Origin of the sequence: Azospirillum brasilense (assembly GCF_003349955.1) — a bacterium.
Taxonomy (GTDB): domain Bacteria; phylum Pseudomonadota; class Alphaproteobacteria; order Azospirillales; family Azospirillaceae; genus Azospirillum; species Azospirillum brasilense_B.
Window position 1 is genome coordinate 1 of sequence record NZ_QLKQ01000070.1, and the last position, 42,515, is coordinate 42,515.

Sequence of the window (42,515 nt, forward strand, 5' to 3'; positions counted from 1 at the left end):
CACCGGTGGCGGCACCGGCATCACCTCCGGCTCGCTCTCCGGTTCGGGCTCCGGTTCGGGCTCCGCGGCCGGCGGCGGGCCGCTGTCCGCCTCGGACGCCACCAGCATCACCTCGATCACCGGAGTGACGGTGTCGTTGAGGCTGACGGCGCCGGTCTCCTCCGCGACCGTGCCAGGGGCCGCTCCGGCGGCGGCCAGGAGGACGGCCAGGACGCCGGCGTGCAGCGTCCCGGACAGGGCGAGCGCCCCCAGCGGCCGGCGGGCCGGCGGGGGACGCCCGTGCAGGCGGATCGCGCGCAAGGCGCGGGCCTCGTCAGCCGGCCTCCATCAGAAGGCCATGGTCAGGCCGAGGTTGAAGGACCGCCCCATGCCGGCCAGGGCGCCGATCGGCTGGCGGTTGCCGCTGGCGCGGAAGTCGCCGTAATCGACGCCGCCCAGCGGCAGGTAATAGTGGGCGTCGAGCAGGTTCTCGATCCCGACGTCGGCGCGCAGGTTGCCCCAGACGTAGCTGGTGCGCAGGTTGACCAGGGCGTAGCTGGGGGTTTCCGGCTCGTTCCGCCCGGAATCGACCAGGAATTTCCGACCGACCATCTGGAATTCCAGAACGCTGCTCCAGCCGCCCAGCCGGTGGCCGAGGTCGATCGTCCCGTTCAGCGGCATGATGTGGTAGAGGTCGCGCCCGGTGTCGAGGTTGCGGCCGCGGACGTAGCGGACCACGGCGCCCACCGTGAACTCGCCCAGCCGCTCGTCCTGGTGGACGATGCTGCGGCCCTCGGCGTTGATGCCGTACAGCTCCGCGGTGTGGTTGGCGAAGCGCAGCTGGACGAAGCCGTTCGACAGGGTGCCGACGCGGTCGGCGTCGATGAAGTTCTCGACGTGCGAGTAATAGGGCGTGACCTTGACCGACCAGCGCTTGGCCCCGGCGTCCTGCCACGCGGCGGTGGCGCCGACCGTGTAGGCGGTTTCCGGCTTCAGGTCCGGGTTCCCGACATAGCCGTTGGCGTCGCCGTACCAGCCGATCATCGTGGAGGACATGCCCCCGGAGCCCCAGGCGAACCGCTCGTACAGGTTGGGCGAGCGGGTCTTGCGGGCGAAGCCCAGCTCGTAGCGTTCCGACGCGGAGGGCGCGAAGCGGAGCAGCGCCGTGGCGTCCATGTTCACGTCGGTCTTGGAGCGGTCGCCCCGGTTGAAGGCCCGCGCCGCCGCGGCGTCCGGGTTCGCCATGCCCATCATGCCCATGCCGATCGTGTTGGCCCAGGAGTAGGGCTGGACCGGCCCGTTCTCCATCCACACCACGTCGTTGCGCACGCCGAGCAGCGAGGTCCAGGCCGGAGTCCAGCGCTTCTCCCATTCGGCGAAGGTGCCCAGCCGGTCGCGCCGGGCGTCGTTGAGGTTCACGAAGGTCAGCGGCGACATCATCGCCGCCCCGGCGACCGGCGGCCACCAGTCGTCGATGCGGTAGCGGACCAGCTCGTTGCCGACGCGCAGCGTGTCCTGCGCCGACAGCGGCACCTCCGCCGAGACGGCGTAGCCCATCTCGTGCGAATCCGTGTTCATCGGCATGCCGCCGCGGTCGGCGCCGCCCTTGTCGTGCAGGAAGTTCATGGCGTGGACGGTGCGCTGCCAGAAGGCCCGGCCGTCCAGCGTGCCCCAGTCGAACTCGCCCTTGTAACGGCCGTTCAGGGTGGTGCCGCGGTTCAGCGTCATGTCCATGCGCTGGTTCGCGAAGCCGGAATAGGGCGAATACTGGTAACCGCCGGACAGGGTGATCTCGTGTCCGTCCTTGCGCGCGCTGGCCGACAGCGCGTGGTTCTGCACATTGTAGAGGGTGGAGCGGACCTTGTCCCCGGTGCCGTCCTTGTAGTCGTCCGCCCGGCTCCAGGCGCCGCTGTAGCGCAGGCTGAACCGCTCGGTCGCCGCGGTGGCGGTGCCGGACAGGGTGGTGCCGTTGCCGTTCGAGCGGTAGACGGTGGACAGGCTGCCCTCGCCGTGGATCGGCTCGCCGGGCTGGGCGTAGACGGCGGGCTTGCTGGTCACCGAGACGGTGCCGGCGATGCTGTCGCCGCCCTTGCTGACCGGGGTAACCCCGGCAATGGCCTCGATCGCGCCGATGATGGAGGGGTCGGCGTAGGACAGCGGCGCGTTCATGTGGTTGGCGCAGGCGGCGGTCATTGGCATGCCGTCGACTTGGACGCGCACGCGGTCGTCGGCCAGACCGTTCAGCGCCGGCAGGCTGGAGAAGCCGCCCGCGCTGTAGAGCGACACGCCGGGCAGGCTGCGCAGGAGCGCCGCGGCGTCCGGGCTGGCGAGGCGGCGGCTGGCGATTTCGGCGGCGTCGAGCGTGCCGGTGCCGAGCGGCCGGGACAGCCCCTTGTCCGGCGCCGCGACGGCGGGCGCGGTGTCCGTCTCGACCGGGACGGCGGGCAGTGCCTGCGGGGTCTGGGCTGCGGCCGGCGCGCCGAGAGCGGCGAGGATGGCCGTCAGAAGGGCGGTGGAGGCGAGGAGGCGGTTGGACAAGCGGAGGGCATTCGCCGCGGAGGCGGCGGTGGACAGGCGAATCATCGGGCGCTCGTTCTCGAATCGGACGAGGGAAGATCGGCGCAGCCGTGCCGTCCCGCCCGGTCGTCGATCCGCGCGACAATCGGCGCAAGGGATCGCGACCGGCGGGTTGCGGTGCGGAGGCTGGCGTGGGGGATGAGGTTGGGCACGGGCGGGGGCCGCGCCGCCGGGCTCAACAGCCGGGCGCGGCGATCACGGGGCGCGTGCCGAGAATGGTCAGACGAGGGCCGGGGGCGCTCGGGCCTTCAACCGCGACAGGAACCAGCCGGCGGCGATGTGCTGGCCGGGCAGCCCGATGGAGCTGTGGGCGACGACGGAGACCGGCAGCACCACCGTCAGAAGCGGCGGCGGCGCGGTGAGGCCGGCGACCAGCCCGCAGACCGGGCAGTCCTCGCCCATGGACAGCGTGGGCTTGCTGTCCGGGGGCGGGGCCGGAAGCAGGGACTCAGGAGGTGGGCCGTCGGGGAGGGTGATGGAGGCCATGCCCTGCGGCGTGCAGATCATGACCGTTTCGCCGGTCGCGGCGTTGGCCACCGGAATCAGGAAGGCCCAGCCGAGAAGCTGCAGAAGCAAAGCGATCCCGCCCGCCATCACGGCGGCGCGGCCCAGCCTGCGTCCGATGCTTCCAAACAAAGCCGGCATGTTCCGGGCGAACCCCTTTATCCGAGCAAGGGGTTAGGCTAATCGGGCTAAGCCGAAGGAGCAAGGGACCATTGGTCGCACCCTCGCGCCGGCACGCAACCCCAGGATGGCAAGATCAGGAGGGCAACACCTCGCCCAGCGCCCCGGCCAGATCGGCGGGCAGCACCGGCTTGTGCAGCAGGCGGCAGCCGAGCGACATCGCCTCGCGCAACCGCTCCGGTGCGGTGTCCCCAGTGATGATGATTCCCGGCACCGGCCAGCGCTGGCGCACCAGCTCGACCACCGAGCGTCCGGAGTCGCCGCCCGGCAGACGGTAGTCGGTCAGCACCACATGGGGGCGCCGCAGGCTGGGCAGCGTCGCGGCCAGTTCCCCCGCCGAGGACACGGCGACCACGCGCAGACCCCAGCGTTTCAGCATCATGGTCATGCTGCGGCGGACCTGCTCGTCGTCCTCGACCAGCAGCACCGTTCGTCCCTTCAGCCGCGGCTCCCGGCGGACGGCCGGCACCGCCGCGGCGCCGGTGTCCGGCTTGCGGGCGTAGGGCACCGTCACCGAGAAGACCGAACCCGACCCGACCCACGAGCGCAGCTTCACCTCCGCCCCCAGCAGGTGGGCGATGCGCGACACGATGGACAGCCCCAACCCGAAGCCCTGGGTGGCGTTGCGCTCCGGGTTGTTGAGCTGGCGGAACTCCTCGAAGATGGCCTCGCGGGCGTCCTCGGGAATGCCCGGCCCGTTGTCCCACACCTGGAACTCGACCCCGTCCGCCCGGTGGCGGCAGCCGACCAGCACGCGCCCCTTGGCGTCCGTTCCCTTCGGCCGACCATGGGCGATGGCGTTGGACAGCAGGTTGCGCAGCAGCCGTTCCAGAAGATGCGGATCGGTGCACACCGCCAGACGGCTGGGCCGGCAGCGCAGCTCGATGGACGAGGCCTCGGCCACGCCGCGGAACTCCTCGGCCAGACGGGTCATCAGGGCCGCGGGCGAGAAGTCTGTGACCGACACCTCGATGACGCCGGCCTCCAGCCGGGACAGGTCGAGAAGCCCGCTCAGCATGCCGTTCAGGCTGTCGATGGACGCCTTCAGCCGGTTGAGCGATTCCTGGGCGATCGGGTCGGCGCCGACCGAACCGAGCAGGACGTGGGCGTAGAGGGCCGCCGCCTGGATCGGCTGGCGCAGATCGTGGCTGGCCGCGGCGAGGAACTTGGTCTTGGCCCGGTTCGCCGTCTCGGCGGCTTCCTTGGCGCGCTTCAGCTGCTCCTGCGTCCGCTTGCGCTCGGTCACGTCGCGGAAGATCACGGCGATGCGGCGCTGCTCGGGGGCGCCGACCTTGAAGACGTAGAAGCTGAGCCATTTCTCCAGCGGACCGGCGTACAGCTCCGTCCGCGTCGATTCGCCGTCGCGGGCGGCCCGGCCGAACACCTCGTACCAGTGATCCTCGAAGGCCGGACTGATCTCGCGCAGCCGCCGCCCGACGTAATCCTCCCCCGCCATGCGCTGCGCCGCGGGATTCATCTCCAGATGGAGGATATCCGCCGGCCGGTCGCCGTCGAACAGGACGTCGGCGAGAAGGAACCCCTCGTCCATCGCCTCGAACAGGGTGCGGAATCGCCGCTCGCTCTCGGCGAGCTGGGCCGTGCGCTCCTCGACCCGCAGTTCCAGGTCGGCGTTGGCCTGCTCCAACTCCTCGGTGAGGACCTGAAGCTCCTCGTAGGAGGTCTGGAGTTCCTCCGACAAATGGCTTTCGTCCCGGCGGAGCGTGTTCAAGCGCTGGTCGGAGTCCGCCAGGGCGTCGAGCAGCTCCGCGCGGCGGGTTTCCGATAGGGTGAGGCGTTCGCGCAACGCGGCGATCTCCTGCCGCTGCGCGGTCATCTCCTCTTCCATCTGAATCCGGTCGGCGGCGAGAAGGCGGGCTTCCTCCTGCGCGTCCTCCGCCGTCACCAGGGCCTGTTCCAGGCTCCGGTCCAGCTCTGCGATGCGCCGGAGCAACGCTTCGCGCTCGGGATCGCGCGTATCGCCTTCTGTGCGGATGGATGCCGACTTCCCCACGCTTCCCCCCTCCCGTCGGGAACGAATGATTGCACAGGCCACTCAACAGTGCGCGCGTGGAAAAGTAATAAGACGAAAGCCGGAATTTCCCGGCCACCGGGATGTTGTCGTCATGCATGCAAAAACTGTTGTTTCCAAATCATGGATAAGAGGAACGTTCTGGCCATCGGAGCTTCCGCCGGTGGGATCACCGCCCTGCGGAGGCTGTTCGCGGCCATGCCGCGCGACGTGACGGCCACGGTCTTCGTCGTGCAGCACATCGGTGCCACCCACAGCGTGCTGCCGGTTCTGCTGTCGCGCGCCGGCTGGCTTCCCGCCTTCCATCCCGAGGATGGGGAGCCGGTGCGGGAGGGCTGGATCCACGTCGCCCCGCCGGATCATCATCTCCTCGTCAAGGACGGCTGCGCCCTGGTGCGCCGCGGCGCGCGGGAGAACCGCTGCCGGCCTTCCATCGACCCGCTGTTCCGGTCGGTGGCGGTCGCCTATGGGGTTCGGGCGGTGGGGCTGATCCTGACCGGCACGCTGGACGATGGAACCGCCGGGCTGCGCGCCGTGAAGCGCTGCGGCGGGCTGACGCTGGTCCAGGATCCGGACGACGCCGAATGGCCGGACATGCCGCGCAACGCCATGCGGTACGTCTCCGTGGACGCCTGCGCCCCGCTGTCCGACCTGCCGGCGCTGCTGGGCCGCCTGCTGAATGAGCCGTCCGGCCCCCCGGTGCCGGTGCCCGACGACATCGCGATGGAGGCGCGCGTCCCGGAGAACGAGTTCGACGCGGTGCCGGAACTCACCGCCGCCGTCGGCAAGCCGAGCACGCTGAGCTGCCCCGATTGCGGCGGCAATCTGGTGGAGATCGAGGATGGGACGCTGCTGCGCTTCCGCTGCAAGGTCGGCCACGCCTACGGTCCGGCGACGCTGGCGGAGTCGCATCGGGAGTCGATCGAGCAGGCCATCTGGGTGGCCCTGCGCACCCACCAGGACCGCGCCATCATGTTCCGGCGCCTGGCCGAGCGGGCCCGCGAACATGGACACCCCACCGTCGAGGCCAACTGGACCCGGTCGGCGCAGGAGGCCGAGCGGACCGTGGCGATGCTGAAGGAGGTGCTGTCGAAGCAGGGGCAGGAATTGGCGGGCAGCCTGGCCGGGGAAGGAGAGGATTGATGGGACGAACTCCAGCCGATGCGAAACGGGCAAAGGCTGGGGCATCATGACGGACAATGCCCTGATCGTGGTCGGCGCGTCGGCGGGTGGGCTGGAGGCGCTGGAGGCCCTGGTCGGCGGCTTGCCGGGCGGGCTGCGCGCGGCGGTGTGTGTCGTCCTGCACATCGGGGACCGGCCCAGCGCCGCGCCGTCCGTCCTCGACCGGGCCGGGCCGCTTCCGGCCAGCCATGTCACAGACCGGGAGGCGCTCCGATGCGGCCGCATTTATGTGGCGCCGCCGGGGTATCATCTTGTGGTGGAGCCGTCCGGACGCCTGTGCCTGTCGCGCGGGCCGCGCGAGAACGGCACCCGCCCCGCCGTCGACCCGCTGTTCCGGTCCGCCGCGCGGGCTTGCGGACCGGCGGTCATCGGCGTGGTCCTGTCGGGGTCGTTGAACGACGGCACGGCGGGCCTTGCGGAGATCAAGCGGCGGGGCGGCGTCGCCGTGGTGCAGGACCCCGTGGACGCGCGGTATCCCGGCATGCCGCGCAGCGCGCTCGACCACGTTGCGGTCGATCACTGCGTGGCGGCGGCGGCCATGGGGGCGCTGCTCGTCCGGCTGGTTGCGGAACGCGATGCGGACGCCACACCGCCCGCGGCATCCAAGGAGACGCCCATGGAAGGCATATACGACTTGAACAGGCCGGCCGCCCTGACCTGCCCGGATTGCGGAGGGGCGCTCCGGGAGACCAGGGTGGACACGCTGCCCTACTTCACCTGTCACATCGGCCACCGCTACGGCGCCGACAGCATGGAGGAGGCGCAGCTCCACAGGATGGAACAGGCGTTCGAGGTGGCGCTGCGGGCCTTGAACGAACGAGCCGCCTTGTGCCGGCGCCTCGCCGAGACGGCGCAGGGCATGGGACAGGCGCTGTCCGCCAAGCGGTGGGACGAGGCCGGGCGCGAGGCGCACGAGCGCGCGGAGGTACTGATCCGCTTCCTCGGCGAGGAGTGGATTCGCCCTTCCTTTCACCCCGGAATCGGCGGCGCGCCCGACCGGCCCTGACTCGCCCCCTTATACTCGGCTCCTTACTCCGCCTCCGCCGTCTCGCCACCGTCCGCGCCGAGACGTTGGCGTTCGGTGGTGTCGTGCACGATGGCGACGAGGATCGGCGGCTGCTCTCCGCCGAAATGCTGAAGACAAACCTCGACCGGATGGGGGCCGCGCTGGCTGCCCTGCATCACCGTCTCGAAAACCACCTCCTCCTTGTCTCCCGAGAGAAGGGGCGCCACCAGCGCCCGGAAGCGCTCCGCCGGCACCTCGGGCATCAGGTCGTGGACGGCCAGCTGCTTCAGATGCTCCAGCTTGTAGCCCAGCTTGGTCTCGGCGCCGCGGTTCACCAGCAGGAAGCGGAAGCTGGACGGGTCCAGGAAATAGACCTCGTTCAGGGATTCGCCGATGACCCGGCCAAGATAGCCGGCGAAAGCCTCGCTGCGCGTCTGCTCGGTCACGTCCTCGATGATCAGGACGACGCCGCGGGCCTCCCGCGCCTCGTACAGCAACGGGGAGAGCCGGACCCGGCAGGTCACCGCGCGGCCGCGCCGGTCCACGGCGTTCAGCATGACGGGCGTCTGCGGCGCTTCGCTGTGCAGGACCCTCTCCAGGTCGAGGCGGAGCCGGTGCACCGGCAGGCCGATGTCGAGGTCGAGGAACTCCTCGTCCTGCACCTCCTCGGCGCGCAGGCCCCACATGTTCTCGCCCCAGCGGTTCCAGGAGCGCACGCGCAAATCCTGGTCCAGGACGATGATGCCCACGTCCATGCTGCGCAGGATCGATTCCGAGTAGCGGCGGAACTCCCCGGACTCCTCGCCCTGGCGGCGCAACTCCTCGTTGGCGACCTCCAGCTCCTCGTTCGCGGAGCGCAGCTCCTCGTTCATGGTCTCCAGTTCCTCGTTGGTGGACTGGAGTTCCTCGTTGGTGGTTTCCAACTCCTCGTTGGTGGACTGGAGCTCCTCGTTGGTCGTCTCCAGCTCCTCGTTGGAGCTTTGCAGTTCCTCGATCGTCGTCTCCAGACTTTCCTGGGCGGCCTCCAACTCCTGCTGCACCTGGAAATGCCGGCTGGTGTCGGTGAAGCCGAGCAGGGTGGCGAAGGGCTTGCCGTCGCGCCCGTAGAGCAGGGAGATTTCGATGGTCAGGCGCATCGGCTCGCCCGGCGGGCGGGCGAACTCCTGGTGTTCGATGCGCACCACGCGCCCGGTCTTCTGCACCTCCTCGATGCGCGAGCGCAGCTCCGCCGGGCGGTAGGAGATCGACAGGTCCTGGAACGGGCGCCCGATGTCGATCTCGCCCACGTCGAGCAACCGCCGGGCCATGGCGTTGGCGAAGACGAGGATGCCGTCACCGTTGACCGACAGATAGGCGGTGGCGCTGCTGTCCACGATGCCTTCCATCAGCCGGCTCTGGAAGCTCTGCCGGTGGCTGTTCTGTTCCGGCGCGATGGTCAGGCTGCCGCCCAGGCTGCGCCGCCATTCCTGCGGCACCTTGCGGAAGATGCGGCTCTTCAGGTTCACCGGCTCGAACATCTTGGAGCGGGCGAGCTGGGTTTCCGCCTTGCCGAGGAACAGGACGCCGTCGTTGGTCAGCGCGTAGTGGAGGCGCGGCAGGACGATGTTCTGGGTGTCGCTTTCCAGATAGATCAGCAGGTTGCGGCAGACCAGCAGGTCAATGCGCGAGATCGGGGCGTCGGTCACCAGATTGTGCCGCCCGAAGATCACGCATTTGCGCAGCTCGCGCTGGAAGACATAGTGGTTGTTGGTGCGCTCGAAATACCGCTCCAGCAACGGGGGCGGCACGCTTTCCACGTCGCGCGGCGAGTAGATGGCGTGCCGTGCGGTGTTCAGCGCCGCGTCGTCCAGATCGGTGGCGTAGATCTTCACCCGGTTGATGAAGGCGTCCTTGCCCAGCGCTTCGGCGAGCAGCATGGCGAGGGAATAGGGCTCCTCTCCCGACGCGCAGCCGGCGCTCCAGATGCGGATGGGATCGCGGTCGGACCGCTGCGCCAGGATCTGTGGGACCACGTCCTTCCGCAGCACGTCCCACGACTCGGTGTCGCGGAAGAAGGAGGTCACGTTGATCAGCACGGTGTTCAGAAGATGGATGAATTCCTGCGGGTCGGCTTCCAGCAGGGCGTGATAGGCGGCGAAATCCTCGCAGCCGGCTTCCTCCATCCGGCGGCGGATGCGCCGTTGCAGGCTGGTGCGCTTGTAGCCGCGGAAATCGAGGCCGCGGCTTTCCTGGATGTAGCGGATCAGCGCCTCGAATTCGGGATCGGCGGGGTCCTTGGCGCTGGTTTCCTTGCCGGACATCTCAGTGCGCCTCGTCCCAATTGCCGCCGATGCCGGCCTCGGCCACCAGCGGCACGCCGAGCGTCGCGGCCCCCTCCATAACCTGCCGCACCAGGGCGGCGGCGCGTTCGGCCTGATCCTCCGGCGCCTCGAACAGCAGTTCGTCGTGCACCTGGAGCAGCATGCGGACCTCGTCGAAGCCGGCTTCTTTCAAGGCATCGGGCACGCGGGCCATGGCGCGCTTCATGATGTCGGCGGCGGTGCCCTGGATCGGCGCGTTGATCGCCTGCCGTTCCGCGAAGGCGCGGCGGGCGGCGTTCTTGTCGTGGATGCCGGGGATGTAACAGCGCCGCCCGAACAGGGTCACCACATGGCCGTTCTGGCGGGCGAAGGCCTTGGTCGCCTCCATCCACACCTTCAGCTCGTGGAAGCGCTCGAAATAGGCCTTGATGAAGGCGTTGGCCTCGCCCGGCGCGATGCCGAGCTGGCGGCCCAGCCCGAAGCCGGAAATGCCGTAGATGATGCCGAAGTTGATCGCCTTGGCCTTGCGCCGGATTTCCGAAGTCATCTGGTCCAGCGGCACGCCGAAGACCTGGCTGGCGGTGGCCGCGTGAATGTCGATGCCGTCCTGGAAGGCCTGTTTCAGCGCGGCGATGTCGGCCATCTCGGCGACCAGCCGCAGCTCGATCTGCGAATAGTCGATGGAGATCAGCTTGTGGCCGGGAGCGGCGACGAAGGCGCGGCGAATCTTGCGCCCTTCCTCGGTGCGGACCGGGATGTTCTGCAGGTTCGGGTCGGTCGAGGACAGGCGGCCGGTGTTGGTCGCCGCCATGGCGAAGGCGGTGTGCACCCGTTCCGACCCTTCGACGATCTGGGCCTGGAGCGCGTCGGTGTAGGTGTTCTTCAGCTTGGCGAGCTGCCGCCAGTCGAGCACGCGCTGGGCGATGACGTGGCCCTGCTCCGCCAGCTCCTCCAGCACGCTGGAATCGGTGGAGTAGGCGCCGGTCTTGCCCTTCTTGCCGGTGCCCAGCTTCATCTCGTCGAACAGGATCTCGCCGAGCTGCTTGGGCGAGCCGATGTTGAAGCTGCGCCCGGCGTGCCCATGCACCTCCTTCTCGATCTCCGCCATGCGGACGGCGAGGTCCTGCGAGAGCCGGGCCAGCGCCGCGCGGTCCACGCGGATGCCGCAGGACTCCATGTCGGCGATCACCGGGACCAGCGGGCGTTCCAGCGTCTCGTAGACGGTGACCATCCGCTCGTCGACCAGCCGCGGCTTCAGCACCCGCCACAGGCGCAGCGTGATGTCGGCGTCCTCCGCGGCGTAGGCCAGCGCCTTGTCCAGCGGCACGCGGTCGAAGGTGATCTGGTTCTTCCCGGTGCCGCAGACCTCCTTGTAGGGGATGGTCGTGTGGCCGAGATGCAGCTCCGCCAGCTCGTCCATGCCGTGGCCGTGGGCGCCGCCCTCCAGCACGTAGGAGATCAGCATGCTGTCGTCGACCGGCGACACGCGCACGCCGTGGCGGGCGAAGAGCTGGTGGTCGAACTTGAAATTGTGCCCGATCTTGAGGATCGCCGGGTCCTCCAGCACCTCCTTCAGGGCCTTTAGCGCGTCCTCCGCCGGGATTTGCTTCGGCGCTTCCGGCGTCTCGAAGGACAGCTCCCCGCTGGCCGCGGCGTTGGGGGCCTGATGCGCCAGGGGGATGTAGCAGGCCAGCCCCGGCTCGGTCGCCAGCGAGATGCCGACCAGCGTCGCCGTGGCGGGGGTCAGCGAGTTGGTCTCGGTGTCCACGGCCAGGACGCCGGTGGTGCGGGCGCGCTCCAGCCAGACGGCCAGGGCGTCGAGGTCCTGCACCAGCTCGTAGCGCTGCTCGACGTCGGTCGGCGGGGCCGGGCGGCTGCGCGGCGCGCCGGTTTCCGCCGCCGGGGCGGTGCCGGTGGAAGCGGCGGCCTTGGCCGGGCCGGCGGACGGCGTGGCGGCGGAGGGGACCGCGCCGTCGGCGATGGTGCCGTCCTTGCGCATCTCCGCCTCGACGCGGCTGACGATGGTGCGGAAGCCCTGGGCGCGCAGGAAGTCGATCAGCTTCTGGTGGTCGGGCTCGCGGACGCGCAGCTCCTCCAGCGGCTTCGGCGGCGGGGCGTGGTCGTCCAGCAGGACGAGGCGGCGGGAGATCCGCGCCTGCTCCGCGAAGTCGATCAGCTTCTGGCGGCGCGCCGGCTGCTTGATCTCGCCGGCGCGGGCCAGCAGCGATTCCAGGTCGCCGTATTCGGTGATGAGCTGGGCGGCGGTCTTCACCCCGATGCCCGGCACGCCCGGCACGTTGTCCACGCTGTCGCCGGCCAGCGCCTGCACGTCGACCACCTTGTCCGGGGCGACGCCGAACTTCTCGAACACCTCGTCGGGGCCGATGGGCTTGTTCTTCAGCGGGTCGAGCATCCGCACGCCTGGGCGGACGAGCTGCATCATGTCCTTGTCCGACGACACGATGGTGACCTCGCGCCCGGCCTCGTTGGCCAGCCGCGCGTAGGTGGCGATCAGGTCGTCGGCCTCGTAGCCCTCCAGCTCCAGGCAGGGCAGGCAGAAGGCCTCCGTCGCCTCGCGGATCAGGGCGAACTGGGGCTTCAGCTCCTCCGGCGGCTCGGGGCGTTGGGCCTTGTATTCGGGATAGAACTCGTTGCGGAAGTTCAGCCGCTTCGAATCGAAGACCACCGCCACCGCGGAGGCCTTGAGATCGGCCAGCAGCTTCAGCAGCATGTTGGAGAAGCCCAGCACCGCGTTCACCGGCGTGCCGTCCGGGCGGTTCAGCATCGGCAGGGCGTGGAAGGCCCGGAAGATGAAGCCCGACCCGTCCACCAGATACAGGCCGCTGCCGTCCCCGGCGGGTGCGGGGGCTTCGGTGGCGGTCTGGAGCGTGTCGGTGGTCTTTTCGTCGGACATGATGCGGCCTCTTCCCTTCGGGGCGTTACCATGGCCGAAGGCGGCCCGAGAGTCGAGCGCGCCCGACGCCGCCGAAAAGGCCGGTGCTGAAGGGCCGGGCGCTCAGTCGCCGGTTTCGCTGTTCGGGGCGGCGACCGGCTTGGATTCGGGGGAGCCACGCTCGCGCAGATAGATGCCGAGCACGACCAGAACCCCCATGGACAGGAACTCGCTCTGCCAGTTCTGGAAGCTCTCGTACCAGAATTCCGGATCGGCGAGGGTTTCGCCCATGGTTTTGGTGGGCTGGTGGTGCCACGCCGCCTCTTCGTTCGAGCGTCGCGTGCTGCCCGCCAGATGCAGGACGAAGGACATCACGAACAGCGTCACCAGCGCGATGCTGAGCGAGTGGGAGTAGAGCCGCAGCAGCAGGCCGCCCCGGTGCACCGGCCAGGGCGCGTCGGGATCGCCGCGCCGCCGCTCGGGCGCCTCGTCCTCCGGGTTGGCCTCTCCCGGCTTCTTGGATTCCGAGGAGCCCTTCTGGACCAGGATGGCGGTCAGCAGCACATAGACCGACATCTGGAGGAACTCGCTCTCCCAGTTCTCGAAGGTCGCCGACACGAAATGGCCGGTGGTCAGATAGTCGAGGAGGCCGACGGGTGGCTGGGCGTGGAGGCGAAGCTCCTCCGCCAGGGCGCGCCAGCCGGCCAGCACCTGCCCAACGATGGAGACGAGGAACAGCCCGAACAAGGCGACCGACAACCCGTTGTCCCGCAGGAAGCGACGCATGTGCTGCACCTTGCTTTTGATGCCACGGATTCCGATGCCACGCCCTGGTCCGTTCAACGCTTGGCCGGGCGAGAGGTTTCGCCGGCGCCCGCGAAGCCTCGCCAGGAACCTTGAAAGGTGGGGTCCTGTTGATTGGAGGCTCCCCACAACAACCTTTGGTCCATGTCCCATGAACCACTCTGTCGCCGGAGCCATCGCCGGGCTGGCCGGCACCGTCGTCATGACGGCGGCCATGCGCGCGATGTTCCGCGCCTTGCCGGAGAAGGACCGTTACCCCTTGCCGCCGCGCCTGATAACGGACCGGGTTGTCGGCCCGACCGGGCTGATGGACGCGCTGGACGAACCGGAGCGCCGCGACCTGACGCTCGCCCTGCATTACGGCTACGGCGCCGCCGCCGGGGCGCTGTATCCGGCGATCGCGCGCCGGATCGGCGGGCCGGCGGCGGTGACGGGGGTTGGCTACGGCCTTGCGGTCTGGGGCGCCAGCTATCTGGGATGGATTCCGGCGATGCGCATTCTGACCCCCGCGACCCGCCATCCGCCCGCCCGCAACAGCCTGATGCTGGCCGCCCATGTGGTGTGGGGAGGGGTGACGGGGGTCACGGCCGCGTATCTGATGGGAGTGGGAAAGGAGCGCCGATCCGCTGCGGAGCCGATGGAGGGCGCTCGCGACTGTGCCCCCACCGTCCGGGAGCCGGCTTGAGACCGGTCGCCGAAGGAACCCGCCCTCGCGGGTCCTGTAACGGCCGATTGACAACATTGCCGCTCGACAACCTGATGGTGCGGCTCAAATTGCCAAGCATGCGATGACTTGCTATAGGGGCGATACCTCATCCCCGCAGGGGTCGGTCGTCTGCGATGCACACCTTCAGCACCACCGTCACCCGGCGCGCCCTTCTGATGCTGATCGCCGCCGCGTTGGCGCTGCTGGGGATCGTCGCGACGTCGGGATGGCTGGCGGACAGCACGCGGCAGTTTTCGGGGTCCGTCAGCCGGATGACCTCGTTGCGGGTCGCCGCCGGGACGCTCCTCAGCCAGTTGCAGGACGCCGAGATCGGCCAGCGGGGCTATCTTCTCACCGAGGACCGTCAGTATCTCAAGCCCTACGAGACCGCGACCACCGCGGTCGACGCCACGATTGCCCGGCTGCATGACCTTGCCGGCGGAAACACCGACGCGTTGCGCATCGTGGACCGCCTCGCCGTCCTGGCCGCCGCCAAACGGGAGGAGTTGGCGCAGACCATCGCGCTGATGGAGGCCGGCCGCCGGGACGAGGCTCTGGCCGTCGTGCGCACCGGTCGCGGCATGATGCTGATGGACGATGCCCGGCGCTCCCTCGCCGATCTCATCACCCCCGCCGACGCCCAACTCGACACCCAGCTGTCCACCTTGATCGGGCAGGCCAGAGCGTCGGGTTGGGTCGCCAACCTCGGCGGCCTGTTCATCGTGCTGGTTGTTGGCGGCGCCGTTTGGATCGCGTTCCGCTACGCGCAGGACCTCATGCGGGCGCAGAGCGCGATCCAGGCGCTCAACGACACCCTGGAGCAGCGCGTGTCGGAGCGGACGAAGGAACTGCAACGGGCCAACGACGAAATCCAGCGCTTCGCCTACATCGTCAGCCACGACCTGCGTGCCCCGCTGGTGAACGTGATGGGCTTCACCGGCGAATTCGAGGCAGGACTGGCAAGCGTGCGTGCCCATCTCGACCGCCAGCCGGCGGACGGCGACGCCGCCGCGGCGTCGGAGGCGCGACGGGCGGTGGCCGAGGACATGCCCGAGGCCATCGGCTTCATCCGCGCATCGACGTCGAAGATGGACCGGCTGATCAACGCCATCCTCGCCCTGTCGCGCCAGGGGGGGCGGACGCTGAACCCGGAACCCGTCGCCATGCGGGCTCTGCTGGAAAGCGTGGTCGCCAGCTTCCGCCACCAAGCCAGCGAACAGCACTGCACCATCGACATCGAGGGGCACTTGCCGGTCCTGGTGTCGGATCGGCTCGCGCTGGAGCAGGTGTTCGGAAACCTGCTCGACAACGCGATCAAGTATCTCGATCCGGCGAGGACGGGACGGATCGCCATCCGCGGGCGGGTCGAGGAAGACGGCCTCGTCGTCTTTGACGTCGCGGACAATGGGCGCGGAATTCCGCCGCAGGATCACGAACGGATCTTCGAGCTGTTCCGCCGCTCCGGTGTGCAGGACCGCCCCGGAGAGGGGATCGGGCTGGCCTATGTCCGGACGCTCATCCGGCGCCTGCAAGGCGAGGTTGCCGTCGAATCGGTGCCTGGACAGGGCAGCGTCTTTCGCATAAGCCTTCCCGGAAGCCTGGCCCAGCTTTCGGAGACGCACCTCCATGACGCATGACACCCAGTCGGCGTGCATCGTCCTGATCGAGGACGACGAGGGGCATGCCCGACTGATCGAGAAGAACATCCGTCGCTCCGGCGCGACCAACGACATCATCCCCTTTACCGACGGCACCAGCGCGCTCGCCTATCTGTTCGGTCCGGATGGAAGCGGGCGGGCAAGCATGGGGCGGGCGCTTCTCATCCTCCTGGATTTGAACCTTCCGGACATGACGGGCATCGATATCCTGGCGAGGCTCAAGGCCAACCCCTGCACCAAGCGCTTCCCCGTCGTGGTGTTGACCACGACCGACGACCGGCAGGAAATCCAGCGCTGCTACGATCTCGGGGCCAACGTCTACATCACCAAGCCGGTGAACTACGAAAGCTTCGCCGCCGCGATCCGGAAACTGGAACTGCTTTTTTCGGTCATGCAAATTCCCGAGGCGGTGGCATGACCGACCCGGCCATCCGCTTCCTCTACATCGACGACGACGCCGCCATGGCGCGGCTGGTGCAACGGAAGCTCGAGCGGCGCGGTTACATCGTGGAATGCGCAAAGGACGGCCAGGAGGGGTTGAGCCGGCTGGACTTGGGCGGCATCGCGGTGGTTGGGCTGGATCACGAGATGCCCGGGGTGACCGGGCTGGACATCCTGCCCATCCTGCTGTCGCGCGACGATGCGCCGCCGGTCGTCTACGTCACGGGTGCGGGGGACACGCGGGTGGCCGTCGCGGCGCTGAAGGCGGGCGCGGACGATTACGTCCCCAAGGAAGCCGGGGAGGAATTCTTCGATCTGCTGGTGGCGGCCATCGAGCAGTCCCTGGAGAAGGCGCATCTGCGCCGGGAAAGAGAGCTTGCGGAGCGGGAGGTGCGTGCCGCGCGGGACCGCGCGGAATTGCTCCTGCGGGAAGTCAACCACCGTGTCGCCAACAGCCTGGCTCTGGTCGGAGCCTTCATACAAATGCAGAAATCCAGCCTGTCCGACCCCGAGGCCCGCGCCGCGCTGGGCGAGACGCAGGCGCGCATCATCGCGATCGCCGGCATCCACCGAAGCCTTTACACCTCCGACGACGTGCGTTCGGTTCGGATCGACCTGTATCTGGAAACGCTGCTCGCCGGAATGCACAGCGCGATGACGACCCGGCACCCCGATCGCTTCAGCGTCGTTGCCGATGCGGTGTCGGTGCCGACCGACAAGGCCGTGTCCCTGGCGGTGATCGTGACCGAGCTGGTCACGAACGCCTGCAAATACGCTTACCCGGATGGCCGGATCGGCAGCATCCGCGTCCGGGCGACCGCCGCCGACGGGCATCTGTCGGTGAGCGTGGAGGATGACGGTGTCGGCTTCTCCCATGACGACGCTCCGCAGGGAACCGGCCTGGGCACGCGGATTGTCCAGGCGATGGCGACCAGCCTGGGAGCGCGGCTGAACTACGACAGGCGGCATGCCGGCACCTGGGTGACGCTGACGATGCCGTTTCAGCCGATGTGAGGATGCCCGCCGAGGCTAATTCCGCGCCTGACATGCTGTAGAAACAACGAAAAAAGGCCTAGCACGCATTGCGGCTAAGCCTTTGAAATCGCTGGCGGACCCGAATGGATTCGAACCATCGGCCTCTGCCTTCGGAGGGCAGCGCTCTATCCAGCTGAGCTACGGGTCCATCATCAGCGGAGGCGCACCATAGCGAAAAGCCTGACCGAGTGCAAACACTCCTTTCGACATTTTTTCACCCCCCGCCGGGGCCGCCCGTCCGCGCCGACTTCGCGGCCAGGAGGCTGCGGTTGCGGTCGGCGCCGCTCGCCAAGGGCTGCTTGGGGTTCTCGATCCAGGCGGCGATGTCGTTGACCACCACCGGACCCTTCAGGTCGCGCAGCAGCATGTGCCAGCCGTCGGGATAGACCGCCACCACATGCCGCCCGCCGGACTCGAATTCCTCGACCGCGCGGTCGACCGGTGTCTTCGGCAGCACCTCCTCGTGGGCGCCGTAGAGCACCAGGGACGGCACCTTCAGATGGCCGCAGGCGGCCAGGGCGGTGCCCATCAGGTCGGTCAGCCCCTCCAGCGCGTCGACGCGGGAGCCTTTGATGACCAGCGGGTCGCGGCCCAGGGCGCGCAGCATCTCGATGTTGTCGGACGCCTGGATCTTCAGATCCTTCGGCGGGTGCACCACCATTCCGGGAACCGTGTTGTAGCTGAGCCAGAGCAGAGCGCGCGGGAAGAAGCCCATCGCGTCGCGGCCCCAGACGGCGGGGGCGACCAGGATCGTGCCGTTCACGTCGGGTGGATTCGGGGCGGTCATCGCCGCCAGCACCACGGCCCCACCCATGCTCTCGCCCATCAGATAGACCGGCAGGCCGGGGTGGCGGGCGTGGATCTGGGACACCGCCGTCTTCAGGTCGGCCACCAGCGTGTCGGTGCCCGGCCAGATGCCGGTGTTCCGCGTGGCGCCGAAGCCGCGCTGGTCGTAGGCGTAGACGGCGATCCCCCGCGCGGCGAGGCTGCGACCGGCCCCGTCGAAGGCGTTGGAATAGTCGTTGTAGCCGTGCAGGGCCAGCACCGCCGCGCGCGGCGCCTCGTCCTCGGGCAGCCAGCGGCGCAGCGGCAGTTCGAAGCCGTCGGCGGCGATCAGGGCGCTGTCGGTCAGGGCCGGCTGGGTCACCGGCAGCCCCATCGGCTGATAGGCCGCGGTGCAGCCGGACAGCAGAAGGCCGATCCCGACGATCAGTTTCGCCATGCGGCCGCCCGCCCTGCGCCGCCCCGCCCTACACCGCATCGTGGGCGATCTCCTTGCGGGCGTGGGCGCCGCCGGTCAATTGCAGGAAGATGTCCTCCAGGTCCGACTCCTCGGTGCTGAGATCGACGATTCCCAGCCCGGCCCCGGCCAGGGCCGCCAGGATGCCGTCCACCCGCTGGTGGCTCGGCTGGTAGCGGACGATCAGCCGCCGCGGCTCGGCCAGTTCGGCGGTGAAGGCGGACAGTTCCGCCGGCACGGCGTCCAGGTCGCGGTCGACCAGGACGGTCAGCGCCTTGGCGTCCACCCGGCGGAGCAGCGTGGCCGTCGGCTCGCAGGCCACCACCGTGCCGTGGTTGATGATGGCGATGGAGTCGCACAGCTCCTGCGCCTCCTCCAGATAGTGGGTGGTCAGCAGCACCGTCGAGCCCTCGCGGTTCAGCTTGCGCACATGCTCCCAGAGCTGGATGCGCAGTTCCACGTCCACCCCGGCGGTCGGCTCGTCCAGCACCAGGACGGGCGGGGTGTGGACCATCGCCTTCGCCACCATCAGCCGCCGCTTCATGCCACCCGACAGCGACCGGGCGTAGGCGTCGGCCTTGTCGCGCAAGCCCACGGCCTCCAGCAGCTCCTCGGTCCGGCGCTCGGCCTTGGGCACGCCGTAGAGGCCGGCCTGAAGCTCCAGCATTTCCCGCGGGGTGAAAAAGGGGTCCATGTTCAGTTCCTGGGGGACCACGCCGATCGACGCCCGCGCCTGACGCGGATGGGCGTCGATGTCGGTTCCCCAGATCGACACCGTGCCGCCGGTCTTGTTGACCAGCCCCGCCATGATGTTGATCAGCGTGGACTTGCCCGCTCCGTTCGGCCCCAGCAGCCCGAACACCGCCCCGCGGGGAATCGCCAGGTCGATGCCCTTAAGAGCTTGTTTCGGGCCGGCCTTTCCAGAGGCCTGATAGGTCTTGGTGAGGCCGCGCACCTCCACGGCGTAGGCGGGGACGGCGTAAGCGAGCAGGGCGGCGGCGTTTTGCGGGGCGTGCGCAACCATGGAGTCGAAAGGGCCTTTCCGGTCGTGCCCCCTGGTCCGAACCCCCGGGGGCGATCACTGTCCAATCACTTGATCCGTCCGGCGCGTCGGGTATGATCCGACCCCGCGCGCGTGCCTCATTCGGTGGGCATCTTAACGATGGCGTTAACGCGCGCGTGTGTCAAAGTGGAGGATGTCTGCCATGCAGCCAATTGAAACGATTGAAGTCGAGACCCTGACCGTCGGGTGCGACGGTGGCGGCGGCGCGCTCGGCCACCCGCTGGTCTATCTGACGCTGAGCGCCGAGGGCAAGGTCGAGTGCCCCTACTGCTCGCGTCACTTCGTCCTGAAGGAAGGCGCCAAGACGGGCACGCACGGGCACTGAGCCCGGCGGCGCTTCTTACAGGGCGGAAATCCCGCGCGCAGCGAGGGCCGGAGCAATCCGGCCCTTTTTGTTTGCCGGCGGTCCGAACCGGTGGTTCAGGGCGATTCTGTGGCCTTTCCGCCACCCGACGCTGTTACGATGCAACGTGTGGGCTGCGGCGGTCATATGCCTCTTTTGTTGCAATTGTGAAAAATATAGAACGAACCGCCTTGACGCGCGTCGCGATCCGCCTTCTACTTTTTTGCGGCGCAAAAGAGGCGCCCATCGCAATTGCCCGCTCAGGTCCTCCGCATGCTTTTTCCTGAGGCCAACGCTCTCGCGCCAGATGAGGCCCGATCCATGAGCCAAGAGACGGAAGAGCAATACAGAAGCATTTTCGAGAACGCGGTCGAGGGCATCTACCAGACCACGGTGGACGGGCGTTATCTGCGGGTCAATCCGGCGCTGGCGCGGATTTACGGCTACCGCTCGCCGGCCGACCTGATCGACAACCTGACGGACATCGCCGGCCAGCTCTACGTCGATCCCGGCAAGCGCGAGGCCTTCGCCCGCCTGATGGCGGAGCGCGACGTGGTGCAGAGCTTCGAGGCGCGGGTCTTCCGCAGCGATGGCTCGATCATCTGGATTTCGGAGAACGCGCGCTGCGTGCGCGATCCGCAGGGCCGCATCCGCTACTACGAAGGCACCGTCCAGGACATCACCGAGCGCAAGCAGCACGAGGAGAAGATCCGGCTGCTCGCCACCGTCTTCGACAGCGTGGCCGACGGCATCCTCATCGTCGACCCCGACCTGTCGGTGCAGGCGGTCAACCCGGCCTACGAGGTGATGACCGACTTCCAGCGCGAGGCGCTTCTCCACCGCCCGCTGGTGATCTTCGCCCCCGGCTCGCACGAGCGCGCCTTCATCGACGACATCTGGCGCACCGCCCGCACGGAAGGCCGCTGGCAGGGCGAGGTGACCAGCTTCCGCCATTCCGGCGACGCCTTCGCGGCCTCGCTGTCGGTCACGGCGGTGCGCGCGCCGGGCGGGGTGCTGGAGCATTACGTGCTGACGCTCGCCGACATCAGCCAGCGCAAGTACCAGGAACACCAGATCCGCTACCAGGCCAGCTTCGACCGGCTGACCGACCTGCCCAACCGCTGGCTGGTCTGCGAGCGGCTGGAGGAGGCCATCGCGCGTGCCCAGCGCATGCGCACCAAGGTCGCCGTGGCCTTCCTCGACCTCAACCGCTTCAAGCAGGTGAACGACACGCTGGGCCACCATGCCGGCGACGACCTGCTGAAGCTGGTGGCCAAGCGGCTGCGCAACTGCACCCGCGTGTCCGACACGGTGGGCCGGCTGGGCGGCGACGAGTTCCTGATCGTGGCGCCCGACGCCGTGGACCGCGCCTCCGGCGCCCGGCTGGTCGAGAAGGTGCTTTATTCGATGGGCGAGCCCTTCGCCGTCCACAACCAGGAGCTTTTCTGCGGCGCCTCGATCGGCGTCGCCTTCTTCCCCGACGACGGCGAGACGGCGGACCAGCTCCTGCGCAACGCCGACCTCGCCATGTACCACGCCAAGCGCAACCCGGAATGCAAGTTCGTCTTCTACGAGGCGGGCATGCGGGAGCGCACCGGCTTCACGCTGGGGCTGGAAAGCGACCTGCGCCGCGCCGCCGCGACCGGCGAGGAGTTCGCGCTGCATTTCCAGCCCAAGGTGGACATGCCGCAGCGCGGCTATCACCGGGTGATCGGGGCGGAGGCGCTGATCCGCTGGCACCACCCGGTGCGCGGCCTCGTCAGCCCGGCGGAGTTCATCCCGCTGGCCGAGGAAACCGGCCTGATCTGGGAAATCGGTGCCTGGACCCTGAGGGAGGCCTGCGGCCGGCTGGCCGGCTGGCTGGCCGCCGGGCTGGACATCGCCTCGGTGTCGGTCAATCTGTCGCCGCGCCAATTCCAGGATGCGCGTCTGGTGAACTTCGTCCGCGACGTGGTGGAGCGCAGCGGCGTGCCGCCGGAGCGGCTGGAGCTGGAGCTGACCGAGGGCGCCATGATCGGCGACATCGAGAAGGCGGTGACCATCCTGCACGGGCTGAAGGGGATCGGCATCCGCCTGTCCATCGACGATTTCGGGACCGGCTATTCCTCGCTGGCCTATCTGAAGCGCTTCCCGATCAACACGCTGAAGATCGACCGCAGCTTCGTCCGCGACATCGTGCAGTCGGCCACCGACCCGGCCATCGTCAACACCATCGTGAACCTCGCCGACAGCCTGGGCTTCGACACCATCGCCGAGGGGGTGGAGACGGAGGAGCAGGCGGACATGCTGCGCCGTCAGCGCTGCACGCGCATCCAGGGCTTTCTCATCAGCCGCCCGCTGGACGTGGACGCCTTCCAGCGCTTCCTGGTGGAGAACGCCCGGTAGAGCGGCTCCCCGACCGGCCGCCCTGCGATGGGAACGGGCCGGCGGGAAGCCGCGGCCCGTCAGTTGCCGAGCTTGTTGGTGTCGAGCACGATCATCGCCACGCCGATCTTCTCCTTGCTGGCCGGGTCGAGTACGGGAACGCTGACCTCGGTCAGCATGGCGTTCGTCTCGGCGTCCTTCTCCGGGTCGGTCATGTAGAGGTCGGAACCGCCGCTGTAGACCTTCTGCCACTTCGGCTCGTCACCCTGCCAATAGTCGGAGGTGCCGCCGGTCTGGGCGACGTTCAGGCCGCGGTTGTCCATCAGCAGGATTTCCACGATCCGGCCGTTGCTCTTGTCCGTCACCTCCTTCAGCCGCTTGGTCACGGCGTTGGCGGCGATTTTGTCATAAGTCGGGTTGGCGGACTTGGCCTTGGCCGCCGCCTTCCAATCGTTGTCCATGGCGTCGATCTTGGCTTGGTCGAGGCCCTTGTGCGCGGTGTTCTGGGCCTTGACGGCGTCGACCACCGCCGGGTCGGCGAGCCAGCTCTGGGTCTGTGGGCTCACCGTCTTGCGGACGTTGGCTTCCAGGGCGGGGTCGGCGGCGTAGGCCGGCAGGGTGCCGAGCATGGTCAGGACCGCCGCGGTGGACAGCAGCAGGGAAACGCGTTTGGACATCGATTCCTCCCAAGGTTGATCCGCCCGCGGGCCGCCTTTGCGGCCTGTGCTCCGTGGGCGCAGAACCATAGGTCCCGTTTCATCCCGGCCGTCAGAGGAATGCGCGATTTATTCCGTTCAGCAGAAAATCAGTCGCACTAACCATTGTTGCCCTTGAAGCTCCCCACGGGAGTTTCCCCGGGTCGCGCCATCGTGGGGCGTCACGGCCAGAGAACGTCACGGCCAAAGAAAAAGGCCCTTCCCCCGGTTGGAGGAAGGGCCTTTCCGGTCCGGCGGCGGGTTACCAGGCCGGGACCACGGCGCCCTTGAAGCGGTCGAGGATGAACTGCTTCACCTCGTCGCTCTGGTACACCTTCACCAGCGTGGCGACCCACGGCTTGTCCTGGTCGGCCTTGCGGACGGCGATGACGTTGGCGTAGGGGCTCTCGCTGGCCTCGCGGGCGATGGCGTCCTTGTTCGGGTCCAGGCCGGATTCCATGGCGAAGTTGGTGTTGATGACCGCCACGGTCACGTCGTCCAGCGAACGCGGGAGCTGCGCGGCGTCGAGTTCCAGAATCTGGAGCTTCTTCGGGTTCTCGGCGATGTCGAGCGGCGACGCCTTCAGGCCGGCGCTCTCCTTCACCTTCAGCAGCCCCTTGGCCTGGAGCAGCAGCAGGGCGCGGCCGCCGTTGGTCGGGTCGTTGGGGATGGAGACCTTGGCGCCGTCGGGCAGCTCGTCGAGGCTCTTCACCTTCTTCGAGTAGACGCCCATCGGGAAGATCACCGTCTTGGCGACGCTGACCAGCTCGTAGCCACGGTCCTTCACCTGGTTGTCCAGATAGGGCTGGTGCTGGAAGGAGTTGGCGTTCAGGTCGCCCTGGGCCAGCGCCTGATTCGGGATGACGTAGTCGGAGAACTCCAGAACCGTCAGGTCGAGGCCTTCCTTGGCGGCCAGCGGCTTCACCTTCTCCAGGATCTGGCCGTGCGGGCCGGGGGTGACGCCGATCTTCAGGGCTTCGGCCGACGCGCCGACGGCGGTCGCCAGGGTCGCGATGCCGGCCACCAGACCGAAGGCGGCGCCGAGCACACGGGTACGGAACATCTCCAACTCCTCAGGACTTCAGGTTGCGTTTGTTGACGCGGCGGGCGATCCAGTCGCCCGTCGATTGAACGATCTGCACCAGCACGATCAGCACGATCACCACCGCCAGCATGACCTCCGGCAGGAAGCGCTGGTAGCCGTAGCGGATGCCGAGGTCGCCCAGGCCGCCGCCGCCGACAGCACCCACCATGGCCGAATAGCCGATCAGGCTGACCACCGACAGCGTCAGGCCCAGCGCGATGGCGGGCATCGCCTCCGGCAGCAGGACCTTGCGGATGATCTGGAAGGGCGTGGCGCCCATGGACTGCGCCGCCTCGATCAGGCCGCGGTCGACCTCGCGCACGGCGCCCTCGACGATGCGGGCGATGAAGGGCACGGCGGCGACCGTCAGCGGCACGATGGCCGCGGCGGTGCCGATGGAGGTGCCGGCGATCAGGCGGGTGAAGGGGATGATCGCCACCACCAGGATGATGAAGGGGGTGGAGCGCGTCATGTTCACCAGCACGCCGGCGACCCGGTTGAAGGCGAGATTCTGCAGAAGCTCCCCCCGGCCGGTGACGGCCAGGAGCACGCCCAGCGGAAGGCCCAGCGCCGTGCCCAGGAGGCCCGACACCGCCACCATGTAGAGCGTGTCGAGAAGCGCCTTAAACAGCAGCGCGTAGATTTCCGGGGACAGCATGACCGAGCACCTCGACACCGAGCTTGTTGACGTTCAGGAGGCTGATGGCCGCCTCGATGGACTGCGGGTTGCCGATGGCCTCCACCACCAGCGTTCCGAAGGGCGCGCCCTGGATCTCGTCGATCTGGCCGTGCCAGATGTTCAGATCCAGGTTCAGCTTGCGGCTGATCGCGCTGATCACCGGGGAGGTCGCGCGCTCCCCCGTGAAGGTGATGCGCAGCACCATGTTCGACCCCGGAACCGGCGTCGCCGACAGGCGGGCGCGCAGACTGTCCGGGATGCCGCGGTTGATGACCGGATCGACGAAGGTCTTGGTCGTCTCGTGCCTGGGGTGCGCGAAGATGTCGAAGACCGGCCCCTGCTCGATGATCCGTCCGTTCTCCATCACCGCCACCTTGTGGCAGATCTCCTTGATGACGGCGATCTCGTGGGTGATCAGGACGATGGTCAGCCCCAACCGCTTGTTGATGTCGGCCAGCAGGTGGAGGATCTGGGTCGTCGTCTCCGGGTCCAGCGCGGAGGTCGCCTCGTCCGACAGCAGCACCTTGGGCTTGCTGGCCAGCGCGCGGGCGATGCCGACGCGCTGCTTCTGCCCGCCCGACAGCTCCGCCGGGTAGCGGTCGCGCTTGTCGGTGAGGCCGACGAGGTCGAGCAGCGGCTCCACCGTGGCGCGGATCTGCGCCTTCGCCACCCCGGCCAGCTCCAGCGGCAGGGCGACGTTGTCGAACACCGTGCGCGAGGACAGCAGGTTGAAGTGCTGGAAGATCATGCCGATGCTGTGCCGCGCTTCGCGCAGATCGCGCGGCGACAGGGCGGTGACGTCCACCCCGTCGACCAGCACGCGGCCCGAGGTCGGCTTCTCCAGCAGGTTCACGGTGCGCAGCAGCGTGGATTTGCCGGCGCCCGAACGCCCGATGATTCCGTAGATCTCGCCGCGCCCGATGGTCAGGTCGATGTCGGCGAGCGCCTGGACCGGCTGGCCGGTGCCGCGGGACGGGTAGGTTTTCTGAAGCTGTTCGAAGGTTATCATACGCTCTTGGCCTCCCGACGCGCGCCCAGATCGCGGGCCGCGTCGCGCAGGACGGTCTTCTGGATTTTACCGGTCGATGTCTTCGGCAGATCGCTGAACACAACGGTGCGCGGCACCTTGTAGTGCGCAATGCGGTCGCGGCACCATTGAATTATGTCGGACTCAGAGGGGCGCGCCGCGCCGGGCTTCACCGTCACGAAGGCGCAGGGGCTCTCCCCCCAACGGTCGTCGGGGCGGGCGACCACGGCGGCCTCCAGAACGGCGGGGTGCCGGTACAACGCTTCCTCCACCTCCAGGGACGAGATGTTCTCGCCGCCGGATATGATGATGTCCTTGCTGCGGTCCTTCACCTCGATATAGCCGTCGGGGTGCAGCACGCCCAGGTCTCCGGTGCGGAACCAGCCGTCCTTCAGCGCCTCCCTGGTTGCCGGGGGGTTCTTCAGATAGCCCTTCATCACCGTGTTGCCGCGCAGCGCGATCTCGCCGATGGTCTGCGCGTCGGCGGGAACCGGCCGGCCGGTCTCACGGTCGAGCACGGTCGCGTCCTCCACCGCGACGTGGTTCACCCCCTGCCGCGCGAACTGCAGGGCCAGCCCGTCGGCGTCGAGGTTCTCCCAGCCGTCTTGAGGGGCGCAGACGGTGGCCGGGCCGTAGCATTCGGTCAGCCCGTACATGTGCACCACCTCGAAGCCCAGCGCCGCCATGCCGGCCAGCACGGCCGACGGCGGAGCGGCGCCGCCGGTGCCCACGATCACCCGGCGGGGGGCGGGCCGCCGCACCGTCTCCGGAGCGTGGATCAGCATGTTCAGCACGATCGGCGCGCCGCACAGATGGGTGACGCCCAGCTCCGCGATGGCGTCGAAGATCGCCGCCGGCTCCACCCGGCGCAGGCAGACATGGGTGCCGCCCGCGGCGGTGACCGCCCAGCTGTAGGTCCAGCCGTTGCAATGGAACATCGGCAGCGTCCACAGGAAGACGCTGTCGGGCCGGACGTTCAGGGTGAAGGCGTTGCCCAGCGCGTTCAGATAGGCGCCGCGGTGGTGGTAGACGACGCCCTTGGGGTTGCCGGTGGTGCCGCTGGTGTAGTTGAGCGCGATGGCCTGCCATTCGTCGTCCGGCCCGCGCCAGGGGGCGGGGTCGGCGGCGGCGAGGAAATCCTCATACTCCACCGCACCCAGCGACGGCGCGTCGGGCGCCTGCTCGTCGGCGATCTCCACCAGCGTGACGGGGCGCTCCGTCCGGGCGAGCGCCGCCTTGGCGACCGGCGACAGCTCGCGGTCCACAATGAGGAGCTTCGTCTCGCTGTGGTCCAGGATGAAGGCGATGGCCGCGGCGTCCAGCCGCGTGTTCAGCGCGTTCAGGACCGCGCCGGCCAGCGGCACCGCGTAATGGGCCTCCAGCAGCGCCGGGACGTTGGGCGCCAGCACCGACACCGTGTCGCCGGTCCTCACCCCGGCCCGCAGCAGCGCCCCGGCGAAGCGCCGCACCCGGTTGTGGAACTGCGCGTAGGTGATGGTCCGGCGGCCGTGGCGGATGGCCGGCTTGTCCGGATAGACCTTCGCCGCGCGCTTCAGGAAGCTGAGCGGGCTGAGCGGGACGTGGTTCGCGGGGTCGGGGGCGAGGCCGCGGTCGAAGATCGAGGCGGTGCGGCTGAACGGGCCGGTCATGACGGAGCTTCCTGGAAAGAATCACTTTCGCAATTCCCTCTCCCCTCTGGGGAGAGGGTCAGGGTGAGGGGGTTGCGCGTGGCGCCATGTCCGGCAAAAGCACAACCCCCTCACCGGCCCTCCGGGCCACCCTCTCCCCGCTTTCGGCGGACCGGAGGTCCGCCTGTCGCGTCAGCGCAAACGAAGTTTGCGCGTGAGCGGAGGGGAGAGGGCTATGACAACCGGCGGCGATCACCAAGTCGGGATGATGGTGCCGTTGAAGCGCGTGTTGATGAAATCCCGCACCTCGGCGGAGCGGTACAGCTCGATGAAGCGCTTGATCGCCGGGTCCTCGGCGCGGTCCTTGCGGACGGCCCAGACGAGGTGCCATTTCGACTGGTCGTCCTCCAGAACCAGCGCGGTCTTCGGGCTCAGCCCGGCGAGGACCGCGTAGTTCAGCGTGATGACCGAGGCGTCCACGTCGTCCAGCGAGCGCGGAAGCTGGGCCGCGTCCAGCTCGACCAGCTTGATCTTCTTCGGGTTGGACGCGATGTCGGCGATGGAGGTGTTCAGGCCCGCCCCGTCCTTCAGCCCGATCACCCCGGCCTTGGCCAGCAGGAACAGGGCGCGAGCGCCGTTGGTCGGGTCGTTGGGGATGGAGACGCTGGCCCCCTCCTTCAGGTCGGCCAGTGACGACACCTTCTTCGCGTAGATGCCCATGGGCACGACGATGCTCTTGGCGACCGGCACGATGTCGTAGCCGCGCTGCTTGATCTGGTTGTCCAGGAAGGGCTGGTGCTGGAAGTTGTTGGCGTCGATGTCGCCGGACTGCAGCGCGGCGTTGGGCATGTTCCAGTCGGTGAACTCGATCACCTCCGCCTTCAGGCCCTCCTTGGCGGCGATCTTCGCCGTGTATTCCAGGATCTCGCCATAGGGGCCGGCGGACACGCCGAGCTTGAGGGCCGCGGCGCCGGCGCCGGTGGAAACGGTGAGAAGGGCGGCGGTGACAATGGACGTCAGAAAGGCTTTCACGGAACGGGTCCTTTATGCGCGGTGTGGAATATTCGGCTCGGGCACAGGGTCGGTGTGAAATGCGGGCGCGCGATCAGCGCCGCCGCACGCCGGAGCGCCGGGCCGCCAATTGTTTGGCGGCGCGCTCGGCCTGTCCGACGTTGCGGAAGGTCTGGCGATCGAGGTCCTTGAAGGACCAGTCGGACACGAAGAAGGTGAAGCCGCCCTGGCCGGCGACGACGATGCCGGCGGACCGGCCCTGGACCTCGATGGCGTAGGCGTTGGAGGTGCTCATGACGGTGTTCTCCCTCGGCCCGCGGCGGTGTGGCGCGCGGGTTTCATGCGGATCGGATGCTGGACGGAACGGGTTGGCGCGCTGGGGTCAGCGGCGACACGAGGCGTTGCGCATTCGGCAACACAGGTCCGTCGCGGTGCCGGTCCGATCGGCTGGGGAGGGGAGGGTCATCATGGTCATTCCGGTCACTCCTTCCAGAGTTCCACGACCGGTATCGTGGCGCTTTAGCGTTTGGTGACGCGGCGCAAGCTGGCGATCAAATTGCCGCGGGGCGCCCCCCTTGGGCGTCCGGCTTTTTATCTACAATGTAAGTGGGCATTCGGTCAAGGTGGAAAGTGAATTTGTTTTGTGAAAATGCATATATAGCCATCAATTTTTGTTAATTATCCGCCGTCTCCCGCGGCCGGCTCTGCGCGTAGTGCAGCGACAGGGCGCGGATCTGCTCCTCCGTCAGGTTGCGCACCGCGGCGCCCATGATCCTGGACAGCGGTGTGTCGCCGTGCGCGTCCCTCTGCCAGAGGCGGAGCTGGTCGGCGATGTAGCTCGCGTGCTGCCCGTCGAGGCGGGGGTAGCGCGGGTCGCGGTCCTCGCCGTGGCAGCCGGAACAGGCCGGGACCCCGGTGTCGCGGTCGCCGGACTCGGCCAGCCGGGCACCCAGTTCCAGCAGGGCCGGATCGGCGTCGGCGGGCGGGGGCGGGTAGGGCGCCGTCTGACCCGCATAATGGTCGGCGAGGGTTCGCAAGATCGACTCGTCCAGTCCGGCGGCCACCGGCTGCATGATGCCGCTGTGCCGCCCGCCCTCGGCGTAGGCCCTCAGCGCGTGGAAGAGATACGCGGCGTTCTGGCCCGACAGGCGCGGGAAGGCGGCGGTTCCGCCCCCGGCGCCGTCATAGCCGTGGCAGCGCGCGCAGTTGTCCAGCACCTCACGGGCGGAGCCGTCGAGCATCGCCAGATCGCTCAGCGCCGAGCGGTCGCCGTCCGGCGCCGTCTCCCCGAAGGCGAGGCGCCGGTATTCCTCGGCGCTCATGCCGTCCAGCCGGCGCAGGAAGGCGGCCACCGCCCAGGGCTCGTCGTCGCGCGCCTGCGCCGGCCAGGCGGGCATACCGGCGTATTTGATGCCGTTGTAGGTGATCCAGTAGAGCTGCTTGTCCGTCCAGTCCCCAGCATGGCCCGGCAGGAAGGGCGGGGCGGGCAGCATGTGGCGCGAGATCGGGTTGCGGCCGACGTCCGGTGCGCCGTGGCAGGGCGCGCAGCCGTCCTCGTAATGGCCGGCGCCGCGCCGGATCAGCGCCGGGTCGTCGAGGTCGGGCGGATCGCCGACGAAGGCGGCGTGCGTCTCGATGGAGCTGCGCATCGCCATGCCGAAGAACCAAGTGACCGGCGGCAAGTGCTCCTTGCTGGCGGCGATGCTGTAGAGCCCCGACCAGGCGAACAGGAAGCCCCCCACCGCTTGGGCGCCCAGAACCAGCCCGATGATCGTCAGAACTCTGCGCATGGATGGGACGCTCCGCCGGTTGTGAGTGTTCGTTCCCGAGTGAATGCTCCCCCGCTGACCGAAGTTCCGGCGGAACCTGCGGCCTTGCCGTGAGTTTAGCCGTGCAACGACGACGCCCGCCGCCGCGGGCCAACGCCGCGAGGGGGGTGCATGGACCGCAGGTCTGGCCGCAGCGAGGCACGCAGACGGAACTGGCGGGGAGCGGCCCTGGCCGGCGGAATGGGGCTTCTGGCGGCTTGCGAACGGGGTCCGCAGTCCGCGCTGCATCCCGCCGGACGCAACGCCGAGGCGATCCTCGACCTGACCTTGATTCTGGTCGCCGGGGGCGGGGTCATCTTCCTTTTCGTCATGGCGCTGGCGGGGTACGCCGTCATCGCCCGGCCGGAACGCTTTCCCGGAAGCCGCGCCTGGATCATTGGCGGCGGCCTCGTCTTTCCCATCGTCACGCTGACGGCACTTCAGGTCTACGAGTTCGCTGTTGCCCGGCAACTGTCGGACACCGGCGGGGTGGAGCCGCTGCGCATCGAGGTCACCGGCTACATGTGGTGGTGGGAGGTCCGCTACCCCGACGTGAGTTTAGAAGGGGCCGGGGAGGGCGGTGAGGTCCTGCGCACCGCCAACCGCCTCGTCATCCCGGCCGGGCGCCCGGTGGAGGTCGTGGTGACCGCGGCGGACGTCATCCACAGCTTCTGGGTGCCCAGCCTGGGCGGCAAGATGGACATGATCCCCGGCCACGAGAACCGGCTGATCCTGGTCGGGGAGCGGCCCGGCACCTACCGCGGCCAGTGCGCCGAGTATTGCGGCGCCCAGCACGCGCTGATGGCCTTCGACGTGGTGGTGGAGCCGCCCGACCGCTTCGAGGACTGGCTGGCCGCCGAGCGCCGTCCCGCCGCCGAACCCGACGGCCCGCAGCAGGCCGTCGGGCGCGACGCCTTCCTGCGCGCCGGCTGCGGGTCCTGCCACACCGTGCGCGGCACGCCGGCCAACGGGGCGGCGGGGCCGGACCTGACCCATGTCGGCGGCCGCGGCGCGCTGGCCGCCGGGACGCTGCCCAACACGCCGGAGGCCCTGGCCGGCTGGATCGCCGGGGCGCAGCACATCAAGCCGGAGAACCGCATGCCGTCCTTCCCGATCCTGGGCGGCGACGATCTGCACGCCATCGCCGTCTGGCTGGAGAGCCTGAAATGACCCCGCCGCTCGACGATGCCGCCCTGCCCAACCGCCTGCCGCGCCCGAAGGAGGAGCTGGAGGCGCTGAAGCGCGCCTGGAAGCCGACCTCCGGCCTCGGCCTGCTGAAGGAGGTGAACAACAACATCATCGGGGTGATGTACATCGCCACGGCGCTGCTGTTCTTCGTCATCTCGGGCACGCTGGCGCTGGTCATGCGGACGCAGCTCGCCGTGCCGGAGAACGACGTGCTGGGGCACAGCCTCTACAACCAGTTCTTCACCGTGCACGGCACGGGCATGATGTTCCTGTTCGCCGTGCCCATCGTCGAGGCCATCGGCGTCTTCCTGCTGCCTTCCATGCTGGCGGCGCGCGACCTGCCCTTTCCGCGGCTGTCGGCCTTCGCCTTCTGGGCCTATCTGTTCGGCGGGCTGGCCTTCTTCTGCTCGCTGATCTTCGAGGTGGCGCCGGACGGCGGCTGGTTCATGTACCCGCCGCTGACCAGCATGAAATTCTCGCCGGGCATCAACGCCGATTTCTGGCTGCTCGGGATCGGCTTCATCGAAATCTCGGCCATCGCTGGCGCCATCGAGATCATCGTCGGCATCCTGCGCACCCGCCCGCCCGGCATGACGCTGGACAAGATCCCGGTCTATTGCTGGTCGATGCTGGTCATGGCCGGGATGATCGTCTTCGCTTTCCCGGCGGTGATCATCGCGACCGCTCTGCTGGAGATCGAGCGCGCCTTCGACTGGCCCTTCTTCATCGCGGAGCGGGGCGGCGACCCGCTGCTCTGGCAGCACCTGTTCTGGTTCTTCGGCCATCCGGAGGTCTACATCATCTTCCTGCCGGCGGCGGGGCTGGTGTCGATGATGGTGCCGGCGCTGGCGCAGCGGCCGCTGGTCGGCCACGACTGGGTGGTGGTGGCGCTGGTGGGCACGGGCTTCTTCAGCTTCGGCCTGTGGGTGCACCACATGTTCGCCACCGGCATCCCGCCGCTGAGCCTGAGTTTCTTCTCCGCCGCCAGCATGGCCGTGTCGGTACCCGCCGGCATCCAGGTCTTCGCCTGGATCGCCACGCTGGGCAAGGGGCGGCTGCAATGGACGGTGGCGACGTGGTTCCTGCTGGGCTTCCTGTTCATTTTCGTGGCCGGCGGCCTGACCGGCGTGATGGTGGCGGTGATCCCCTTCGACTGGCAGGCCCATGACAGCTACTTCATTGTGGCGCACCTGCATTACGTGCTGATCGGCGGCATGGTCTTCCCGGTCTTCGCCGGGCTGTATCACTGGTGGCCGACGATGAAGGGCACCATGCTGTCGGAGCGGCTGGGGCGCTGGGCCTTCTGGATGATGTTCATCGGCTTCAACGTCGCCTTCTTCCCCATGCATGTCAGCGGCCTGATGGGCATGCCGCGCCGCGTCTACACCTACCCGGGGGATCTCGGCTGGAACGTCCTGAACATGATCTCGACCGTCGGGGCCTTCGTGATGGCCTTCGGCGTCCTGCTGGTGCTGATCGACATGGCGCGCGACGCCTTCGGCCGGGGCCGCCCGGCGCCGGAGAATCCGTGGAAGGCGGGAACGCTGGAATGGATTCCGAACGACGATTACGCGACGCGCAGCATCCCGCACGTCCGCTCCCTCTACCCGCTGTGGGACAACCCCAACCTGTCGCGCGAGGTGCAGGAGGGCGCCCATTACCTGCCCGGCGCCCCGACTCGCCGCCGCGAGACCATCGTGACCAGCCCGATCGAGGCCCGGCCGCAGTATCTGATGCCGATGCCCGGCCCGCACTGGAGCCATTTCCTGGCCGGTCTGTTCACCGCCGCCCATTTCATCTGTCTGGCCGTGCAGCTCTACTGGGTGTCGCTGGTGCCGGGGGTGCTGGCCATCGCCTCGGTCTTCTGGTGGGTGTGGAGCCTGGACAAGGGGGCCGACCACCCGCCGCAGGACGTCGGCGGCGGCTGGCGGGTGCCGGTCTATCTCCAGGGGTCGGAGAACCATTCCTGGTGGGGGACGGCGGTCCTGCTGCTGGTGGACGGGACGGCGTTCGCCTGCCTGTGCTTCACTTACGTCTTCCTGTGGACGGTCAGCCCCGACGTCTGGCCGGTGGGCACCGACGCCCTGCCGGGGCTGGGGTGGCTGTTCGGCGAGGTGGGGCTCTGGGTCGTGGCGGCGGGGGCGATGCTGCTGGCCAGCCGCGCCGTGGCCCACAACCGCAACTGGGCGATGCGTGGCGCGCTGCTCGCTGGCCTCCTGCTGATGCTGGCCGCCGCGGTGGCCGAGCCCTACAACCGCATCGCCAGCGGCCTCGTGGCGTCGGAGACTGCCTATGGCGCCATCGTCTACATGCTGGCCTCCTGGCAGGTCTTCCACGTCGTGATCCTGGTCCTGATGACCGGCCTCGCGCTGGCGCGCTCCTTCGCCGGGCGGCTGCACGCGCGGCGCCGCGTCACCTTCGACAATGTGATGCTGGTGTGGCTCTACACCTGCGGGCAGGGCGTGGTGTCGCTCCTGCTGGTGCATCTGTTCCCGCGTCTGGCCGTGTGAGGCGTGCCATGGAAAAAACGGCGTTCACCGCGACCTTCACCGGGATGATGTCAGCCTTCCTGATCTGGGCGGTCCATTTCGCGGCGGTCTACGGCATCAACGGGCTGATCTGCGCCCGCGAGTGGGACGGGGTGGAACTGTACGGCCACTCCGTCGCGGTGGTGCTGGTCCTCGGCGCCACGGCGGTCGCCCTGCTGCTGGCCGCGGGCGTGCTGGCGGCGGCGCTGTGGGGCGCCGCGCCGGGCCGACGGACCAGCGAGGACCCGCGCCGCTTCATCCGCCTGTTCACCGCGCTCGCCGCCGCGGGATCGCTGGTCGCCATCCTGTGGAACGGGTTGCCCGCCCTGCAGGTGCCGGCCTGCGGCTAGCCCGACCGCTTCATTCCGGAATCAGGCGCCGGTAAAGGTGCCATGTGGCGTGGCCGAGCACCGGCATGACGATCACCAGCCCGACGAAGGCGGGCAGCGAACCGAGCAGCAGCCCGCCCGCCACGATCAGGCCCCACAGTGCCATGGGCTCGGGATTCCGCAGCGTCGCGCGGACGGAGGTGCGGATGGCCGTCGCCACCCCGACCCGGCGGTCCATGAGGAGCGGGAAGCTGACCACGCTGATCGCCAGCGCCAGAACGGCGAACAGGAAGCCGACGCCGACCCCCAGCACGATCATGCTCCAGCCGGCGCGGGTGGTGAACAGGGCCTGGGCGAAGGCGCTCCAACCCTCCGGCGCCAGCGGGGCGAGAGTCGCCATGTAGACGAGCTGCGCCGCCACCAGCCACAGCAGGAACACCGCCGTCAGGATCGCCCCCATCGCCAGGATCGCGCCGAAGGCCGGGGAGCGCGCCACCGCGAAGGCGTCGGCCCAGGACACGCGGTCGCCCCGCTCGCGCCGGCGGCTCATCTCGTAGAGGCCGACCGCGGCGAAGGGGCCGATCAGCACGAAACCGGAGGCCAGCGGGAACAGCAGGTGCAGCGCGTCGCCGTCGAGCAGGACTTCGGCCAGCAGCAGCCCGACCAGCGGGTAGATCAGGGCGATGAACAGGACGTCGGTCCGGCAGGCCATGAAATCATGAAGCCCCTTTCGCAGCGCCTCGCGCAGGTCGTCACCGCGGATGCGCCGCACCGTGGGCTCCAGCGTCGCCCGTTCCCGCGCCGGTGGGGCGATGGCGTGGCCCGCTTCGGCCAAGCCATGGGACCAGGATTTGAAATGGGCCGCTCCCCATTCCGCAGGGTTTCGGATGGTCATGTCCGTTCCTCCCGAACCGTTCGTTCAGGGGGTGCGAGCCCGCCCGTGCCCGGTCGCGGCCTTCGCTGTCGCGGCCCGGCGGTCACAGGAGATCCCGCGCCCCGCCATGCACGGATGATACGCCGACGAATGGTTGGCGGCACTGTTCATTGGAGGAGGGGAGGGCGCAGGGGCAGCGCCGGGTTTTTCGGAACCGGCCCCTGTCCTATTGTCCCGACCGTAGGAAAACGACACCGGGGATGGGAATGGCGGACGAGGAAACCCGCAAGGCCGTGCTGGCCCGCGTTCATGGCAAGGTGCAGGGCGTCTGGTACCGCGGCTGGACCATGGACACGGCCAATCGGCTGGGGCTGGCCGGCTGGGTGCGCAACCGTGGCGACGGTACGGTGGAGGCGCTGTTCGCCGGCCCGGCGGACGCCGTCGACCGGATGCTGGAAGCCTGCCGCCGCGGCCCTTCCGCCGCCATCGTCAGCGACATCGCCGTCGAGCCGGCCCGCGATCCCGGTCCGGGGGGCTTCGAGCAGCGCCCGACGCTGTGACGGCTGGGGATGGTTAAAGCGGATTGCAATCCGCTTTGGACCGCGGCGGCGGTCCCGGTCGCACATGCGACCGGAGCCCGCTGGCGAATGAGGCGATATGAGTCTAAAGCGAACGGAAGTTCGCTTTAGCGTTCTGTTAGCCATGCGGGGCTAGGCTGTCGGGTGTGGATGAGGGGATGCATCGCCTTGCCCCCACCCCGGCCCTCCCCCGCTGCGCAGGGGAGGGGGATATGTGGAGCGGCGGCAGTCCCCTCCCCTGCGACAGCGGGGGAGGGTTAGGGAGGGGGCAAGCGGGTCGGGATGAGCGGCAAAAGGCCAGAATCAGCGCTCCGGCTCCTGTGCGGCGTCCTGCTGTCGCTCAGCCTGCTGGCAACCGGAGCCGCCTGGGCCAAGGGGCCGCTCGACCGGACGGAGCCGGGGCACATGCCGCCGGTGCCGCCCGGTGGCTACGACCTGCCGCTGTCGCCGCCGGTGGTCCAGTTCCCGCTGCCGCCGCAATGGGTGACGATCCGCTCCACCCAGGACTGGCGGCACGCCGGGACCTTCGAGAAGGAGCTGAGCAAAGCCTGCGCCTCCCGCCAGTTCCGGGAACAAATGCCCATGCGCTACCGCGCCATCTTCAAGGGCGAGGTCCTGGGCGTCGCCTTCGGCCACGGCCTGAACCTGCACGACCCGAAGAAGCAGGCGAACCGCAAGCTGATCTACCTGTTCCGCAACGGCGACAGCACCGGCTGCACCGTCGTGTCGATCACCAACGAGGATCTGCGCGTCCTGAACAACGCGCAGCCCGCCGGGGCGGCGAAACGGTAGGGGTCAGTCCTCCTCCGGCCCGCCGCCCCCGACTGCACCGCCGAAGACCTCCGCAAAGCTGGCCATCAGGGCGGCGTCCACATCCTCCATGGCGACGAGATGGCCCAGCGCCACGATGGAGGTCACGCCATGCTCGCTGATGCCGCAGGGGACGATGCCGGCGAAGTGGGACAGGTCCGGCTCGACGTTCAGGGCGACGCCGTGGAAGCTGACCCAGCGGCGCACCCGCACGCCGATCGCGGCGATCTTGTCCTCCTGGCCGGGGGCGCCGCCGTAGGGCCGCTTGTCCACCCAGATGCCGACGCGGCCTTCCCGCCGCTCGCCGCGGATGTTGAAGGCGGCCAGCGTGCGGATCAGCCACTCCTCCAGATCCTGGACGAAGGCGCGGATGTCGGCGCCGCGCGTCTTCAGGTCCAGCATCACATAGGCCACACGCTGCCCCGGCCCGTGATAGGTGAACTGGCCGCCGCGCCCGGCCTGATAGACGGGGAAGCGGCCCGGCTCCAGCAGGTCCTCCTCCCGCGCGCTGGTTCCGGCGGTGTAGAGGGGCGGGTGCTCCAGCAGCCAGACCAGCTCCGGCGCGGTGCCGGCGCGGATGGCCTCGACGCGCGCCTCCATCTCGGCCAGCGCGTCGGGGTAGGGGACGGGCGTGTCGCTGATGCGCCACTCCACCGCCCGCGCCGGGGTGGTATCGGCGGCGGGAACGGCATCGTCACGGGCATCGGCGAACGGCGGAACGGGGGCGGTGAGGTCGGTCATGCCGACGTTATGAACTTTCTTTGGCAAAAACGCGAGACGCCGCTTGATCGGTCATCGGGGATCTGCTATTCCCCCGCTCCACCCGATGACGGGAGTGATCCCGACGTCGGTTCTACCAGCCTTGTGCGGTCGTGGCGGAATTGGTAGACGCGCAGCGTTGAGGTCGCTGTGGCAGAGATGCCGTGGAAGTTCGAGTCTTCTCGACCGCACCATCCCCCCGAAATGGGGGATTTGGCAAACAAACGAAAAGCCCGCCGGTCCGTCGGACCACAGCGGGCTTTTTCGTTTTCGGGCCACCCGATCGGGACCGCCCTTTCCAGGCAGTTCCCCCTCAGCGGAACTCCACATACTGGTCGAGTGCCACGCGGCGCATGGTCTGCACGATGTAGGGCTGCGCGTTGTGCACCGTCACCAGCCCCTTGGCGTCGCGGCAGCGGTTGGCGAGGACGAACAGCATGCCGATCGCCGCGGAGTCCAGAAAGGTCATGTAGCGCAGGTCCAGCCGCACCTCGGGCCGCGCGCCGATGTCCCAGTCCGCCAGCAGGTCGTGGAACTTGCGGCTGTCGTCGTAGGTGAAACGCCCCGACAGCATGATCCCCTCCTGACCGTCGATGTCGGTGTAGGCGTACTCCATCGTCACATCCGCTGGCCGGTGGTGTCGGTTCTTCTCGGGCTGCGCGAGGTCAAAAGCCCCGCGCCCATTATGGGTGCACGAATTGTGAAGCCCGCGCAAGCAATTGCGCGCAGGGCCGCAGGCCCCGAACCGGCCCGCCGGACTGGACAAAAGGGCGGCACACCTATATTCGGTGGTCGCCCCGGCGGGAACCCGCGAGGGCTCCCCACCAACCCGCAAACGCCGGTGCGCCATGGTCGGCCGATCGCAGGACCATGCCGTCACGCCGCATTGCCATCGTGAAGGGAGGGTGCCGCCATGCACACCGACCGCCAGGAACCGGATCGTATCCAGGACGATGTGCCGCACCCGGTCGAACGCCCCGACCCGCCCCGCGAGGACGGCGAGGAGGAGCGCGCCTATGGTGTGGAGCCGGAGTTCGTCGAAGGGGTCGTCGAACGGCTGCACGCCGGACGGCGCGACGAGCTGCGGGCCGAACTGGACCGGCTGCACCCCGCCGACGTCGCGGACCTGATCGAGCAGCTGGGCCACGACGACCGCGAGGCGCTGATCGGCGTCCTGCGTCCCGACTTCGACGGCGAGGTGCTGAGCTACCTCAATCACGATCTGCGCGAAGAAATCGTCGAGCTGTTCGAGCCGAAGGAACTGGCCGCCGCCGTCGCGGAGCTGGACACCGACGACGCCGTCGACGTCATCGAGGACCTGGACGAGGACACCCGGCGCGAGGTGCTGGAGAATCTGCCGGCCGCCGACCGCGCGCTGGTCCAGGAGAACCTGACCTACGACGAATACACCGCCGGCCGCCTGATGCAGCGCGATCTGGTGGCGGTGCCGCAGTTCTGGACGGTCGGCAAGACCATCGATTACGTCCGCGCCGCCACCGAGGAGCTGCCGGAGGATTTCTACGACATCTTTGTCGTCGACCCGATGCACCGGGTGGTCGGGGCGGTGCCGCTGTCGCGCCTGCTGCGCCAGAAGCGGTCGGTCCGCATCGCCGATCTGGTGACGGGGGAGGTGGACACCATCCCCGCCACCATGGACCAGGAGGAGGTGGCGAACCTGTTCCGCCAGTACGCCCTGGTCTCCGCCCCGGTGGTGGACGCCGGCGGGCGGCTGATCGGCGTCATCACCGTCGACGACGTGGTCCACATCATCGACGAGGAGGCCGAGGACGACATCGGCAAGCTGGGCGGCGTCGGCGACACCTCGATCTACCGCTCGGTTCTGGAAACCTCGCGCTCGCGCATTTCGTGGCTGGGGCTGAATCTGTTCACCGCCTTCGCGGCGGCGGGCGTCATCTCGCTGTTCGAGGCGACCATCGAGCAGATCGTGGCGCTGGCCGTGCTGATGCCGATCACCGCCTCGATGGGCGGCAACGCCGGGACCCAGACGCTGACCGTGGCGGTGCGCGCCCTGGCGACGCGCGAGCTGTCGTCCTCCAACGCCCCCCGCGTGGTGGGGAAGGAGGTTCTGGTCGGCCTGCTCAACGGCGCCGTCTTCGCCACGCTGGTCGGGGCCATCGCCGCGACCTGGTTCGAGCCGATGATCGGCCTCGTGATCGGCTGCGCCATGGTCATCAACCTGTTCGTCGCCGGCCTGTGCGGGGTGCTGATTCCCATCGGGCTGGACCGGCTGGGAGTCGATCCGGCGGTGGCGAGTTCGGTCTTCCTGACCACCATGACCGACGTCATCGGGTTCCTGTCCTTCCTGGGGCTGGCGTCGCTTTTGTTGCTGTGACCAACGAAAAGGGGCTTGCCAAAGGCGGCTCTCTTCCGGATGATCCGGGCATTGGCTGGGGTGCCGTGCGGGATGCGCTCGCGCGGCTGAGATCACACCCATCGAACCTGTCTGGATAATGCCAGCGAAGGGAGCCGCCGCATGGTATCCGCGCCCTCATTTCATTCTGATTCTGCTCTTTCTGTTTCTGGAGGGCCCTCCATCGCCGTGATCGGTGCCGGGGTGATCGGCCTGTCCATCGCCTGGAGGCTGGCCGCCGCCGGCTGCCGGGTCGAGGTCTTCGACCGTGGCGCTTCCGGCCGGGGCGCCAGCCACGCCGCGGGCGGGATGCTCGCCGCCTGCGTGGAGACGGAACCCGGCGAAGAGAGCCTTCTGCCGCTGACCCGCGCCTCGCAGGACCTATGGCCCGCCTTCGCGGCGGAGCTGGAGGCCGCCTCCGGCCTGGCGGTGGACCTGCGCGGCGAAGGCACGATGGTCATCGCGCTGAACGCCGACGACGCCGCCAAGGTGCGCTTCCTGCACGACTTCCAGACCAAGCTCGGCCTGCCGGTGGAATGGCTGAGCGGGGCGGAGGTGCGGCGGCGCGAGCCCTATCTCCAGCCCGGCGTGGCCGGCGCGCTGTTCTGCGCCGGCGACCATCAGGTCGACAACCGCAAGGTCGCCACCGCCCTGCACGCCGCTGCTTTGCGGGCCGGCGCCGTGGTGCACGAGTACGCCGAGGTGTCCCGCATCGAGGTCCGCGGCGGCCGGGCCGTTGGCGTCCAAGTCGGGGACCGGCTGTTCGAGGCCGACCGGGTGGTCTTGGCCGCCGGGGCGTGGTCGGGCTGGATCGACGGGCTGTCCCCGGCGGTTCGTCCACCGGTGCGTCCGGTGAAGGGGCAGATGCTCTGCCTGCGCATGGACGCCCGCCTGCCGCTGCTGCGCCATGTGGTGTGGACTCCCGGTACCTACCTGATCCCGCGGCTGGACGGGCGGCTGCTGGTCGGCGCCACCACGGAGGAGCGCGGCTTCGACGACCGGCTGACCGCCGGGGGCCAGTTCGCCCTGCTGGAGGGGGCGTGGCGCGCCCTGCCGGGCATCGCCGAGTTGCCCATCGAGGAGGCGTGGGCCGGCTTCCGCCCCGGCACCCGCGACGACGCCCCGATCCTCGGCCTCTCGGAGGTGGAGGGGCTGGTCTATGCCACCGGGCACCACCGCAACGGCATCCTGCTGACCCCGGTCACCGCGGAGTCGATCGCGCGGCTGATCCTGACCGGGGACGCCGATCCGGTGATCCGCCCCTTCGCGCTCGACCGCTTCGCCCAGCCGAAGGGAGCCGCGGCATGAGCGCCCGCATCCGCGTCAACGGGCGGGAGGAGGAGCTGAACGTTCCGACCGTCGCCGCCCTGCTGGCCGAACGCGGCATCGCCGCAGGCACGCGCGGAGTCGCTGTCGCCCTGAACGGTGCCGTTCTGCCGTTCCGCCGCTGGGACGAGACGCCCCTGTCCGCGGGCGACGCCCTGGAAATCATCCGTCCCGTGCAGGGCGGCTGAACGACTCGCCCGCCACAGCGCGGGTCCGACATCCAAGGAAACACCCATGAACGACACGCTCACCATAGCGGGCCGTGAGTTCCGCTCGCGCCTGTTTCTCGGCACCGCCGGCTATCCGAACCAGCAGGTCATGCTCGACGCGCTGGAGGCCAGCGGCAGCGAACTGGTCACGTTGGCTATCCGACGCATCAGCCTGGACGGCTACTCGGAAAGCCTCGTCGATGTCATCGGCGACCGCGCCGGGCTGCTGCCCAACACCGCCGGCTGCCTGACCGCCAAGGAGGCGGTGCTGACCGCGCAGCTCGCCCGCGAGGCGCTGGGCGTGGACTGGATCAAGCTGGAGGTCATCGGCGACCGCGAGCTTCTCTATCCCGACGTCGAGGAGCTGCTGCGCGCGACCGAGGAGCTGGTGGCCGACGGCTTCACCGTTCTGCCCTACTGCAACGACGATCCGGTGACCTGCCGCAAGCTGGCCGACCTGGGGGCGGCGGCGGTGATGCCGCTGGGCGCCTTCATCGGCTCCGGCCTGGGCATCCGCAACCCGCACGCCATCGAGACGATCTGCGCGCGCAGCCCGGTGCCTGTGGTCCTGGACGCCGGGATCGGCACGGCGTCGGACGCCGCCCTCGCGATGGAGCTGGGCTGCGCCGCCGTCCTGCTGAACACCGCCGTGTCGAAGGCGCGCGATCCGGTGCGCATGGCGGCGGCGATGCGCGACGCGGTGGCGGCGGGGCGGGCGGCCCGTCTGGCCGGGCGCATGCCGAAACGCGCCTTCGCGGAGGCGTCGAGCCCGCAGCTCGGCTTGATCGGAACGTAAGGCTGGCGCAGGGTAAGGGCCGCCCGAACACAATCAGAGAGACCCGAGACGTGCCCAAGACCTTCGAACCGCGCGATCCGGACTGGGAGGCGCGCTGCCGCGCCGGCTTCGAACGCCAGCCGATCTGCAAGACGCTGGGGATCGAGTTGACGCGGCTGGAGCCTGGCTTCTGCGAGATGCGCCTGCCGTTCCGCGCCGACCTGACGCAGCAGCACGGCTTTTTCCACGCGGGCATGGTCAGCACGCTGGCCGACAACGCCGGGGGTTACGCCGGCTACACGCTGATGCCGGCGGGCAGCGAGGTCCTGGCGGTGGAGTTCAAGGTCAATCTGATGGCGCCGGCCAAGGGCGAGGTGATGATCGCCCGCGCCCGCGTGTTGAAGCCGGGCCGCACCCTGACCGTCACCAGCGTCGAGATATCGATGCTCGACGGCGGGGTGGAGAAGGACTGCGCCATCATGCAGCAGACCTTGTTCTGCCAAGCCCCCGCCTGACCCGCCCACACCCCGTC

At 68.9% G+C, this 42,515-nt stretch carries 37 protein-coding genes, 2 tRNA genes, 1 pseudogene and 1 riboswitch; of the genes and pseudogenes, 19 read left to right on the plus strand and 21 right to left on the minus strand.

Translation table 11 applies throughout. From position 1 onward, the window contains the following. From DXK32_RS24810 to DXK32_RS24825, 4 genes and pseudogenes are all read right to left on the minus strand, one after another. Nucleotides 1-300, minus strand: a pseudogene (locus DXK32_RS24810) (hypothetical protein); the annotation flags it as partial. Between the two features lie 27 nt (nucleotides 301-327). Continuing rightward, entirely contained in the window at nucleotides 328-2,562 is a 2,235-nt protein-coding gene (locus tag DXK32_RS24815; protein ID WP_114860944.1) for a TonB-dependent receptor, read from the minus strand. A gap of 213 nt (nucleotides 2,563-2,775) precedes the next feature. Beyond that, nucleotides 2,776-3,201: a DUF2946 family protein gene (locus tag DXK32_RS24820; RefSeq protein ID WP_247877328.1), complete on the minus strand. Its 426-nt coding sequence runs from the start codon at nucleotides 3,199-3,201 to the stop codon at nucleotides 2,776-2,778. 115 nt (nucleotides 3,202-3,316) lie between these two features. Then, entirely contained in the window at nucleotides 3,317-5,251 is a 1,935-nt protein-coding gene (locus tag DXK32_RS24825; protein ID WP_114860945.1) for an ATP-binding response regulator, read from the minus strand. A gap of 141 nt (nucleotides 5,252-5,392) precedes the next feature. Here DXK32_RS24825 and DXK32_RS24830 point away from each other — a divergent pair, with 141 nt between their 5' ends. Together DXK32_RS24830 and DXK32_RS24835 are read left to right on the plus strand one after the other, a co-directional pair. Beyond that, entirely contained in the window at nucleotides 5,393-6,412 is a 1,020-nt protein-coding gene (locus DXK32_RS24830) for a chemotaxis protein CheB (RefSeq protein WP_114860946.1), read from the plus strand. Nucleotides 6,413-6,458: 46 nt separating this feature from the next. Then, nucleotides 6,459-7,457 carry a chemotaxis protein CheB gene (locus DXK32_RS24835; protein ID WP_114860947.1) on the plus strand — a complete coding sequence of 333 codons (999 nt, stop codon included), beginning with the start codon at nucleotides 6,459-6,461 and terminating at the stop codon, nucleotides 7,455-7,457. A 23-nt stretch (nucleotides 7,458-7,480) separates the two neighbouring features. Here DXK32_RS24835 and DXK32_RS24840 read toward each other — a convergent pair whose 3' ends face one another. The 3 genes from DXK32_RS24840 to DXK32_RS24850 all read right to left on the minus strand — a co-directional run bounded on the left by DXK32_RS24840 (nucleotide 7,481) and on the right by DXK32_RS24850 (nucleotide 13,436). Beyond that, complete coding sequence (locus DXK32_RS24840) at nucleotides 7,481-9,757, minus strand: CheR family methyltransferase (protein ID WP_114860948.1); 2,277 nt, start codon at nucleotides 9,755-9,757, stop codon at nucleotides 7,481-7,483. 1 nt (nucleotide 9,758) lies between these two features. Then, entirely contained in the window at nucleotides 9,759-12,671 is a 2,913-nt protein-coding gene (gene polA / locus DXK32_RS24845) for a DNA polymerase I (protein WP_114860949.1), read from the minus strand. A gap of 102 nt (nucleotides 12,672-12,773) precedes the next feature. Further along, nucleotides 12,774-13,436 carry a DUF6766 family protein gene (locus DXK32_RS24850; RefSeq protein ID WP_114860950.1) on the minus strand — a complete coding sequence of 221 codons (663 nt, stop codon included), beginning with the start codon at nucleotides 13,434-13,436 and terminating at the stop codon, nucleotides 12,774-12,776. 169 nt (nucleotides 13,437-13,605) lie between these two features. Between DXK32_RS24850 and DXK32_RS24855 the strand changes: the two genes are divergently transcribed. From DXK32_RS24855 to DXK32_RS24870, 4 genes are all read left to right on the plus strand, one after another. Then, nucleotides 13,606-14,139, plus strand: a complete 534-nt coding sequence (locus DXK32_RS24855) for a hypothetical protein (protein WP_205215824.1) — start codon at nucleotides 13,606-13,608, stop codon at nucleotides 14,137-14,139. 155 nt (nucleotides 14,140-14,294) lie between these two features. Next, entirely contained in the window at nucleotides 14,295-15,797 is a 1,503-nt protein-coding gene (locus DXK32_RS24860) for a sensor histidine kinase (protein WP_114860951.1), read from the plus strand. Then, entirely contained in the window at nucleotides 15,787-16,236 is a 450-nt protein-coding gene (locus DXK32_RS24865; protein ID WP_114860952.1) for a response regulator, read from the plus strand. Before DXK32_RS24860 ends, DXK32_RS24865 begins: the two co-directional genes overlap by 11 nt. Beyond that, a complete protein-coding gene (locus DXK32_RS24870) occupies nucleotides 16,233-17,273 on the plus strand; it encodes a sensor histidine kinase (RefSeq protein WP_114860953.1) in 1,041 nt (346 codons plus the stop codon). Before DXK32_RS24865 ends, DXK32_RS24870 begins: the two co-directional genes overlap by 4 nt. Nucleotides 17,274-17,365: 92 nt before the next feature. Here the strand turns inward: DXK32_RS24870 and DXK32_RS24875 are convergent. The 3 genes from DXK32_RS24875 to DXK32_RS24885 all read right to left on the minus strand — a co-directional run bounded on the left by DXK32_RS24875 (nucleotide 17,366) and on the right by DXK32_RS24885 (nucleotide 19,558). Beyond that, nucleotides 17,366-17,442: transfer RNA gene (locus DXK32_RS24875), tRNA-Arg, on the minus strand. Between the two features lie 66 nt (nucleotides 17,443-17,508). After that, a complete protein-coding gene (locus tag DXK32_RS24880; RefSeq protein WP_114860954.1) occupies nucleotides 17,509-18,516 on the minus strand; it encodes an alpha/beta hydrolase in 1,008 nt (335 codons plus the stop codon). Nucleotides 18,517-18,544: 28 nt separating this feature from the next. Next, nucleotides 18,545-19,558, minus strand: coding sequence for an ABC transporter ATP-binding protein (locus tag DXK32_RS24885; RefSeq protein WP_114860955.1), 1,014 nt, complete (start codon nucleotides 19,556-19,558; stop codon nucleotides 18,545-18,547). A 172-nt stretch (nucleotides 19,559-19,730) separates the two neighbouring features. On the opposite strand from DXK32_RS24885, the gene DXK32_RS24890 reads away from it, so the two are divergent. Continuing rightward, nucleotides 19,731-19,922, plus strand: a complete 192-nt coding sequence (locus DXK32_RS24890; protein ID WP_079285642.1) for a zinc-finger domain-containing protein — start codon at nucleotides 19,731-19,733, stop codon at nucleotides 19,920-19,922. 339 nt (nucleotides 19,923-20,261) lie between these two features. After that, nucleotides 20,262-22,325 (plus strand): putative bifunctional diguanylate cyclase/phosphodiesterase, encoded by a 2,064-nt coding sequence (locus tag DXK32_RS24895; RefSeq protein WP_114860956.1) that lies wholly within the window; start codon nucleotides 20,262-20,264, stop codon nucleotides 22,323-22,325. A 59-nt stretch (nucleotides 22,326-22,384) separates the two neighbouring features. Here DXK32_RS24895 and DXK32_RS24900 read toward each other — a convergent pair whose 3' ends face one another. From DXK32_RS24900 to DXK32_RS24935, 8 genes are all read right to left on the minus strand, one after another. Then, nucleotides 22,385-22,981: a PDC sensor domain-containing protein gene (locus tag DXK32_RS24900; RefSeq protein ID WP_114860957.1), complete on the minus strand. Its 597-nt coding sequence runs from the start codon at nucleotides 22,979-22,981 to the stop codon at nucleotides 22,385-22,387. Nucleotides 22,982-23,261: 280 nt separating this feature from the next. After that, nucleotides 23,262-24,062, minus strand: coding sequence for a MetQ/NlpA family ABC transporter substrate-binding protein (locus DXK32_RS24905; protein WP_114860958.1), 801 nt, complete (start codon nucleotides 24,060-24,062; stop codon nucleotides 23,262-23,264). 10 nt (nucleotides 24,063-24,072) lie between these two features. Next, nucleotides 24,073-24,741, minus strand: a complete 669-nt coding sequence (locus DXK32_RS24910; protein ID WP_104675398.1) for a methionine ABC transporter permease — start codon at nucleotides 24,739-24,741, stop codon at nucleotides 24,073-24,075. Beyond that, complete coding sequence (locus DXK32_RS24915) at nucleotides 24,707-25,771, minus strand: methionine ABC transporter ATP-binding protein (RefSeq protein WP_114860959.1); 1,065 nt, start codon at nucleotides 25,769-25,771, stop codon at nucleotides 24,707-24,709. Before DXK32_RS24915 ends, DXK32_RS24910 begins: the two co-directional genes overlap by 35 nt. Beyond that, nucleotides 25,768-27,438 carry an acyl-CoA synthetase gene (locus DXK32_RS24920; RefSeq protein ID WP_114860960.1) on the minus strand — a complete coding sequence of 557 codons (1,671 nt, stop codon included), beginning with the start codon at nucleotides 27,436-27,438 and terminating at the stop codon, nucleotides 25,768-25,770. Before DXK32_RS24920 ends, DXK32_RS24915 begins: the two co-directional genes overlap by 4 nt. A gap of 231 nt (nucleotides 27,439-27,669) precedes the next feature. Continuing rightward, the gene (locus tag DXK32_RS24925) at nucleotides 27,670-28,449 is read right to left on the minus strand and encodes a MetQ/NlpA family ABC transporter substrate-binding protein (protein ID WP_114860961.1); all 780 of its coding nucleotides are present in this window, start codon (nucleotides 28,447-28,449) and stop codon (nucleotides 27,670-27,672) included. A gap of 73 nt (nucleotides 28,450-28,522) precedes the next feature. Then, nucleotides 28,523-28,723, minus strand: coding sequence for a hypothetical protein (locus DXK32_RS24930; RefSeq protein WP_040138044.1), 201 nt, complete (start codon nucleotides 28,721-28,723; stop codon nucleotides 28,523-28,525). A 379-nt stretch (nucleotides 28,724-29,102) separates the two neighbouring features. Continuing rightward, complete coding sequence (locus tag DXK32_RS24935; RefSeq protein WP_114860962.1) at nucleotides 29,103-30,218, minus strand: c-type cytochrome; 1,116 nt, start codon at nucleotides 30,216-30,218, stop codon at nucleotides 29,103-29,105. Nucleotides 30,219-30,368: 150 nt separating this feature from the next. On the opposite strand from DXK32_RS24935, the gene coxB reads away from it, so the two are divergent. The 3 genes from coxB to DXK32_RS24950 are packed head-to-tail and all read left to right on the plus strand — an operon-like array spanning nucleotide 30,369 to nucleotide 34,302. Beyond that, entirely contained in the window at nucleotides 30,369-31,406 is a 1,038-nt protein-coding gene (coxB, locus tag DXK32_RS24940; protein ID WP_114860963.1) for a cytochrome c oxidase subunit II, read from the plus strand. Continuing rightward, nucleotides 31,403-33,934 (plus strand): cytochrome c oxidase subunit I, encoded by a 2,532-nt coding sequence (gene ctaD / locus DXK32_RS24945; RefSeq protein ID WP_114860964.1) that lies wholly within the window; start codon nucleotides 31,403-31,405, stop codon nucleotides 33,932-33,934. Before coxB ends, ctaD begins: the two co-directional genes overlap by 4 nt. A gap of 8 nt (nucleotides 33,935-33,942) precedes the next feature. After that, on the plus strand, nucleotides 33,943-34,302 hold the full coding sequence (locus tag DXK32_RS24950) for a hypothetical protein (RefSeq protein ID WP_114860965.1): 360 nt from the start codon (nucleotides 33,943-33,945) through the stop codon (nucleotides 34,300-34,302). 10 nt (nucleotides 34,303-34,312) lie between these two features. Here DXK32_RS24950 and DXK32_RS24955 read toward each other — a convergent pair whose 3' ends face one another. Continuing rightward, nucleotides 34,313-35,176 (minus strand): DUF2189 domain-containing protein, encoded by an 864-nt coding sequence (locus DXK32_RS24955; RefSeq protein WP_114860966.1) that lies wholly within the window; start codon nucleotides 35,174-35,176, stop codon nucleotides 34,313-34,315. Between the two features lie 245 nt (nucleotides 35,177-35,421). Between DXK32_RS24955 and DXK32_RS24960 the strand changes: the two genes are divergently transcribed. Next, on the plus strand, nucleotides 35,422-35,715 hold the full coding sequence (locus tag DXK32_RS24960; protein WP_114860967.1) for an acylphosphatase: 294 nt from the start codon (nucleotides 35,422-35,424) through the stop codon (nucleotides 35,713-35,715). A 300-nt stretch (nucleotides 35,716-36,015) separates the two neighbouring features. Then, entirely contained in the window at nucleotides 36,016-36,525 is a 510-nt protein-coding gene (locus DXK32_RS24965; protein WP_247877329.1) for a hypothetical protein, read from the plus strand. 3 nt (nucleotides 36,526-36,528) lie between these two features. Here the strand turns inward: DXK32_RS24965 and lipB are convergent, their stop codons facing one another. After that, nucleotides 36,529-37,284 (minus strand): lipoyl(octanoyl) transferase LipB, encoded by a 756-nt coding sequence (gene lipB, locus DXK32_RS24970; RefSeq protein ID WP_114860968.1) that lies wholly within the window; start codon nucleotides 37,282-37,284, stop codon nucleotides 36,529-36,531. A gap of 125 nt (nucleotides 37,285-37,409) precedes the next feature. Between lipB and DXK32_RS24975 the strand changes: the two genes are divergently transcribed. After that, a tRNA-Leu gene (locus tag DXK32_RS24975) sits at nucleotides 37,410-37,496 on the plus strand. Nucleotides 37,497-37,615: 119 nt separating this feature from the next. Here DXK32_RS24975 and DXK32_RS24980 read toward each other — a convergent pair. Further along, the gene (locus DXK32_RS24980; protein ID WP_014199893.1) at nucleotides 37,616-37,918 is read right to left on the minus strand and encodes an STAS domain-containing protein; all 303 of its coding nucleotides are present in this window, start codon (nucleotides 37,916-37,918) and stop codon (nucleotides 37,616-37,618) included. 297 nt (nucleotides 37,919-38,215) lie between these two features. On the opposite strand from DXK32_RS24980, the gene mgtE reads away from it, so the two are divergent. From mgtE to DXK32_RS25005, 5 genes are all read left to right on the plus strand, one after another. Then, nucleotides 38,216-39,655: a magnesium transporter gene (gene mgtE, locus DXK32_RS24985; protein WP_114860969.1), complete on the plus strand. Its 1,440-nt coding sequence runs from the start codon at nucleotides 38,216-38,218 to the stop codon at nucleotides 39,653-39,655. A gap of 46 nt (nucleotides 39,656-39,701) precedes the next feature. Then, a riboswitch (TPP riboswitch) is annotated at nucleotides 39,702-39,805 on the plus strand. Nucleotides 39,806-39,862: 57 nt separating this feature from the next. Further along, nucleotides 39,863-40,981, plus strand: coding sequence for a glycine oxidase ThiO (thiO, locus tag DXK32_RS24990; RefSeq protein ID WP_205215825.1), 1,119 nt, complete (start codon nucleotides 39,863-39,865; stop codon nucleotides 40,979-40,981). Then, on the plus strand, nucleotides 40,978-41,187 hold the full coding sequence (thiS, locus tag DXK32_RS24995) for a sulfur carrier protein ThiS (RefSeq protein ID WP_114860971.1): 210 nt from the start codon (nucleotides 40,978-40,980) through the stop codon (nucleotides 41,185-41,187). Before thiO ends, thiS begins: the two co-directional genes overlap by 4 nt. A gap of 46 nt (nucleotides 41,188-41,233) precedes the next feature. Further along, nucleotides 41,234-42,004 (plus strand): thiazole synthase, encoded by a 771-nt coding sequence (locus DXK32_RS25000; RefSeq protein WP_014199888.1) that lies wholly within the window; start codon nucleotides 41,234-41,236, stop codon nucleotides 42,002-42,004. Nucleotides 42,005-42,054: 50 nt separating this feature from the next. Then, the gene (locus DXK32_RS25005) at nucleotides 42,055-42,498 is read left to right on the plus strand and encodes a PaaI family thioesterase (RefSeq protein WP_114860972.1); all 444 of its coding nucleotides are present in this window, start codon (nucleotides 42,055-42,057) and stop codon (nucleotides 42,496-42,498) included. Nucleotides 42,499-42,515: the final 17 nt, after the last annotated feature.

Excerpts from the sequence above, each read along its gene's own strand:
- coxB (WP_114860963.1), top strand. The coding sequence starts at position 30,369 with ATGGACCGCAGGTCTGGCCGCAGCGAGGCACGCAGACGGAACTGGCGG.
- DXK32_RS24910 (WP_104675398.1), bottom strand. The coding sequence starts at position 24,741 with ATGCTGTCCCCGGAAATCTACGCGCTGCTGTTTAAGGCGCTTCTCGAC.
- DXK32_RS24960 (WP_114860967.1), top strand. The coding sequence starts at position 35,422 with ATGGCGGACGAGGAAACCCGCAAGGCCGTGCTGGCCCGCGTTCATGGC.
- DXK32_RS24980 (WP_014199893.1), bottom strand. The coding sequence starts at position 37,918 with ATGGAGTACGCCTACACCGACATCGACGGTCAGGAGGGGATCATGCTG.
- DXK32_RS24935 (WP_114860962.1), bottom strand. The coding sequence starts at position 30,218 with ATGCGCAGAGTTCTGACGATCATCGGGCTGGTTCTGGGCGCCCAAGCG.
- DXK32_RS24835 (WP_114860947.1), top strand. The coding sequence starts at position 6,459 with ATGACGGACAATGCCCTGATCGTGGTCGGCGCGTCGGCGGGTGGGCTG.
- DXK32_RS24890 (WP_079285642.1), top strand. The coding sequence starts at position 19,731 with ATGTCTGCCATGCAGCCAATTGAAACGATTGAAGTCGAGACCCTGACC.
- DXK32_RS24895 (WP_114860956.1), top strand. The coding sequence starts at position 20,262 with ATGAGCCAAGAGACGGAAGAGCAATACAGAAGCATTTTCGAGAACGCG.
- DXK32_RS24965 (WP_247877329.1), top strand. The coding sequence starts at position 36,016 with ATGAGCGGCAAAAGGCCAGAATCAGCGCTCCGGCTCCTGTGCGGCGTC.
- mgtE (WP_114860969.1), top strand. The coding sequence starts at position 38,216 with ATGCACACCGACCGCCAGGAACCGGATCGTATCCAGGACGATGTGCCG.
- DXK32_RS24915 (WP_114860959.1), bottom strand. The coding sequence starts at position 25,771 with ATGATAACCTTCGAACAGCTTCAGAAAACCTACCCGTCCCGCGGCACC.
- lipB (WP_114860968.1), bottom strand. The coding sequence starts at position 37,284 with ATGACCGACCTCACCGCCCCCGTTCCGCCGTTCGCCGATGCCCGTGAC.
- DXK32_RS24950 (WP_114860965.1), top strand. The coding sequence starts at position 33,943 with ATGGAAAAAACGGCGTTCACCGCGACCTTCACCGGGATGATGTCAGCC.
- DXK32_RS24860 (WP_114860951.1), top strand. The coding sequence starts at position 14,295 with ATGCACACCTTCAGCACCACCGTCACCCGGCGCGCCCTTCTGATGCTG.
- DXK32_RS24870 (WP_114860953.1), top strand. The coding sequence starts at position 16,233 with ATGACCGACCCGGCCATCCGCTTCCTCTACATCGACGACGACGCCGCC.
- DXK32_RS24820 (WP_247877328.1), bottom strand. The coding sequence starts at position 3,201 with ATGCCGGCTTTGTTTGGAAGCATCGGACGCAGGCTGGGCCGCGCCGCC.
- DXK32_RS24955 (WP_114860966.1), bottom strand. The coding sequence starts at position 35,176 with ATGACCATCCGAAACCCTGCGGAATGGGGAGCGGCCCATTTCAAATCC.
- DXK32_RS25000 (WP_014199888.1), top strand. The coding sequence starts at position 41,234 with ATGAACGACACGCTCACCATAGCGGGCCGTGAGTTCCGCTCGCGCCTG.
- DXK32_RS24830 (WP_114860946.1), top strand. The coding sequence starts at position 5,393 with ATGGATAAGAGGAACGTTCTGGCCATCGGAGCTTCCGCCGGTGGGATC.
- ctaD (WP_114860964.1), top strand. The coding sequence starts at position 31,403 with ATGACCCCGCCGCTCGACGATGCCGCCCTGCCCAACCGCCTGCCGCGC.
- DXK32_RS24930 (WP_040138044.1), bottom strand. The coding sequence starts at position 28,723 with ATGAGCACCTCCAACGCCTACGCCATCGAGGTCCAGGGCCGGTCCGCC.
- DXK32_RS24840 (WP_114860948.1), bottom strand. The coding sequence starts at position 9,757 with ATGTCCGGCAAGGAAACCAGCGCCAAGGACCCCGCCGATCCCGAATTC.
- thiS (WP_114860971.1), top strand. The coding sequence starts at position 40,978 with ATGAGCGCCCGCATCCGCGTCAACGGGCGGGAGGAGGAGCTGAACGTT.
- DXK32_RS24850 (WP_114860950.1), bottom strand. The coding sequence starts at position 13,436 with ATGCGTCGCTTCCTGCGGGACAACGGGTTGTCGGTCGCCTTGTTCGGG.
- DXK32_RS24885 (WP_114860955.1), bottom strand. The coding sequence starts at position 19,558 with ATGGTTGCGCACGCCCCGCAAAACGCCGCCGCCCTGCTCGCTTACGCC.
- DXK32_RS24905 (WP_114860958.1), bottom strand. The coding sequence starts at position 24,062 with ATGTTCCGTACCCGTGTGCTCGGCGCCGCCTTCGGTCTGGTGGCCGGC.
- DXK32_RS24880 (WP_114860954.1), bottom strand. The coding sequence starts at position 18,516 with ATGGCGAAACTGATCGTCGGGATCGGCCTTCTGCTGTCCGGCTGCACC.
- DXK32_RS24865 (WP_114860952.1), top strand. The coding sequence starts at position 15,787 with ATGACGCATGACACCCAGTCGGCGTGCATCGTCCTGATCGAGGACGAC.
- DXK32_RS24900 (WP_114860957.1), bottom strand. The coding sequence starts at position 22,981 with ATGTCCAAACGCGTTTCCCTGCTGCTGTCCACCGCGGCGGTCCTGACC.
- DXK32_RS24855 (WP_205215824.1), top strand. The coding sequence starts at position 13,606 with ATGAACCACTCTGTCGCCGGAGCCATCGCCGGGCTGGCCGGCACCGTC.
- polA (WP_114860949.1), bottom strand. The coding sequence starts at position 12,671 with ATGTCCGACGAAAAGACCACCGACACGCTCCAGACCGCCACCGAAGCC.
- DXK32_RS24920 (WP_114860960.1), bottom strand. The coding sequence starts at position 27,438 with ATGACCGGCCCGTTCAGCCGCACCGCCTCGATCTTCGACCGCGGCCTC.
- DXK32_RS24815 (WP_114860944.1), bottom strand. The coding sequence starts at position 2,562 with ATGATTCGCCTGTCCACCGCCGCCTCCGCGGCGAATGCCCTCCGCTTG.